Origin of the sequence: Nocardioides caeni (genome assembly GCF_004912195.1) — a bacterium.
Classification (GTDB): domain Bacteria; phylum Actinomycetota; class Actinomycetes; order Propionibacteriales; family Nocardioidaceae; genus Nocardioides; species Nocardioides caeni.
In genome coordinates, this window is sequence record NZ_STGW01000005.1 from 1 (window position 1) to 55594 (window position 55594).

The window sequence follows — 55594 nt, forward strand, 5'->3', positions numbered from 1 at the left end:
ATCTCAACCAGACCATCGCTGTCGATGCCTACGAGATCCCCGACCGACTCCGTCAAGCCGTCCGGCTCATCCACCCCGGCGACGTGGTCCCCTACGCCGTCAACCTCAGCAGGGCGATGGATCTCGACCACCAGATCCCCCACAACGAGGGCGGGCCCACCAGCACCGACAACCTCGGCCCCGTCACGAGAAGCCACCACCGCATCAAGACCCACGACAACAACAGTCAAGGGTGGCAAGTACGACAACCCAACCACTGAGATCACCATCTGGCGAGATCCCTACGGGGCCCACCACCTGGTCGACCCGACCGGCACACGACGCATCACCGCCGACACCGGCGGTGAGGCCAGCCGATCACGCGCCGAGATCAGCTTCACCAAGGTTGTTCTCGACTACCTCGCCGCGTGAGCTGTCGGGGCTAGCTGCTACCCCAGGTGCGTCGCCGCCCATTCGCCCAGGATCCGGGCGCTCCTGTCGACGACCTCGACCCACGCCATCGCGCTCTCGTCGGCCGAGTCGGAGACGTGCTTGACCATGCGGATCGGCAGGCCGAACTCCTGGGCGACCCAGGCGTAGGCGTAGCCCTCCATGTCGACGAGCTGCGCCTGCGCGGCCAGCCGGGTGCGGACGACGGGATCGGTGACGAACATGTCGCCCGTGGCGAGGACCGTCGGGGCATCGCCGATCCGGAGACGCTCGCGGGGGTCGAAGCCCAGCGCTCGGATGGCGTCGGCGCTGATCTCGTGGTTGATGACCTCGCCGATCTCATAGAGGCCCGACTCGGCCGCCATCCCGTCGTGCAGCGCTCCTGCGGTGCCGAGGTTGACCAGGACGAGGTCGTCGAGGTCGTCACGTCCCGCGAGGTGGCGCGTCAGGACGGTGGCGGCCGCGGTCTTGCCGATCCCGGTGACGACGAGGTCCAGCCCGGTCGGCAGGTGTGCGGCTTCGGTGCGGGTGGCGGAGACGACGAGAGGGCGAGGCACGGAGCGATCCTCCCGCATCGTGCGGCGGCGACGTCGGCGAGGATGGCTCCATGCATTCCGTGACCGCCGTCGCCCCCGGCCGCGTGAACCTGATCGGTGAGCACACCGACTACAACGGGGGACTCTGCCTGCCGATCGCGATCCAGCTCGCCACCACCGCCACGATCACCCCGCGGGAGGACGACGACCTCCGCGTCACCAGCGACCAGGCGCCCTCCGGCTCCGCTTGGCAGCGGTACGTCGAAGGCGTGGTCATCGAGCTGCGGGCCATCGGCTGGCAGGTCCCCGGCCTCGACATCGCGCTCACCAGCACGCTGCCGCTGGGTGGTGGCCTCTCCAGCTCTGCGGCCATGGAGTGTGCGGTGGCGACGGGGATCGCCGGCCTGCTCGGGCTCCCGCTGGACGAGGCGACCCGCTGGCGGCTCGCGGAGTCGGCCCAACGGGCCGAGTCCGTGCACGTCGGCGCACCGACGGGAGGGATGGACCAGCTGGCCTCGATGCTGGGCCGGGACGGTCACGCCCTGCTCCTCGACTTCGCCGACCCGGCGCGGCCCACGGCGCAACCGGTGCGGTGCCGCCCCGCCGAGGAGCAGGTCGCGCTGCTGGTCACCGACACCGGCGTCCGGCACCAGCTGGCCGACGGAACGAGCGGCTACGCGCAGCGCCGCCGCGAGTGTGAGGTGGGCGACCCGCGACGCTGGCGGCACGTCGACTCCGAGAACGAGCGGGTGCGCTCGGCGGTGACGGCGATGGAGGCCGGGGACTGGGAGGCCGTGGGGAGCCTGATGGTGGCGTCGCACTCCTCGCTCCGCGACGACTTCGAGGTGTCCTGCCGCGAGCTCGACCTGACGGTGACCGCTGCCCTCGACGCGGGTGCGCTGGGTGCGCGGATGACCGGGGGCGGCTTCGGCGGCTGCACGGTGTCCGTGACGCACGAAGGCCGCGTCGGCGCCGTACGGGACGGCATCGACGCGGCCTTCGCCGCTGCCGGACTCCCCCGGCCGGCCCACCACCTGGTGTCACCGGCTGAGGGGGCCCGGCTCAGCTGATGCGGATCACTTGAGCTCGGCGCTCGACAGTCCCAGGACCCGGCGGGCGACGATGAGCTGCTGGATCTGCTGGGTGCCCTCGAAGATGTCGAGGATCTTGGAGTCGCGGGCCCACTTCTCGAGCAGCTCCTCCTCGCTGTAGCCGATCGAGGCGCACAGCTCGACGCAGGACAGGGTCACGTCGGAGCCGACGCGGCCGGCCTTCGCCTTGGCCATGGAGGCCTCGAGCGAGTTCGGCTTGCGGTTGTCGGCCATCCACGCCGCCTGCAGGGTGAGCAGGCGACCGGCCTCCCAGTCGGACTCGAGCTGCAGGAACTTCGCGGCCGCGGCGTGCTGCAGGATCGCCGGCTTGTCGTAGTCGATCTCGATCCCGGCCGCCTTGAGGAGGTCGCGGGTGAGGTCGAGCGAGGCGCGGGCGCAGCCCACGGCCATCGCCGCGACGAGCGGGCGGGTGTTGTCGAAGGTCGCCATCGCGCCGGCGAAGCCCTGCTCGACGTTGATCTCCGGGCTGCCGAGGAGGTTCTCCTTCGGCACACGGGCGTTGGTGAAGGTGATGACGGCCGTGTCGGAGGCCCGGATGCCGAGCTTCTCCTCGAGCCGCTCGACCTTGACGCCCTCGGTGCCCTTCTCGACGACGAACGACTTGATCGCCGCCCGGCCGAGGGACTTGTCGAGGGTCGCCCACACGACGATGCAGTCCGAGCGCTCGCCGGAGGTGACGAAGATCTTCTCGCCGTTGATCACGTAGTGGTCGCCGTCGAGCACCGCGGTGGTGTGGATCGCCGCCGAGTCCGAGCCGAAGTGCGGCTCGGTGATCGCCATCGACGCCCACGTGCCCTTGAAGCGCTCGAGCTGCTCGTCGTTGGCCACGGACGCGATGGCCGAGTTGCCGAGGCCCTGGCGGGGCATCGACAGCAGCAGACCGGTGTCGCCCCAGCACATCTCGGCGACGGACGTCACCGAGGCGAGGTTGGCGCCGTTCTTGACCGACTTGTCCTTGTCGTCGCCGTCACGGCGGACACCGGTCGCGCCGGCCCCCTCGCTCGCGCCGGACTCGGACAGCCCGTCGATCATCGCCGCGAGCATGTCGAGCTCCTTGGGATACTCGTGCTCGGCGATGTCGTACTTGCGGGAGATCGGTCGCAGCATGTTCATCGCGACCTGGTGGGCCTGGTCGACCAGCGCCCGGTGCTTCTTCGGCACCTCGAGATTGATGGCCATCAGACCAGCACCGTCCCTTCCATGATCCCGATGGCACGCAGGTCGCGGTACCACCGCTCGACCGGGTGCTCCTTGACGAACCCGTGGCCACCGAGCAGCTGGACGCCGTCGAGGCCGATCTGCATGCCCTTGTCGGTGCAGGCCTTGCGAGCGAGCGCGACCTCCCGGCTGAAGTCCTTGCCCGCGGCGGCGCGCGAGGCGGCGCGGTAGGTCAGGAGCCGCATGCCCTGCAGCTCGATCGCGATGTTGGCGACCATGAAGGCCACCGACTGGCGGTGGGCGATCGGCTCACCGAAGGCCTCGCGCTCCTTGACGTACGGCGTCACGTAGTCGAGCACGGCCTGGGCCGTGCCGACGGCGAGCGCACACCAGGCGAGCCGGGACAGGCGGACGCACTCGGTGTAGGTCGAGCCGTCGGTCGTGCCGAGGACGGCGTCGGCGGGCACGGTGACGTTGTCGAGGTTGAGCTTGGTCATCGACGCGGCGCGGACACCCATGGCGGGGTCGCCCTCGATGGTCAGGCCCTCGGTCGACGACTCGACGAGGAAGAGCACCGGCTTGCCGTCGAGCGAGGCGCCGACCACGAACAGCTCGGCGTGGTCGCCGCGGGCGACGAGGCTCTTGGTGCCGTTGAGCACGTAGCCGTCGCCGGACTTCGTCGCGGTCGTCGACGGGCTGAGCACGTCGAACAGGACGGTCGGCTCGTTGAGCGCGAGCGCGGCGGCCGGGACGGTGCCGTCCTCGGCGCTGAACGCCGGCAGATAGGTCTGCTGCTGGGCGTCGGTGCCCCACAGGCCGATCGCGGTCGCGACGGAACCGGGAGCCAGCGCCGCGATGGCGAGACCCATGTCGCCCTTGGCCAGCGCCTCGGCGACCAGGGTGCCGGCCATGGCCGAGCGCTCCTCGGAGACTCCACCGAGCTCCTCGGGCAGGCCCAGGATCGGCAGACCGATCTCGAGGCTGGCCTTCAGCAGGTCGTCGGGCGCCGCGCAAGCCTTGTCGGCCTCGGCGGCGGCCGGCCGCACGACCTCGTCCGAGAATTCCGTGACGACGTCGACGAGCATCTGCTCGTCCTCGCCGGGCGTCAGGTCGAAGACACCGCTCGACGCGGCGGCCGTGGGGCGAGCGCCGGGCTGCCCCTTCTTGCCGGCCCTGGAGAAGGTCCGGCTGGCGTTGGTCATCGTCTTGAAGCCGGTGCGGGTCACCGAGAAGACGACCTGCTCGGTCGGCTTGCGCAGCCGCACCTTGTCGAGGAGGTCGGTCTGGGCGAGCCGGTTGAGACCGGCCACGAGGTAGCCGATGGGGTCGCGGCTCTCGGAGCTCGGGACCCCGTGCCTGCCACCCGGCTTGAGGTTGCTGATCAGGGACATGACGCAAATGTAACTGTGAGTTACACATTGCGCTACATGTCTTCGCGGATTCGGCGTGTGACATGGCCTGCAAACAGCCGGTCATCGCCCGAAGCGGAACTCCGTCCGCGGCAGCGTCAGCGGGTAGGTGATCGTCACACCGTTGGCGCGATCGAACGACGTCGCCTGTCGGGTGCCCTCGATCACGAAGACGCCGCCGGTGAAGTCGCCGGGGACGATGAAGACCGGATCGGGCTTGTCGGCTGTGCCGAGGTCACGCTTGGGGAAGACGTTGCCCTCAGTGTCCTCGAGGTGGACCTCGCTGGCGTAGAACAGCTGGGCGCCGCTCGTGGTGCTCGAGGTGTAGGTCGCGGAGATCCGGACGAAGGCCTCGTCGAGCTGGAGCGGCTTGCCGCTCCCGGCGAAGAAGAAGAGCTCCGCCGAGTCGACGCGGATAGCCCGCTCGGGCAGGGCGCGGGAGCCGTCGGTCCGTGGCTGGACGCGGTAGGTGGCGCCGATACGGATGAGCCGGTCGTCCCGGCCGAGGACCGTGATGACGCGGTCGGATGCGGTCGTGCGATCAAGAGAGATCCGCTGGTCGTAGCGATCGGCGCGCATCTGGAGCTCCACGAGCGCCTCGACGGGCGCGGAGATGATGAAGTCGTCGGTGCGCCGGGGAAGCGCCTGCGGCGCTCCGTCGACCAGCAGCCTGACGGAAGCCCTGCGCCAGGGCAGGCAGGTAGGCGTCTGGCACGGCCCATCGGCGAGCCTGAGACCGATGAGGCGTTGCCCCGCGGCGGCGATCTCGCCGTCAGCGGTCGCGTCCACCGGGCCGAGCCCGTCCACCGTGACGCCACCCCTCCGCCCTCCGATGGCGATCGCCCGGTCCAGCCCGGGGATGGCGACCGTCTCGGCTGCGACCACCGTGTCGGGTCGCGCTGTCGGCGTGTCCGGCGCCCGGTCGTCGCGGGTGTCGGCAGCCGGCGATGCGGCTGGGTCGTCGCTGAGCAGCAGCACTGCGAGGCCGGCCCCCGCACCTGCCAGGAGGACGAGGACCACGAGCACCGCGACGGGACGGATCCTGCGAGACCCCTGCGCTCCGGTGTCGGCCCGGGTGGGGACCGGAGGCTCCACACTCCCCGGGGGCCGGACGACCGTGCGGGGATCGGCGGGTGGCCGGGCGAAGGGATCGTCGGTCCGCTCCGGGAGCCACGCCGTGGCGGGCTGGTCGACCGTCGGGACGATTGGTGGCGGCGGGGGTGGTGGTGGTGGTGGCACCGGCCCGGGGGGCAGCTGGGTCGGTGCCTGCGCCGGATCATCACGAGCGAGATCAGGGTCCAGATCGGTCTCAGCGGCCCGGCCTGCAGCGAAGGCGAGCACGGTCAGTGCCCATCGGGCACCGGAGCTCTCCTGCGTCCCTCGCTGCTGGGCGAGGCGAGCGGCCTGAGAAGCGATCGTGGTCGCGACATCGCCGCCGTGGTCGATCTGCCGTAGGACGCGGTCGAAGGCACCCAGACGAATCGCGTCCGCCAGCAGGTTGAGATCGCCCTCCGTGGCCGCGCCCTCGGGCAGGTAGTCGTCGAAGGCGGCGCGGAACTCGAGGTGGTCCCGGAGAACGCCATCGCCGGCGCGCTGCACGAGCTCGGCCAGCTCTCGATGGATCCCCATGACGGGAGAATGACAGAAATGTGCATCGCCCGTCGGCCGCCTGCAGGAACCGATGGTTGCGGGTTCATCGCGCCGCGCCGGTGCTAGCGTGTCAACTGGCTCGGGCGTTCGTTCGCACTGATCCATGGGGGCACGATGAAGCGAACCCTGACCATCCTCGTCACCATCCTGCTGGCCGCGTCCCTCGCATCGCCGGCCCGCGCCGCGACCATCAAGGTCACGGTCCCCGGGTTCGACTTTCCCGACGGGCTGGGCTGGCTGGTCGGGCCCTGTCCCGGAGGCGTCGAGAACCCGGCCACCGACTTCTACTACGCGCGCGGGGCCTACATCGGGTCCCATGCGACGGGCTTTCACTTCGGCGGCGTGCCAGGCGGGATGGCCGGTCCGCAGGCATGGGTCGAGGAGCCGACCGGTCTCGCCACGTTCGTCATGGCGGCTCGTCAAGAGACCGCGCCTGCCGCAGGAGCGCCGGACGACGGCTACTTCACCGTGCTCTACGACCCATCGGGCAGCGACTTCTCCGGCGGCTACTACTGGGCGAGGAGGTCTTTGAAGGCGGCGACATCGGACTGGGCACTCTGGGGCGACTTCGCCGACGTCTCCATGGACTGGTGGTGGCACGACGGGGCACAGAACTGGACCAACGTGGCCGACACCGGCACGATCGCGGCCCTCGCCACGAGCAAGGGCGGTGACGGCAGCGGCGCGCTGTTGTCCATCGAGTTCGGCTGCGCCGGCCGCAACTTCTTCATGGACGAGCTCCAGATCGGCGTCGATGGAGACACGTCGGTCTACGACTTCGAGGGCGTGCCGGCCGACACCGATATCACGGCTCGGGTGGGACGCAACCAGGTCGAGCGTGAGCCGGGCCGCGTGGTCATCACGCACGGCCAGTCGCGCTTCCTCCTGGGCGACGGCTACGGCTACGGCGACGGGGTCATCAACGAGGGCTTCTTCGACGGCTCGGCGACCCTGTACCGCAGTCGTCACGGGCAACGCGGCTACACCGTCGTCGGTACCAAGGGGTTCCTCTCGACCGGCTATGCGCGCTTCAACGAAGCACCGACGCGTCGCACCCGCTACTACATCCGGTCCCGGTCCGACTTCGCTTTCTGGGAGGACAGCAACTCCGACGTGTTGGTGATCGACGTCAGGCGCCGTATTCGGCTGACGGCAGCGGACCGGGAGGTACGACGGGGCCGACCCATCGCCTTCAGCGGACAGATCTATCCGGGGGATCGGGCGGTGGCAGTCAGGCTCCAGCGCAGGACGTCGCGCGGCTGGGTGACCCTGAAGTCGGTGCGGACCACCCGCGGCGGGCGCTATGCGGTCGTCGCCACCGCCCGTCGTCTCGGCTTCAACACCTTCCGGATCCAGGTCGGCACCGTCGGCGGCAATCTCGGTGCCGTCTCTCCCAGCTTGACGGTGAAGGTCAACAGGAATCCGCCGCCCGCCAGTCCGTCCTCCACTGTCGTCAACCCGACGCCGCCTGACTACGTCGATGACGATCTCAAGGCGCGCGCGTCGACCGGGGCCAGGCGCACCGCCGGTCCTGGCCACCCCTCCGCGCCGGTGATCGAGGTGTCGACCGACGGACCTGCTGGCTACGCCCCGCTCGTCTGGAGCCGCTGATCACCCGCCTACGATGAGCCGCATGGCGGGCGCGACGGACCACGACGGCAACGACACCACCGCGTCCGGGAACGAGGTGCTGGCCCCGCACGGCCTGCTCCCCCGTGGCGGCACGGTGCGGCCGATGACGCGCTGGGGCACGCCTGTCATGCACCGTCCGCAGGCGGAGGTCACGGTCTTCGACGATGCCCTGCGGGCGCTCGCCGCGGACATGGTGGCGACCATGGACGCCGCCGACGGGGTGGGTCTCGCGGCCTGCCAGATCGGTGAGGACGTCGCCATGTTCGTCTTCGACTGTCCCGACGACGCTGGTCAGCGGGTCGTGGGTGTCGTGTGCAACCCGGTGCTGCACCTGCCCGAGGGCAACGACCGACGTCTCGATGACAGTCCGGAGGGCTGCCTGTCCTTCCCCGGCGCGTTCGTCGACTGTGCGCGGCCCGACTACGCGGCGGTGACCGGGCAGGGTCTCGACGGGGAGCCCGTCCGGTTCGCCGGCGACGGTCTGCTCGCCAAGTGCCTCCAGCACGAGACGGACCACACGCTGGGCACCGTGTTCGGTGACCGGATCTCGGCGAAGGCGCTCAAGAAGCTGCGCAAGCAGCACGACGCCGCCGTGCCCGACTATCCCGCGGAGTGGCCGACCTGAGCCCGGGCCCGGCCCCGGGCGGCGTCGGCTAGGTTGCCGCCATGCCCGTCCACCCTGAGCTCGCCCCTCTCCTCGCCCTGATCGAGGCCGGTACGCCGCTGCACGCCCTCTCCCCGGTCGACGCCCGGTCGTCGTTCCGCAAGCTGACGGTGGACTTCCGGTCCCCCGACACGCTGGCGTCCGTGGCCTCGATCGAGGACACGACCGTGGCCGGCGCCGACGGCCCCCTCCCGGCACGCATCTTCCGGCCCGCCGTCGAGGGCCCGGTCCCGACCGTGGTCCTGCTGCACGGAGGCGGGTTCGTGATCGGCGACCTCGACACCCATGCCGGGATGGCGCGCGCTCTGTGTGCCGGCGCAGGCGCCGTCGTAGTGGCCGTCGACTACCGGCTGGCACCGGAGGCGACCTTCCCCGCTGCGGCCGACGACGCGATCGCGGCCGTGCGTGACGTGCAGTCCCGGCTGGCGGAGCTCGGCGGCAGCGAGGTGCTCGGCGTCGCGGGCGACTCGGCGGGCGGCAACCTCTCGGCCGTTGCCACCCAGCACGTCCCCGGCATCGCGGCCCAGCTGCTGATCTACCCGGCCACCGACGTGGCGGGCGACTTCCCCTCACGCGAGGAGAACAAGGCCGGCTACTTCCTCGACGAGCCGACGATGGCCTGGTTCATCGGCAGCTACCTCGGCGCCCACCTGGACCTGGACGACCCGAAGCTCTCACCCCTGCGCGGGGACCTGACCGACCTGCCGCCAGCGGTGGTCGTCACGGCGGAGCTCGACCCGCTGCGCGACGAGGGCATCGCCTACGCCGACGCGCTCGTCGCTGCCGGCGTCCCGGTGCACCAGACGACGTACCCCGGCCTGATCCACGGGTTCTTCGACATGGGCCCGTGGTCGCCGGCGTGCCAGGCAGCGGTCGACGAGACCATCGCCCGCTTCGGGGAGTTGCTCGCTCAGGCCTGAGCGACGTGGCTCGGCAGGACGCAGGCGGTGTCCAGACCGAGCACCCGGTTGAGGCGACCGAAGGAGATCCACGAGCCGAGGCACATCGACAGCTCGGCGATCTCCCGGTCGGTGTAGTGGACCCGCATCCGCGTCCAGAAGCCGTCGTCGAGTCCGTGGTGGTCGAGCGCGAACCGCTCGGCGTACTCGGTGGCGAGCCGCGCGCGGTCGTCCAGCGCGGTGGTCGTGCGCCACTCGGAGATGGCATCGGGGAACGTGTCCTCGACCTTCGCGCCCTCGCGCTCCGTGCGCCAGTCCTGGCAGAAGAGACATCCGTTGATCTGCGCGATGCGCAGCCGCGCAGCCTCGAACTCGCGCAGCCCGAGAGTGCTGTGCTCATAGATGCTCATGGCGAACGCGGACGCCGCTGGACCGATGCCTGGCACGAGCTCGCCCCAGACGTAGAGGATCGGGTCCTTGCCCTCGGGGATGTCGATGAACACGTCAGTTGTCTCCTCGGGAGCCGCGTCGGCGCAGCCGGTCGCTGGCCAGCAGCGGTACGTCGAGCCCGTCGTAGAGCCCCGGCGGCGCCGACCGGAGCCACGGGATGGCGTTCACGAGCCGGTTGGCCGCGGTCGCATTGCCCCCTGCGGCCCGGTTGCCGCCCTCGTCGGTGGCCTCGACGTTGATCTCCAGGCGGGGCCGGCCCTCGATGACCACCCGGTGAGCGCCGTCGCCGCCGTCGGCGGGCATCGGCCAGTCGGTCGCACACAGGGGCGAGATCCGGGTGACGTGCTCGATGACGATGAGTTGCGCACCCTCCACGATGCCCTGCACCTCGAACCGCAGCGCACCCTGCGTGCCGGCCTCGAACAGCCCGAGCGCCGTCGTCACGTCCTGGTCGAGGGCGCGGCGCTCGACGACCTCGCGCAGCTCGTCGACCTGGACCCCGAGGGCGCGGGCGATGAGGCGGATCTGGCCGCCCCAGACCATCGACGGGATGCCTTCGGCGGTCATCATCGGCTCGTAGTCCATGGGCTGGCCCATGCCGACGATGGAGCGGACCGAGTCCTCGGCGTCGTAGGTGGAGTAGTCGAAGATCTCCTGGCACCGGACCTGCTCGATCTCCGAGGCGAGACCGGTGGCGAGCACGGGGAGCAGGTCGTTGCCCCAGCCGGGGTCGATGCCGCTGACGAACAGGGCGCTGCCGCCCTCCGCACAGGCCTTCTCGAGTGGCTCGCGCAGCTCCGCGGGCGCGTTGCGCGGGTCGTAGAGCGCATAGACGGAGGGCGAGACGACCACGGCGCCGGAGGCGAGCGCACGGGCGTAGTCGGCGACGGCTTCGTCGGGCCGCAGCTCGCCCGAGGCCATGTAGGCGACCGCGCCACGCCCGCCGAGGGTGGACAGCGCGGCGTCGACGTCCGTGGTCGCGAGCACACCTGTGTCGCTGCCGACGCCGGCCAGCTCGCCCGCATCGCGGCCGGCCTTCTCGCCGGCCGACACGATGACGCCGGTCAGCTCGAGGCCGGGATGGGCCACGACCGAACGGATCGAGGCCCGGCCCATGTTGCCGCTTCCCCACACGACGACCGGGACTGCGTCATCCCCGGAGTGGAACGTGTTCTCGTTGCCCATGCCGGAATGTTAGAGAGGTCACACCGATTCCGGAAGGGGTGATCAGCTCCGCCGGGCGACGACGTAGCAGGCGACGGCCGACGAGGCAGCGACGTTGAGTGAGTCGACGCCGGCCGACATCGGGATGATCGCCCGCCGGTCCGCCGCCTGCTGCCAGCGCTGGGAGAGCCCGTGGCCCTCCGACCCCAGGACCAGGGCGACCTTGTCCAGTCCCGCCACGCACTCCTCGATCGGCCGTGCGTCGGGTGCCAGGGTGAGTGCCACGGTCGTGAACCCCCGTGCGCTCAGGTCCGGCAGGGCGTCGTACCACTCGGTCAGGCGGGTCCAGGGCAGCTGGAACACCGCGCCCATGGCGACCTTGATGGCTCGCCGATAGAGCGGGTCCGCGCATCGTGGCGCCAGCAGGACGGCGTCGACCCCGAGCGCCGCACCCGAGCGCAGGATCGCGCCGACGTTGGTGTGGTCGATGACGTCCTCCAGCACCAGCACGGTGCGGGCGCCGGCCAGCACCTCGTCGACCGAGGGCAGCGGACGGCGCTCGAGCGAGGCGAGCGCACCGCGGTGGACGTGGAAGCCGGTGACCTCCTCGGCCAGGTCCTCGCTGACGACGTAGCACGGCGCCTCCGTGCGGTCGAGGACGTCGGCCAGGCCGTCGAGCCAGCGTGGCGCCATCAGCAGGGAGCGCACCGGGTGGCCGGACTCGACTGCACGACGCACCACCTTCTCCCCCTCGGCCAGGAAGAGTCCGTGCTCGGCCTCGAGGCTCTTGCGCAGCTCGACGTCGCGGAGGTCGCGGTAGTCGGCGAGCCGGGGGTCGGCCGGGTCGCTGATCTCGACGAGGTGGGCCACGGTCGGTTGTCCTCAGAAGGCGTCGGGGTGGGCGACCCGGACGACGTCGCCGATGACGATGATCGCGGGCGGTTTCACGCTCTCCTGGACCAGGCGCTCGGCCAGGTTGCCGAGAGTGGCGAGCACGGTCCGCTGCGTCGGCATCGTCCCGTCGCAGATCACGGCCACGGGCAGGTCCGCGTCGCGACCGCCGGCCACGAGCGCCTCGGCGATCCGGGGCGCGTTCTCGACCCCCATCATCACCACGACCGTGCCCTGCATGCGGGCCAGCGCTTCGTAGTCGACCAGCGACTCGGGGTGCTCCGGTGGCAGGTGTCCGGAGACGACCGTGAACTCGTGCGTGACGCCGCGGTGCGTGACCGGGATGCCCGCGATGCCCGGCACCGAGACCGGAGAGGTGAGCCCGGGGATGACCGTGACGGGGACGCCCGCCTCACGGCAGGCGATGACCTCCTCGTAGCCGCGGCCGAAGACGAAGTTGTCGCCGCCCTTGAAGCGGACCACACGCTTGCCGGCCAGGGCCCGCTCGACGATGACCCGGTTGATCTCCTCCTGCATCGCCGAGCGGCCTCGGGGCAGCTTGGCGACGTCGATCAGCTCGACGTCGGAGGGGAGCTCGCCCAGCAGCTCCCGGGGCGCGAGACGGTCGGCCACCACCACGTCGGCCTCCATCAGCGCCTTGCGGCCGGCGATCGAGATCAGGTCGGGATCGCCCGGCCCGCCGCCGACGAGCACCACGCCCGCGGCGCGGTCCCGGTGGTGGGGTGCCGCGATCGTGCCGTCGCGGAGCCCGGCGACGATCTCGTCGCGCACCAGTGCCGAGCGGCGAGGGTCGCGGTTGCCGACGACAGCGACGGTGATACCGGCCTCGCGACCGATGGCCGGGGTCCAGGCCGTGCCGAGCGTGGCATCGTCGGAGCGGACGCAGAAGACGCGGTGCTCCTCGCAGAGCGCGGAGACATGGTCGTTGACTGCGCGGTCGTCGGTGACGGCGATGACGTACCACGCACCCTCGACGTCGGCGTCCTGGAAGCCGCGCTCGTGCCAGGTGATCTCGTCCGAGCCGACCAGGCCCTCGATGGCGGGCGTCACGACGGGCGACACCACGTGCACGTCGGCGCCGACGGCGATCAGCTGCGGGACGCGTCGCTGCGCGACGTGGCCACCGCCCACCACGAGCACACGGCGTCCCCCGAGACGCAGACCGGACGGGTACGGCGGGAAGTCGCTCACGCCGTACATTCTCCCGACATGCGGCCCCCGGCCCCTGACACGGGCCCAGCCCGCGGACTAACTTCGGTGACATGAGTCTCGATCGCCCCGTCACCCCGGACCCGTATCCCCTGCTCCCGGCCGTCGCGTCCTTCGACGTGACCAGCGCCGACGTCACCGACGGCCAGCCGCTGAAGGACGACCAGGTCGCGGCTGCCGGTGACACCTCGCCGCAGCTGTCGTGGTCGGGCGCGCCGGAGGGCACGAAGTCCTACGTCGTCACGTGCTTCGACCCGGACGCCCCGACGCCGAGCGGCTTCTGGCACTGGGTGCTGGTCGACCTGCCCGCCGACGTGACGTCGCTCGACGTCGGTGCCGGCGCCGAGGGCGCCACCCTCCCGGGCAACGCCTTCATGTGCCGCAACGACGGCGGCCCGAAGGCCTTCATGGGCGCTGCTCCGCCCCAGGGCGACCAGGTGCACCGCTACTACTTCGTGGTCCATGCCGTGCAGGAGGAGACCCTGGGGGTCGACTCCGACGCCTCGCCGGCTGTCGTGTCCTTCAACCTGGCGTTCAAGAGCATCGGACGCGCCATCCTGCACGGCACGTACCAGCACTGAGGCCGCCGCGCGCGAGCGACTCCGTCAGAGCCCCATCGACTTGGCGATGATCGTCTTCATGACCTCCGACGTGCCGCCGTAGATCCGGGTCACGCGGGTGTCGGCGTAGAGCCGGGCGATGGGGTACTCGTTCATGTAGCCGTAGCCGCCGTGCAGCTGCAGGCAGCGGTCGATGACGCGACCGGCGACCTCGGTGCAGAAGAGCTTCGCCGAGGCGGCATCGACCGCCGAGAGCTCGCCGGCGTCGTGCGCCTCCAGCGCGCGGTCGCAGACGGCCTCGGCCGCGTCGACCTCGGTCTGGCAGGCGGCGAGCTCGAACTTGGTGTTCTGGAAGGACGCCACGGTGGTGCCGAACACCTTGCGGTCCTCGACATAGGCCTTCGTGAAGCGGATCGCGGCGGCCGCCTGCGCGTAGGCGTGGTAGGCGATGCCGAGGCGCTCCTGCGGCAGGTTCTGGCCCAGGTAGGAGAAGCCCTCGTTCTCCTCGCCCAGCAGGTCCTCCGCCGGCACCCGGACGTCGGTGAACGACAGCTCGGCGGTGTCGGAGACCCGCAGCCCGATCTTGTCGAGCTTGCGGCCGACCGCCCAGCCCTCCGAGGAGGTGTCGACGCAGAACAGCGAGATGCCGAAGCGCCGGTTGTCCTCGAGTGGCGGCGAGGTGCGGGCGCACACGATGACCCGGTTGGCGAGCACGCCGCCGGTGATGAAGGTCTTGGCACCGTTGAGCACGTAGTGGTCGCCGTCGCGGACCGCCGAGGTGCGCATGCCGGCGAGGTCGGAGCCGGTGCCGGGCTCGGTCATCGCGATCGCCCACATCTCCTCGCCGGAGACGAAGCCGGGCATCCAGCGCTTCAGCTGCTCCTCCGTGCCCAGCTTGAGCAGGTAGGGCAGGCACAGCTCGACGTGCACGCCGGAGCCGCCGAGGTGAATGCCGGCGCGGGTCGCCTCCTCGGTCAGGATCGCCGAGAACTTGAACGAGTGGATGCCGGCGCCGCCGTGTTCCTCGGGAACCTCGATGCCGAAGACCCCGAGGTCGCCGAGCTTGGTGTAGAGCTCACGCGGCACCTGGCCGGCGTCGTACCACTCCTGGTAGTGCGGGAGCACCTCGGACTCGAGGAAGCTCCGGATGGTCTTGCGGTAGTCCTCGTGCTCCTCGCTGAAGACGCTGCGGCGCATGGCACTCCTCTCCTGGTGGCCCTCGCGGGGGCCTCTCCTGACGACGGAGCCCATCGTGCCAGCAGCGCTGTCACGGTCAACGCACGGAGTCGCCGCCGGCCTCTCGCAGGAGCCGCTCGAACGGCGTGGGCGCAGCGAGCTCGTCCTCGACGCTGCGGCGCGCGGCGACGACGGGCTGGTCCCCGGAGCCGATCGTGATCAGCGCCGCCAGCTCGGCGGCCGCCTGGTCGATCCGCTTCTCCAGCAACGAGTCCCCGAAGTCCTCGCTGGCGGCGAAGACGCCGGTGGGGACGATGCTGGCCCGCAGGTGCGAGAAGAGCGGGCGCAGGGCGTGGTCGAGGACCAGGCTGTGCCGCGGCGTGCCGGCGGTCGCTGCCACGATCACCGGCGTCCCGTCGATGGCACCCCGCTCGAGCACGTCGAAGAAGATCTTGAACAGACCCGAGTACGACGCCGAGAACACGGGCGTCACGACGACCAGCGCGTCGGCCGACCGGACCGCGCCCAGCACCTCCGCGAGGTCACCGGTCGCGAAACCGGTGAGCAGGTGGTCGGCGAGGGCGTGGGCAAGGGGCCGCAGCTCGATGTGACGCACCTCGACCTCGGCGCCGCGAGCCTCGACGGCGCGAGCGACGGCCGTCCCGAGCTGGTCGGCGAGGAGCTTCGTCGACGACGGGACCGACAGGCCGGCCGACACGACGACGACGCGACGGGTGCTCATGCGTCGACCTGCACCGGCGTCGCCGCCGCGACCAGCGAGGCGTGGGTCGGAGCGTCCGGGACGTGGTCCGGGCGACCCTCCGCGAAGCCCTTGCGGAGCTCCGGCAGGATCTCGCCCAGCAGGTCCAGCTGCTCGAGGACGGTCTTGAGCGGGAGCCCGGCGTGGTCGACCAGGAACAGCTGGCGCTGGTAGTCGCCGGCGTACTCCCGGAAGGAGAGGGTGCGCTCGAGGACCTGCTGCGGTGAGCCCACGGTGAGTGGCGTGTGCTCGGTGAACTCCTCGAGCGTCGGGCCGTGTCCGTAGACCGGGGCGTTGTCGAAGTAGGGCCGGAACTGCCGGACGGCCTCCTGACTGTCCTTGTGCATGAAGATCTGCCCGCCGAGGCCGACGATGGCCTGGTCGGCGCGGCCGTGGCCGTAGTGCTCGAAGCGCTCGCGGTAGAGGTTGACCATCTGCGCGGCGTGCGAGGCCGGCCAGAAGATGTGGTTGTGGAAGTAGCCGTCGCCGTAATAGGCCGCTTGCTCCGCGATCTCCGGGCTGCGGATCGAGCCGTGCCACACGAAGGGAGCGACGCCGGCGAGCGGGCGCGGGGTGGAGCTGTAGCCCTGGAGGGGCGTACGGAAACGGCCCTCCCAGTCGACTCCGTTGTCCCCCTCCTCGCTCCACAGGCGGCGCAGCAGGGCGTAGTTCTCGATCGCGAGGTTGATCCCCTGGCGGATGTCCTTGCCGAACCACGGGTAGACGGGACCGGTGTTGCCGCGCCCCATCATCAGGTCGTTGCGGCCGTCGGTGAGGTGCTGCAGCTTGGCGTAGTCCTCGGCGATGAGGACGGGGTCGGTCGTCGTGATCAGCGTGGTCGCGGTCGACAGGATGATCCGCTCGGTGAGCGCGCCGATGTAGGCGAGCGTCGCCGTCGGGTTCGAAGCGATGAAGGGTGGGTTGTGGTGCTCGCCGGTCGCGAAGACGTCGAGGCCCACCTCCTCGGCCTTCTTCGCGATCTCGACCGTCGCCTTGATGCGCTCGTGCTCGGTGGGCGTCCGCCCGGTGGTCGGGTCGGGAGTCACGTCACCGACGGTGAAGATGCCGATCTGGATGCCCATGGGAGTCTCCTGCACATCGTCCAATGTAGTTGCCATGTCATCTATCGTCAACGCGACGCCGCTCTCCCCTATTCCGTGCGCCCCGGGGACAGGTCAGGCGCGTTGCAGCACCAGGACGGCGCGGTCGTCGTCGCCCCGGGCGACGAGGTCGACGATGCGTCGACAGGCGCCGGACCAGGAGGTCGACACTGCGTCGCGGGCCGTGGCACGGAGCCACTCGACGCCCTCGTCGATGTCGGCGGAGCGGGACTCGACCACGCCATCGGTGTAGAACATCAGCGCCTCGCCCGGTGCCAGCACACCGGTGCTCTGGACGATGTCGATCGTCGAGGTGACCCCGAGTGCGGTGCCGCGCGCGTTGTCCACGAGCCACTCCGCCGCGGCGGCGGACCATCTCAACGCCGGTGGGTGGCCGGCGCTCCTGATGCCGTAGGCGCCGGTGTCCAGGTCGACCTCGACCTGCACCGCGGTCGCCAGGCTCTCGTCGGACGGCTGCCGGAGGAGGAATGCGTTCGCGGCGACCAGGAGGTCGCCGGGCGGCACCGCCCCGATGAGGCTCTGCAGGGCGCCTGCGAACTGCAGTGCAGCCGGCACAGCCGCCTCGCCACTGCCGCAGACGTCGACGAGCACCATGTGCAGGTGCCGGTCGGCGTCCACCGCCGCCACGATGAAGTCGCCCCCGTAGGCGACACCGTGAGCGGCCAGCACCGCCGACTCGTGGCGCCATCCGGCGGGGAGCTCCGGCATCCGGGCCCGCTCCTGCAGACGGGCGTGCAGCGAGGCGAGGGTGCGCTCGTCCCGGGCCGACTGCATCGCCTCAGCCTACGCAGGTAGCCTCGCGCCATGAGCGAGGCGAAGCGGCCGGGACCGCCGGAGGGCCTGGTCACCGACGTGCTCGGGGAGCCGTGGCTGGCGGAGACGATCGACCTGCGCGCCGACTTCGAGGGCGACGTCGTCGCCACCCTCATCAGCCGGCCGTCCGCGGCCACCACCTCGCGCGCGGTGCTGCACGTCCATGGCTTCTCGGACTACTTCTTCCACACCGAGTACGCCGACTGGTGGGCCGAGCGCGGCCACGACGCCTATGGCCTCGATCTGCGCAAGTACGGCCGCTCGATCCGTAGCCACCAGTCCGCGACCTATGTGGCCGACCTCGATGAGTACTTCGAGGAGCTGGATGCGGCCTGGGAACGGATCACCCGCCGCGACGGCCACGACCAGGTCGTGCTCTCGGCCCACTCCACCGGCGGCCTCGTCTGCTCGCTCTGGGCGCACGCGCGCCGTCCGCCGGAGCTGGCGGGCCTGATCCTGAACTCGCCATGGTTCGACCTGCAGGGCAAGGCGTGGATGCGGTCTCCGGCGGCGACCGCGCTGCTCGACCAGGTCGGTCGGCGCCAGCCGATGCGGATGTTCCCGCGCGAGGTCAGCGGCCACTACGCCCGCAGTCTCCACCGCGAGCACGAGGGCGAGTGGGAGTTCGACCTGCGCTGGAAGCCGATCGAGTCGTTCCCGGTCCGCTTCGGCTGGTTGCGGGCCATCCGTCGGGGTCACGCCCGCCTGCAGGCCGGACTCGACGTCCCCGCGCCCGTCCTCGTCCTCGCCTCCGACCGGAGCACGACGCCCGCGAGCATGACCGACGACGTCTTCTCCTCCGACATCGTGCTCGACGTGGGACAGATCCGGCGTTGGGCGACGGCGGTCGGTCCGCACGTCACCTTCGTGGCCGTGCCAGGGGCCGTCCACGACGTCGTGCTGTCGTGCTCGGAGCCCCGTCACCGGGCCTATCGGGAGATCCTCCTGTGGTTGGACGCCTACGTCCTCGCCAGCCGCTAGTCTCCGGGCCATGGATCCTGTGACCGGCCTCTCACTCGGCCGCATCCTCATCGGCATCGGCGCCCTCGTCGCCCCCGGACCGACCGCGAAGGCCTTCGGCCTCGACCCGGCCCGCAACCCGCAGCTGAGCTTCTTCGGCCGCATGTTCGGCGCCCGCGAGATCGCTCTCGGCGCGGTGACGCTGGCGTCGCGGGGCAGCCTGCGCCGCAACCTGACCCTGGTCGGCGTCGCGGTGGACGGCGCCGACGCGGCCTCCGGCATCGCCGAGCTCAAGGGCGGTGCGGTCCCGAAGCCGGCCGCGGGCCTGCTGGCCGGCGTCGCCGTTGGCGCGGTGGCGGCGGGTCTCCTCGCCGTGGTGAAGAACCGCGGACAGTAGCTCTCAGGGGCTCTCAGTAGGTGTCGTAGCCGTCGGCGACGACGAAGACGCCGATGATGAAGGCGAAGAACAGCACGACGAGCGCGAGCGTCGCCCAGCCGACGATCACGCCGGCCAGTGCCAGTCCGCCGCCCGCCTCGCCGGTGCGGCGGATCTGGCCGCGCGCAACGTGTCCGAGGATCGCGCCCACGATGCCGGGCAGTGCGCCGAAGCCGTAGAAGCAGGTCGTGACCAGGCCGATGCAGCTCACGACCAGTGATGCGATGGCCAGCCCGTTGGTCGGCGTCACCGGGTAGCCCGCTCCGTAGGGCTGGCCGTAGGGCTGCCCGTACGGCTGCCCGTAGGGCTGGGTCTGCGGCTGACCGTAGGCCTGGGTCGGCTCCCCGTAGGGCGGGTACGGCGAGGGCGCCGGCGGCGTCTCCTCGGCTCGCGGCCGCTTGCTGAACGGGTCGGGCTGGTCCTGCCACGACGGGTCGGACATCGATCTCCTCAGCTCGGGTGGTGCGGTCAGCCGGCGAGGATCACGACGACCGCGACCAGTCCGACGGTGACGATGATCCCACGCAGCACGAGCGGGGGCAGACGCCGCCCGACAGCCGCACCGAGGAAACCGCCGATCACGGCGCCCACCGCGATGACGGCGACCAGCTGCCAGTCGACCTCAGCGTCGGGGCCGAGGTCGCCCAGCTCGGCGACCAGCACGAAGAGGAGGCCGGCGATCGCGTTGACGACGGCGACCAGGACGTTCTTGATGCCGTTGAGCCGCTGGAGGCCCTCGGCGATCCCGATGCCGAGGATGCCCATCAGCAACACACCCTGGGCGGCTCCGAAGTAGCCGCCGTAGACGCCCGTGCCGAGCACGGCGACCGGCACCCACCAGGCGCCGATCCCGAGGCCGCCGTCGTCGTCCGGCCGGTCGGCCGGGGCGGCGCGACGCTCGGCGCGGGCGGCGACCGCTCGTGAGAGCCGGGGCTGGAAGACGACCAGGGTGATGCCGAGCAGGATCAGGACCGGGACGACGGCCTCGAACGCGCCGGGCGGCAGCAGGAGCAGCAGCACCGCACCGATGACGCCACCCGTCGTCGAGAAGGCGAGCAACCGCAGCACCCGGCGACGCTGGCCGACCAGCTCCTGGCGATAGCCGATCGCGCCGGCGATCGAACCGGGGACGAGGCCGAGGCTGTTGGACATGTTGGCCGTCACCGGCGGCACTCCCAGCGCGAGGAGCGTGGGGAAGGTGATCAGCGTCCCCGAGCCGACGACGGCGTTGATCGTGCCCGCACCGATCCCGGCCACGAAGAGCGCCAGGAGCTCCAGTGCGCTCACCCGGGCACCGAGCTGCGGTGCTGTCGACGCCGCGCCGCGTAGCGGCCGTCGGGGTGCTGCTCGAGCACCAGCGGCATGCCGAAGGTCGCCGACAGCGCCTCGGCGGTCATCGTGGTCGCCAGCGGGCCCTGGGCGACGACCCGGCCACCGCGGATCATCAGGACGTGGGTGAACCCGGGCGGGATCTCCTCCACGTGGTGCGAGACGAGCACGGTCGCGGGCGAGGCGGTGTCATAGGCCAGCACCGAGAGCGTCGAGACCAGGTCCTCCCGACCACCGAGGTCCAGGCCGGCGGCCGGCTCGTCGAGCAGCAGCAGCTCGGGGTCGGTCATCAGCGCGCGGGCGATCTGCACCCGCTTGCGCTCACCCTCGCTGAGGGTGCCGAACGTGCGGTCGGCGAGATGGGTCACACCGACTTCGCGGAGCAGCTCGTCCGCCCGGCGGTGGTCGACGTCGTCGTACTGCTCGCGCCACCGGCCGAACACGGCGTACGACGCCGACAGCACCACGTTGCGGACCGTCTCGTCGCGGGGGATCAGCTCAGCGGTCGCCGCGCTGGAGACGCCGATGCGCGGACGGAGCTCGAAGACGTCGACGGTGCCGATGAGCTCACCGAGGATCCCGGCGGCACCGGAGCTGGGGAACATCTGGGCGGCTGCGACCTGCATCAGGGTGGTCTTGCCGGCGCCGTTGGCTCCGAGCAGCACCCAGCGCTCTCCCTCGCGCACGACCCAGCTGACCCGATCGAGCAGGAGGGCCTGTCCGCGACGCACGGTGACCTCGGCGAGCTCGAGCACGGCAGACATGCGCGCCACCTTATCCAGTCATAGGGTGCCGCCGTGACTTCCTTGCGGCCCTCTGCCCGCCTCGCCTGGTGGGGAACGGCGTGGCTGGAGGGGCGGATCGGTCCCGATGACTTCCTCGACGGCCTGCTCGACGACCTGGACGGCGGCAGGGACCTCGCGCACCTCGTCGTCGAGGTCGTCGCGGACGGGAGTGGCGTCCCGATCCTGCTCGAGCTCGCGGACGCCCGACGTCAGGGAGCGACGGCCGTGGCCGCTGCTTTTCCCGTGCCCGGGGACCCTGGCGGACTCCGTGGACCGGCGGAGCTGACGGGCGCGGCGATCGAGGCGGGCGAGACGGCGCTCCTCCTCGGCGCGGACCGCGCGCTCGTCCCCCGCGCCGTCGGCCCGGTCGTCGAGTGGGATCGCCTGCCCGCTGCACGCCGGCCGCCACCCGACCTCGCAGCCGCCGACCGGGGGCTGCGATCGGCCGTCCTGGAGGCGGCCCGGGCCCTCGCCGCGCTCGACGTCGCCTCCTGGCGCCCCGAGGTCGCGGACGAGCTGATCGACCTCCGTGCCGGAGTCGCGCTCTCGGCGCCGCCGGGCACGCCGGCCGTGTGCGTCGACCTGGCCGCCCGTGCGCTGCACCTCCTCGCCGTCACCGACCTGGCCCTGGCCGACGACGGAGGCGCGGTGTCGGTCGGCGAGGCGGAGCGACGCCGCGCGGCCATCGACCCCCTCGCCCAGGCCGCCCGACAGGCGCTGACGGCTGCGTGCTCGCCCGACGGCTGGCCACCGCCGCGCCAGGAGCCGGAGGGGCGATAGCCTGCAGCCGCGATGAGCACACACGATCCCGTCGAGGTCCACGACACCCTGCTGATCACGGTGACCGGCACCGACCGTCCCGGCGTCACCTCGGCCGTGCTGGAGACCCTCGCCCGCGCCGGAGTGACCGTCGTCGACGTCGAGCAGATGCTGATCCGGGGCCGGCTCGTCCTCGGCGTGCTCGTGACCGCGCCTCGCGACGGCAAGAAGCTGCGCCGGTCTCTGGAGGCGACGGCGCACGAGCTCGGCATGAGCGTCGACATCGAGAAGGGTCAGGGCGACAACCGCTCGCGGGCGCAGGAGCGGGCGCACGTGACGCTCATCGGCGCGCCACTCAAGGCGTCGGCCATGGCCGCCATCGCCGGCCGGATCGCCGACCTGGGCGGCAACATCGACCGCATCGAGCGGATGGCCCGCTATCCGGTGACGGCCATCGAGCTCAAGGTCTCCGGCGCTGCCCCCGACCGGCTGCGGACGTTGCTCGCCCGCGACGCTGCGACGCTCGGTGTCGACGTCGCCGTCCAACCGGCCAGTCTGTTGCGCCACGGGGTCCGGTTGATCGTCATGGACGTCGACTCGACACTGATCCAGGGCGAGGTCATCGAGATGCTCGCCGAGCACGCCGGCTACGGCGCCGAGGTCGCCGACATCACCGAGCGGGCGATGCGCGGCGAGCTGGACTTCGAGGCGTCGCTGCGGGCGCGTGTGAAGCTGCTCGCCGGTCTCGACGCCTCGGTCATCGACCAGGTCTATGACGCCATCGTGGTCAATCCCGGCGCGCGGACCCTCGTGCGGACGCTGCGCCGCCTCGGCTACCGGTTCGCGATCGTCTCGGGCGGATTCAGCCAGATCACCGATCGGCTGGCGGCCGACCTCGGCATCCACCGGGCGCGTGCCAACACCCTCGAGATCGTCGACGGCCGGCTCACCGGCGAGGTCGTGGGCGACGTGGTGGACCGCGCCGGCAAGGCGCGCGCGCTGCGCGAGTTCGCAGCCGACCTCGGCGTCTCCGAGGCCGCAACCATCGCCATCGGTGACGGGGCCAACGACCTCGACATGCTCGACGCAGCGGGCCTGGGCATCGCCTACAACGCGCGACCGGTCGTGCGGGAGGCCGCGGACACCTCTCTCAACGTGCCCTACCTCGACTCGATCATGTATCTGCTCGGGATCACCCGCGAGCAGGTCGTCGACGCCGACGCCGAGGCCGGCATCGTCACGCCCGCGCCACCGGTGTGAGCGCCTGATCCACCGGCGGCTGGTCAGCCGCGCGCGACGTGGAAGTGGGTCAACCGCCCACTCATCGGGCCGAGCTCGGCCCACTCCCCCGCGATCTCGAACACGGCGGCGGTCGCGGTCGGGAAGCTGCCGCCCTCGGGACCGTCCTCCGGCGCGCCGTCGCCGTCGTCGAGGAGCTGTGTGAGCATGCCAATGGTGGGGTTGTGCCCGACCACGACGGTCGTGGTGACCTCGTCGGCGGTCGCCCGGAGGATCTCCAGCACGCCCTCCTCGTCGGTGACGTAGAGGCTGCCGTCGTAGTGGGGAGCGACGGCCCACGAGGCGGTGGCCGCCAACTCGGCCCACGTCTGGCGGGTCCTGGTCGCATCCGACACCCACGCCTCGTCCGCGACCAGTCCGGACGCCGCGAGCCACCGGCCGAGCTCGGCAGCGTCAGCGCGTCCCCGGTCCGTCAGCGGCCGTTCGGCGTCGGAGGCGGCGAAGGACTCGGCCTGCGCGTGTCGAAGGAGCACCAGCCGGCGCGTGGTCTGCACGATCGCATCGTAGGGGTGTCCGCTCAGCACAGGATCGGCAGGATCTGGCAGAGCGGGTTGCCGCCCTCGCCGCCGCCACCGCCGGAGCCCCCGAGCAGTCCACCGAGCAGGCCGGTCACCGTGTCGAGCAGGTCCGTCAGCACGGAGGGGTCGAGGGTCCCGATGACGGGCAGGCTTCCTCCAGCGACAGCCGCGAACTGGCCGAGGACCTGGGCGATGACCTCACCGAAGAGGGCATCCGTCGGGGTGCCGGCGAGGACGGACAGCAGCTGCTCCGGGGAGAACAGCCCGCCGAGGAGGTCGGCGAGCTCGGCAGCGCCCGGCGCGCCGGCGTCGAAGGCGGACAGCAGCGCCGTCAGCTCGCTCGGGTCGAACTGGTCGGCCAGGCCCGGGAGCAGCCCGTCGAGGAGGGTGGTGAGCTCGTCCAGGTCCAGCGCGCCGGACTCGCCCGTCCCGGCGGCCAGCAGCGCCAGGAGGCCCCCGAGCTGGATCGGGCCGAGGTTGCCGGTGATGCCGGCCAGCAGGTCGGTCAGCGCGAGCAGCTGGGCGGGATCGAGCGGGGCGGGCGGCAGGGTGCCCCCGCCGAGCGCGCTGAGCTGCCCGACGATGTTGGTCAGGAACTCCTGCACCGCTGCAGGGTCCGCCGAGCCGGTCAGCAGGTCCGCGACGTCGCCCGGGTCGAAGCCGCCGCCGAGCAGGCTGGTGAGCTGGCCGAGGCTGAGTCCGGAGCCGGCGTTGAACCCGGTGAGCACTCCGGCGAGCTGCGTGGGATCGAGGTGGCCGGAGATGCCGGGCAGCACCTTGTCGAGCAGGACTGCCAGCTGGGACGCGGAGATCGTGCCCACGGCACCCCCGCCGAGCAGCAGCGAGAGCAGGTCGAGCTGCTGGCCGATCTGGACCTCGGGCTCCGAGGCCGGCTGGGCGCAGGCGGACCGCTTGACGCCCTGCCAGTGCACGACCCTGCGCGCGGCCACCGCGCGTCGCCGATTGGCCGCCGCGAGGTTCCGTTTCCTGGCCCTGGTGACCTTGGCGGGCCTGTCGTTGCGCTGCGCCCGCCGCAGCTCCCGCTTCGCCCTGAGGACCGCCCGGTCCGCGGCGACCTTGTTCCGTCGGGCTCGGGCCAGGGAGCTCTGGGCCCGGGTGCACTCGGCGCTGGGCGCACTGCCAGCGCTGGGGGCAGCGGCCGCGATGGCTGGGGCTGCGGTCGTCGTCGACGGGACGAGGACGAGACCGGCGGTGACCGCCACAGCGGTCAGGGAGACGAGGACGCGCGGGACAAGGGCCATTCGGGGAGTCCTTCCGGGACGGTTCCCCGTCCCATCGGCTCCCCGGACCCCGGTCTGAGCAGTGCGATCCGGGAGGCTCAGGCACCCATCGCGTGGAATCCGCCGTCGACGTGCACGATCTCGCCGGTCGTGGCCGGGAACAGGTCGGACAGCAGCGCGCACACAGCGCGAGCCGTCGGCTGCTGGTCACCGTTGTCCCAACCGAGCGGCGAATTCTGCTCCCACATCGAGTCCAGCTCCTCGAAGCCCGGGATCGCCTTGGCGGCCAGCGTCTTGAGAGGGCCGGCGGAGACGAGGTTGACCCGGATGCCGTCGGGGCCCAGGTCGCGGGCGAGGTAACGCGATGTCGACTCGAGCGCAGCCTTGGCCACACCCATCCAGTCGTAGACCGGCCAGGCGACCGAGGCGTCGAAGGTGAGACCGACGACGCTCCCGCCCTCGGACATCAACGGCTTGCACGCCATCGCCAGTGACTTCAGGGAGTACGCCGACACCTGGACCGCCTGCGCCACGTCCGACCACGGCCCGGTCAGGAACTTGCCGCCGAGCAGGGTCTCGGGGTTGCCGTAGGCGATCGAGTGCACGACGCCGTCGAGGTGCGCATCGGAGCCGAGGTGTTCACGGACCTGCTCCGCGAGACCGGCGAGGTGGTCCTCATCGGTCACGTCGAGCTCGAGGACCGGCGGCAGGACCGGGAGGCGCTTGGCGATCCGGCGGGTGATCCGCAGGGCCTGGCCGAAGTTGGAGATGAGGACCGTCGCGCCCTGCTGCTGCGCGAACTTCGCCACGGCGAAGCCGATGGACGTGTCGAGCGTGACGCCCGCGACGAGGATGGTCTTGCCGGCGAGGATGCCGTTCGGGTTGATGGTGTCGGTCGCTTCAGTCATGTCAGTGCCCCATTCCGAGTCCGCCGTCGACAGGGATCACTGCGCCGGTGACGTACGACGCCGACGGGCTCGCGAGCCAGAGCACTGCTCCCGCGACCTCCGCCGGGTCGGCGTACCGGCCCAGGGGGACCTGGCTCCGGATGCCTTCCTTCTGCTCGTCGGTGAGCACCGCGGTCATGTCGGTGTCGACATAGCCGGGTGCCACGACGTTGGCCGTGATCGAACGCGATCCGAGCTCACGTGCCAGCGACCGCGCCATCCCGACCAGACCGGCCTTGGACGCGGCGTAGTTGACCTGGCCGGGTGAGCCCAACAGGCCGACCACGCTGCCGACGAAGACGATGCGGCCGCGCTTGAGACGCAGCATGCCCTTGGCCGCACGTCGCGCGAGGCGGAACGAGCCGGTGAGGTTGGTGTCGACGACGCTGGACCAGTCCTCGTCCGACATGCGCAGCAACAGCGTGTCGGAGGTGATGCCGGCGTTGGCGACGAGGACCTCGACCGGCCCGTGGGCGGCCTCGGCCGCGGCGAACGCGGCGTCGACGGCGGCCGGGTCCGTGATGTCGGCCTTGATCTCCAGCGCGCCCTCGGGGGCGCCGCCGCTGCGGGTGGTGACGGCCACGTTGTCGCCCGCGGCGATGAAGGCCTCGGCGATGGCGCGGCCGATGCCGCGGTTGCCGCCGGTGATGAGGACGGATCGGGGTTCGCTCACGCCAACGACGCTAGTGGCCGCGCGACGCGCGCCTCACCGGCGGCGAGCACCAAGTTCGCCCAGATCCGTTGTAGGGGTCCGACAAACCCCGCGCAGACCAGTCCGGGCGCGGGCGAGGTGAGGTGACCTACTCGTCGTCCTCGAGACGGAAGCCGACCTTCATGGTGACCTGGAAGTGCTCGACCTGACCGTCCTTGATCTGGCCGCGTACCTGGGAGACCTCGAACCAGTCGAGGTGGCGCAGGGTCTGGCCGGCGCGCGAGACGCCGTTGCGGATCGCCTGGTCGATGCCGTCCGGGGAGGTGCCGACGATCTCGCTGATGCGGTAGGTGCGATTGGACATGGGAGCACCCTACCGAGAACGACCGCGGGCGCGGCCCGTCGCCGTGCGCGGCGTAGGCTGGCAGCATGCCTGCCTCGCGCCCTGCCCGCTCCGGCGACGGCGACGCGATCCGGATCACCACGGCCGGCACGAGCCCCGACGCTGATCTGGCCCGCCGTCAGCGCAAGTACGTGATCGCGATGACGATCCGGACCCTGTGCTTCATCGGTGCCGCCATCAGCGGCGCGGCCGGCCTGCACTGGCTGTGGCCCTTTCTGATCGCGGGAGCGATCATCCTGCCGTACGTCGCCGTGGTCATGGCCAACGCCAACGACAGCCGGTCGACGGAGCTGCCGTTGACCGGCGGGGGCGACGCGCAGCGCCAGCTCGGTGCAGGATCCGACCGTGGCTGAGCCCGACCAGTGCTCGGCGAAGGGGTGCCGGGAGCCCGCCGGGTGGCAGCTGCAGTGGAACAACCCGCGCATCCACACCCCCGACCGGCGCAAGATCTGGCTGGCCTGCGATGTCCACCGCGAGTCGCTCGAGCACTTCCTGGGAGCACGGGGCTTCCTCAAGGACACGGTGGCGCACCGGGCCTGACCCGCCGTCAGCCTCCCTCAGCCGCCGATGGCCGACATCGGTCGGTCGGGCTGGAGGAAGGTCGGGTCGTCGATGCCGTGCCCGGGGGCCTTGCCGAGCATCGCGGTCTGCCACCGCTCGGCGAGCTCGTCGTCCGAGGCGCCGGCGCGCAGCGGGCCGCGCAGATCGGACTCGGTGCGGGCGAAGAGACAGTCGCGGACCTGGCCGTCGGCGGTGAGGCGGACCCGGTCGCAGTCGCCGCAGAACGGGCGGGTGACCGAGGCGATCACCCCGACCGTGCCCGGCCCACCGTCGACCCGGAACAGCTCGGCGGGCGCACTCCCCCGCGGCTCGACGGCCGGGCTCAGGTCGAAGGCCTGCTCCAGCGAGGCGAGGATCTCGTCGGCGGTGACCATCGCGTTGCGGTCCCAGCCGTGCTGGGCGTCGAGCGGCATCTGCTCGATGAAGCGCAGCTGGTAGCCGCGCTCGAGGCACCACTGCAGCAGCTCGGGCGCCTGATCGTCGTTGACTCCGCGCATCAGGACCGCATTGACCTTGACCGGGCCGAGGCCGGCCGCGTCGGCGGCCGCGAGACCGGCGACGACGTCGTCGAGGCGGTCGCGTCGCGTGATCGTGCGGAAGGTGTCGGGACGCACGGAGTCGAGGCTCACGTTGACCCGGTCGAGGCCCGCCGCCGCGAGTGCGGGCGCCGTGCGGGCGAGGCCGAGCGCGTTGGAGGTGATCGACATCTCGACCGAGCTGTCGAGGGCGCGGACCTGGGCGATGATGTCGACGAGCCCGCGGCGCAGCAGCGGCTCGCCGCCGGTGAAGCGGATCTCGGTCACGCCGAGGCGGCTGACGGCGATCCCGATGAGACGGACCAGCTCGGTGTCGGAGAGCTGCTCCTCCCCGGGCATCCAGTCCAGTCCCTCGGCGGGCATGCAGTAGGTGCAGCGCAGGTTGCAGCGGTCGGTCAGCGAGACCCTGAGGTCGGTCGCGACACGTCCGTGGCGGTCGATGAGCGGCTGCACGACTCCAGCATAGGCAGGTGGGGACCGACGTCCACGGAAGAGTGCGCAGGACCTACCGTTATCACGTGCGTTCGTGGTTGGCCTCCTGGCGGTTCCTGCTGAGCCGACGCTGGGTCCTGTTCTTCCTCGCGATCCTCGCGGTCGGCTACGGCACGTGGTGGCTGGGCGAGTGGCAGTTCGGCCGTCTGGACGACCGCAAGGAGCGCAACGCCGTCGTCGTCGCCAACGAGGAGCGCGAGCCGGTGCCGGTCGAGCAGGTCCTCGCTCCGGGCCAGGACGTGGCCGAGGAGGACGAGTGGCGCCTCGTGACCGCCACCGGGGAGTACGACGCCCCGAGCACCGTGGTCGTCCGCTACCGCACGCGCGACTCGGCGCCCGGGGTCGAGGTCGTCGTACCGCTCGTCACGGCGGAGGGCACGACGGTCGTGGTGGACCGTGGCTGGTTCGCGACGGACGACCCGGAGATCGGCTACGCCGAGCTGCCAGCGCCGCCGACCGGGACGGTCACGATCACCGGCTGGGTCCGTGCGGACGGGACGGGCGGCAGCACCGAGGTCCACGACCTCTCGACGCGTGCCATCGCCAGTGGTCCGATCGGGGAGGCCATCGGTCGCGAGGTCTTCACCGGATTCGTGGCGTTGAAGTCCGAGGACCCGGAGCCCGCGGAGTCGCTGGAGCCGATCGAGCTGCCGGAGCTCGGCCAGGGGCCGCACTTCTTCTACGGTCTGCAGTGGTGGTTCTTCGGCGTTCTCGCCCTCGGCGGCTTCGGCTACCTGGCGTGGGACGAGCGACGCAACGGTCCGCGGGGTGAGCGCCGCCGGCCCAACGTTCAGAGCAGGGCTCAGACGGAGCGGGACAGCCCGCCGTCGACCGGCAGCATGACGCCGGACAGGAACGACGCGGCGGGCGACAGCACGAACGCCGCGACCCGGCCGAACTCCTCCGGGTCCCCGTAGCGTCCCAACGGGATCGTGGCGATGGCCGCTGCCCGCGCAGACTCGGCATCACCGGTCGACGCGTCGAGCTCGGCGACCCGCTCGGTCCCGATCCGGCCCGGCAGCAGACCGTTGACGCGGATGCCCCGGGGACCGAGCTCGTCGGCCAGGGTCTTGGCGACCATCGCGAGGCCGGGTCGCAGCCCGTTGGAGATCGCCAGTCCGCCGATGGGCTGCTTGACACTGGTGGACAGCACGAGGGCCAACGAGCCGCCGGACGTGAGCGCGCCCGCCACCTCGCGGGCGAGTCGCACGGTCCCGAGGAAGACCGAGGCGAAGGCGTCGCTCCACTGCTCGTCGCTCATGTCCGTCACCGCTCCGGGAGGTGGGCCGCCGACGCTGACCAGTGCGCCGTCCAGTCGTCCCCACCGCTCGGTCACCTCGCGGACGACGCGCGACGCCGTGCCGGGATCGCCGTTGTCGGCGACGATGCCGAGGACCTGCTCGGGTGTCGCGAGCGCGCCGAGCTCCGCGGCCGTTGTCTCGACCGACGGGGGCGTGCGCCCCGTGATCGCGACCCGCGCGCCGTCGGCGACCAGCGCGGCGGCCGTGGCCCGTCCCAGTCCCCTGGTCGCTCCGCTCAGCAGATAGGCACGGTCGGCGAGTCCCAGGTCCATGGCTCGAGCCTAGGTGGCTAGGCGTCCAGGGAGTCGGCGACGCTCGAGACCGGTACGACGTCCGGCGCCCCCTTGCGTGCGGCGTCGGCGGTGTGGTCGTCGGGCTGTCGCTGGCTCTCCCGCTCCGCCTCGACCCGCTTCAGGTAGTGCTCCAGCTCGCGTTGGTGCTGGTCGACGTCCCAGTGCAGGTAGCCGCGCACCAGGTCCGCGACGTGCGCTGCGGCGGCGGCGCCGCGGTCGAAGGTCTCGAACGAGACCCGCAACCGCCGCGTCAGGATGTCGTCCAGGTGGCGTGCGCCTTCGTGGGTGACCGCATAGACGGCCTCGACCTGGAGGTAGTCCTCGGCTCCGGGCAGCGGCTCGCCCAGCTCGGGCTCCGCTGCCACGAGGTCGAGCACCTCCAGGACCAGGGAGCCGTAGCGCTCCAGCAGGTGCTCGACGCGATTGACCGCCAGGCCCGACTGGGCGGCGAGCGTGCGCCGCTGGTTCCACAGCGCCTGGTAGCCGTCGGCGCCGACGAGCGGCACCGTCTCGGTGACGCACTCGCCGACCTTGCGGCCGAGCACGGACTCCAGGCCGTGGACGGCTTCGTCCACGGCGTCGGCCGCCATGACGCGGTAGGTGGTGTACTTCCCTCCCGCGACGACGACCAGGCCCGGCACGCTGTGCGCCACGGCGTGCTCGCGCGAGAGCTTCGAGGTCGCCGCCGACTCGCCGGCCAGCAGCGGCCGCAGCCCGGCGAAGACGCCCTCGACGTCATCACGGGTGAGCGGCACCTCGAGCACCCGGTTGACGTGCTCCAGCAGGTAGTCGATGTCGCGCGAGCTGGCGGCCGGGTGGTCCTTGGACAGCTCCCAGTCGGTGTCGGTCGCGCCGATCATCCAGTGCCGCTTCCACGGGATCACGAACAGCACCGACTTCTCGGTGCGCAGGATCAGGCCGGTCTCCCCCCGGATCCGGTCCCGTGGCACGACCAGGTGGATCCCCTTGCTGGCTCGGACCTTGAACTGCCCGCGCTCGCGCGCCATCGCCTGGGTCTCGTCGGTCCAGACACCCGTGGCGTTGATGACCTGGGAGGCCCGGATGTCGAAGCGGCGCCCGGTCTCGAGGTCGATCACGTGGGCACCGACGACGCGCTCGCTCTCCTTGATCAGGCCCAGCACGCGGGTCCGCGAGGCGACCGCGGCACCGTAGGTCGCGGCGGTGCGGGCCAGGAACATCGTGTGCCGCGCATCGTCGACCTGGGCGTCGTAGTAGCGGATCGCGCCGACCAGGGCGTCCTTGCGCAGTGACGGGAACGCCTTACGGGCACCGCGCCGACTCAGGTGCCGGTGCACCGGCATGTGGTCGCCATAGCCGCTGGCCTTCGACATGGCGTCATAGAGCGCGACACCGGACCCGGCGTACCAACGCTCCCAGCCTCGGCCGGTGAGCGGGTAGAGGAAGGGCACCGGCCGGACCAGGTGCGGGGCCAGGCGCTGCATCAGCAGGCCGCGTTCCTTCAGCGCCTCCGCGACGAGACGGAAGTCCAGCATCTCCAGGTAGCGCAGGCCGCCGTGGATGAGCTTGCTGCTGCGGCTCGACGTACCGGAGGCGAAGTCGCGGGCCTCGACCAGACCGACGGCCAGGCCGCGGGTGGCAGCGTCGAGCGCCGCACCGCTGCCGACGACGCCACCGCCGATCACCAGGACGTCGAGATGCTGGGTGGCCATCCGCCTGAGCGCCGCGGTCCGGGCACGGGGCGAGAGCGCTGCGGGTTTCATCAGTGGGGTACCTCCACCCAGTCCAGGGTCCGTTGCACGGCCTTCTGCCACTGGGCGTACCCCTTCGTACGCCGTTCCTCGTCCCACTGGGGCTCCCAGCGGACGTCCTCACGCCAATGCTGGCGCAGCTCGTCGGTCGATGACCAGTAGCCCACGGAGAGACCTGCGGCATAGGCCGCGCCGAGCGCGGTGGTCTCGGGAACTACCGGCCGGCTGACCGGGACGCCGAGGACGTCGGCCTGGATCTGCATGCACAGGCTGTTGAGCGTGACGCCACCGTCGACCTTGAGTACCTCCAGCTCGACGCCGGAGTCGGCACACATCGCCTCGACGACGTCGCGGGACTGGTAGCAGATCGCCTCGAGCGTCGCGCGGGCCACGTGGGCGTTGGTGTTGAAGCGCGACAGCCCGACGATCGCGCCGCGGGCATCGGAGCGCCAGTGCGGCGCGAAGAGGCCCGAGAAGGCCGGCACGAAGTAGACGCCGCCGTTGTCGGGCACCTGGCGGGCGAGTGACTCGGACTCGGCCGCGCCGCTGATGATGCCCAGCTGGTCGCGCAGCCACTGGACCGCGGAGCCGGTCACCGCGATCGATCCCTCGAGCGCATAGACGCAGGGCTCGTCCCCCAGTTGGTAGGCCGGCGTGGTGAGCAGCCCCGAGCGGGACCGGACGATCTCCGTGCCGGTGTTGAGCAGCATGAAGTTGCCGGTGCCGTAGGTGTTCTTGGCCTCGCCGGGCGCGAAGCAGACCTGCCCGACCGTGGCGGCCTGCTGGTCACCGAGGATGCCGGTGATCGGCACCTCGCCCGCGAACGGGCCATGGACGCGCGTGACACCGAACGGCGTGGTCGCCGAGGACTCCCGGATCTCGGGGAGCATCGCCCGCGGGATGCCGAAGAAGCCGAGCAGCTCGTCGTCCCACTGGAGCGTCTCGAGATCCATCAGCATCGTGCGGCTCGCGTTGGTGACATCCGTGACGTGCACGCCGCCGTCGACACCACCGGTGAGATTCCACAGCACCCAGGTGTCGGGCGTCCCGAAGAGGGCGTCGCCGCGCTCCGCCGCCTCCCGCGCACCGGACACGTTCTCGAGGATCCACTGCAGCTTGCCGCCGGAGAAGTACGTCGCCGGCGGCAGCCCGGCGCGGTGGCGGATCGTGTCGCCACGCCCGTCGCGGTCGAGCGCCGCGGCGATGGCGTCGGTCCTCGTGTCCTGCCAGACGATGGCGTTCGTGAGCGGCCGACCGGTGCGTCGGTCCCAGACGATCGTCGTCTCCCGCTGATTGGTGATGCCGACGGCGGCGAGGTCTACTGCTGTCAGGCCCGCCTTGCCCAGCGCGGTCTGCACGACGACGGACGTCCGCTCCCAGATCTCCAGCGGATTGTGCTCGACCCAGCCGGCCCTCGGCAGGATCTGCTCGTGCTCCAGCTGGTGGCGGGCGATCTCCGCCCCGGCATGGTCGAACACCATGAAGCGCGTGCTGGTCGTGCCCTGGTCGATCGCTCCCACGTAGCGTGCCGCTGCGGCCATGCGGCACACCCTACGGATGTCAGGGGCGCGTCGGGGCCAATCCCGATGCGGCGCGCGCGGGGCTTTGGCAGGCTGGGCCCATGACGGACGCCCCCCACTCCGCCCGGTCCCCCCTGCCTCCTCACTCCCCCGCTGATCTCGGCGCTGACTCCGGAGCTGACTCCGGCGCTGCTGCCCGCGCGATCGACCTGCACAAGGTCTATGGCGAGGGGGACTCCGAGGTCCGCGCCCTCGACGGCGTGAGCATCGACCTGGTGCGCGGCGAGTTCACCGCGATCATGGGGCCGTCGGGGTCGGGGAAGTCAACCCTGATGCACTGCCTCGCCGCGCTGGACACCCCCAGCGCCGGGCAGGTGCTGATCGGTGACACCGACCTGTCCCGACTGCGCGACAAGGCCCTCACCGCCCTGCGGCGCGAGGAGATCGGCTTCGTCTTCCAGGCCTTCAACCTGATCCCGACGCTCACCGCCCGCGAGAACATCCTCCTGCCGCTGAGTCTCGCCGGGGCGAAGCCGGACCAGGGCTGGTTCGACACCGTGGTCGACACGGTCGGCCTGCGGGACCGCCTGGGCCACAAGCCCTCGGAGATGTCGGGCGGCCAGCAGCAGCGCGTCGCGTGCGCCCGCGCCCTGGTCAGCAAGCCGTCGATCGTTTTCGCCGACGAGCCCACCGGCAACCTCGACAGCACCTCCGGTGCGGAGGTTCTCGGCTTCCTGCGCCGCAGCGTGGACGAGTTCGACCAGACCATCGTGATGGTCACCCACGACGCCGTCGCGGCGTCGTACTGCGACCGGGTGGTCTTCCTCGCCGATGGCCGGATCGTCGACGAGTTCCGCTCGCCCACGCGCGAGCAGATTCTCGAGCACATGACCTCGCTGCAGGCCCGCGCCCACGGGCAGGCCTGACATGGTCGGCCTCACCCTGCGCAACCTCCTCGCGCGCAAGGTCAGGTTGCTGATGAGCGGCCTGGCCGTGGTCATCGGCGTGGCCTTCCTGGCCGGCGTCCTCGTTTTCAGCAACGGACTGTCGACCACCTTCGACTCGATCATCTACGGCTCGACGCCCGACGGCGTCGTCCGCGCCCAGGACACCGACGAGTTCAGCGGCGGGATGTCCGGCCAGTCGGATGCGGTGCTGACCCCCGACGTGGTCGCCGAGCTGGCCGAGCTGCCCGAGGTCGAGCGCGCCGACGGTGACATCTACGGCGCCGGACTCAACCTGCTCGCCAGCGACGGCACCCTGGTCGGTGGCACGGGCGCGCCCACGCTGTCGTTCAACTACCACGACGCGCCCAACATGGACGGCGAGCAGATCCTGTTCCTCGACGCCGGTCGGTGGCCCACGGCCAACGACGAGATCGTGCTCGACGAGGGGGCGGCCGAGGCCGGTGGCTACGAGCTCGGCGACGAGGTCGAGCTGCTGGCGCCGTTCGGCGACGTGAACAGGACCGCCCGGCTGGTCGGGACGGCGGAGTTCAACGGCGGCGGCACGGCAGGCGCGACCCTGCTGATCTTCTCGACCGCCGGCGCCCAGGAGCTCTTCTTCGACGGCGAGGACGTCTTCAACCGGGTCAGCCTCACCGCGGCCGAGGGCGTCACGCAGCAGGAGCTCGCCGACGCCGCACAGGCCGTCCTGCCCGACGGTTTCGAGGCGGCGACGGGCGACCAGGTCGCCGATGAGTCCCAGGACGCGATCGGGTCGTTCCTCGGCATCATCCAGACCTTCCTGACGGTCTTCGCGATCATCGCGGTGATCGTCGGTGGATTCATCATCGTCAACACGTTCACGATCCTGGTGGCCCAGCGCAGCCGCGAGCTGGCCCTGCTGCGGGCCCTCGGCGCCTCACGCGGCCAGGTGTCCCGGTCGGTCCTGATCGAGGCCTTCGTGCTGGCGGTCGTCGCCTCGACGATCGCGATCGGCCTCGGCCTCCTCCTCGCCCGAGGTCTCGCGGCGCTGCTCAGCGTCGTCGGTCTCGATGTCTCGGGGAGTGCGCTCGACCTCACCGCCGACGCCGCGATCACCAGCTATGCGGTCGGCATCGGTGTCACCATGGCCGCGGCCTGGCTGCCGGCTCGGCGGGCCGGCAGGGTCGCGCCGGTAGCGGCGATGCGGGCCGATGCCGCACCTGCGATCGGTGGTCTGCGCCGCCGGGTGATCGTCGGGAGCGTCCTGCTCGCCATGGGCGCCGTCCTGGCCGGCTATGGCGTGGCCCGCAAGGAGACGCTGTGGCTCGGGATCGGCGCCGTGATCTGGATCCTCACCGTCGCCGTCCTCAGCTCGGTGATCGGCAAGCCGCTGCTGCTCGCCTGCCGCAGCCTCTTCGCGGGCCTGTTCGGCACGACGGGGCGGCTCGCAGGGGAGAACGCGCTGCGTGATCCTCGCCGGACGGGAGCCACCGCGTCGGCGCTGATGATCGGCCTCGCTCTGGTGTCGACCATCGGGGTCCTGGCGGCCTCGCTCAACAAGTCGGTCGACGACCTCGTCGACGAGCAGTTCACCTCCGACCTCCTCGTCCAGAGCACGACCTTCCTGCCGTTCTCCACCGAGATCGGCGACGAGATCAGCCAGATCGACGGTGTCGGCGTGATGAGCCGCCAGCAGTTCACGACGGCGAAGATCGGTGACGACACCGCCTACCTCACCGGCGTCGACGACCAGTTCGACGACGTCTACCAGCTCGAGATGATCGACGGCACCCAGGAGATGACCGGGGACCAGACCGTCGTGAGCGAGGACTTCGCCGACAGGTACGACGTCGGCCTCGGCGACAAGGTCGAGCTGCGATTCCAGGGCGGGGTCGCCCTCACCCCCACGATCGTCGGCGTCAGCGCAGGATCCGAGGTCGTGGGTGCGGTCACCGTGCCGCTGGACCAGCTCGGCGACGCCGGCGTGGTCCGGCAGGACACGGCCCTCAGCATCCTGCTCGCGCCCGGCGCCGATGCCGACCGCGTCTACGACGAGATCGACGAGGCCGCGAAGGCCGTCCCGATCGTCGCCGTCTATGACAAGGAGGAGTTCGCCGAGAGCATTCGCGGGCAGGTCAACCAACTGCTCTACATGATCTACGGACTGCTCGCGCTCGCCATCGTCATCGCCGTGATCGGCATCGTGAACACGCTGGGACTCAGCGTCATCGAGCGGACCCGGGAGGTCGGGCTGCTCCGGGCCGTGGGCATGAGTCGGAGCAGGCTGCGGCGCATGATCACGCTCGAGTCGGTCACGATCGCCGTCCTCGGTGCTGCGCTCGGCATGGCGCTGGGCGTGGTCATCGGGGTGCTGCTGCAGCGTGCACTCGCCGACGACCTGACCAGTCTGGCGGTGCCACTGGGACAGCTGGCGGTCTTCCTGGTGATCGCAGTGGTGGTGGGTGTCCTCGCGGCGGTGATTCCCGCCCACCGGGCTGCGAGGCTCAACGTGCTGTCCGCCATCGCGACCGAGTGATCAGGCGAGCGAGACCAGGTCGGCGTAGTCCGGGCTCCAGAGGTCCTCGACGCCGTCGGGGAGGATGAGCACCCGGTCGGGCTCGAGGGCGTGCACCGCGCCCTCGTCGTGGGTGACCAGCACGATCGCGCCCTCATAGCGGCGGATCGCGCCGAGCACCTCCTCGCGCGAGGCCGGGTCGAGGTTGTTGGTCGGCTCGTCGAGCAGCAGGACGTTGGCTGCGGAGACGACGAGTGAGGCAAGGGCGAGACGGGTCTTCTCGCCACCGGACAGGACTCCGGCCGGCTTGTGCACGTCGTCGCCGGTGAAGAGGAAGGAGCCGAGCACCGAGCGCGCCTCGGTGTCGGTGAGCTCGGGCGCCGCGGACTGCATGTTCTCCAGCACGCTGCGACCGACGTCGAGGGTCTCGTGCTCCTGGGCGTAGTAGCCGACCTTCAAACCGTGACCGGCCACGACCTCGCCGGTGTCCGGCTCGTCGACGCCCGCGAGGATGCGGAGCATGGTGGTCTTCCCCGCGCCGTTGAGGCCGAGGATGACGACCCGCGACCCCTTGTCGATCGCGAGGTCGACCGCCGTGAAGACCTCCAGCGCGCCGTAGGAGCGCGACAGGTCGTGGGCCGTGAGAGGCGTCTTGCCGCACGGTGCCGGGCTGGGGAACTTGATCGCCGCGACCTTCTCGGCCTGGCGCTCGCCCTCGACGCCCTCCATGAGGCGCTCGGCACGCTTGAGCATCTGCTGCGCGGCGCTGGCCTTGGTGGCCTTGGCGCGCATCTTGTTGGCCTGGTCGGTGAGCGTCTTCGCCTTGTTCTGGGCGTTCATCAGCTCACGCTTGCGGCGGGCCTCGTCGGTCTCGCGCTGGGTGAGGTAGTTCTTCCACCCCATGTTGTAGATGTCGATGACCTCGCGGTTGGCGTCCAGGTGGAAGACCTTGTTGACGGTCTGCTCGAGCAGCGCGTTGTCGTGGGAGATCACGATGAAGCCACCCTTGTAGGACTTCATCCAGTCCCGCAGCCACGTGATCGAGTCGGCGTCGAGGTGGTTGGTCGGCTCGTCGAGGACGAGGACCTCGGCGCTGGAGAAGAGGATCCGCGCCAGCTCCACCCGACGGCGCTGACCGCCGGACAGCGTGCCCAGCGGCTGCTCCATCAGCCGGTCCGGGATGCCCAGGCTCTGCGCGATCTGCAACGCCTCGGTCTCCGCGGCGTAGCCACCGCCGGCGTCGAGCTCGTCCTGGGCGCGCTGGAACTTGCGGAAGGCCTTATCGCGCTCGTCGGGGTCGTCGGAGGCCATCGCGACCTCGGCGGCCCGCATCCGTCGTACGGCGTCGTCGAGGCCGCGCGCGGAGAGGATCCGGTCACGCACGATCACGTCCGGGTCACCGACGCGGGGGTCCTGCGGCAGGTAGCCGAGCTCGCCGGTGTTGGTGACGGAGCCGGCGGCCGGCAGCACGTCGCCGGCGAGCACCTTGGTGAGGGTGGTCTTCCCGGCGCCGTTGCGACCGACGAGACCGACCTTGTCCCCCGGGCCGACCCGGAAGCTGACGTTGTCCATGAGGAGCCGGGCACCGACCCGGACCTCGAGCTGGTGCACGTTGATCATGACGTGCACCAGTCTCCCACGCGGCTCACGACACCCCCTAAACCGCGGCACGGTGCCCTAGGGTGGCGCTGTGGTGCGATTCAACCCGAAGGCACGGCTCGACCGGTCCCGCGTCAAGGACACCGGTAGGGGTGGCGGCGGAGGCGGTGGAGGCCTCGGCGGCGGCGGAGTGCGGCTGCCCATCCCGGTGGGCAAGGGCGGCATCGGCGGTCTCGTCGTCATCGTGCTCCTGGTGGTCCTCGCGCAGTGCACCGGGCTCGACCTGCTCGGGGGCGGAGGGAGCGGCGGCTCCGGCGGCGCGAACCGACTCTCCAACCTCACCGACCGCTATGCGGAGTGTGAGACCGGTGCCGACGCCAACGACAGCCAGGACTGCGCCCGGCTGGCGATCGAGAACTCCATCACCGGCTACTGGCAGGGCGCCTACGGCGAGCTGTCCGGCTACGACGGCGGGCGGGCCCGGGGCTTCCAGCCGATCGACAGCCTCTACACCTTCACCGGCTCCGTCGACACCGGCTGCGGATCGGCCAGCTCGGCCGTCGGCCCGTTCTACTGCCCGGCCGACGAGTCGATCTATCTCGACACGACGTTCTTCGACGACGTGCTCGAGCGACAGCTCGGTGGACCCGACGGCGGCTTCGTCGAGTTCTACGTCCTGGCCCACGAATACGGTCACCACATCTCCAACCTCATCGGCTCGATGGGACTGGTGACCAGCCAGGAGACTGGTCCGCAGAGCCAGGGCGTCCGGCTGGAGCGCCAGGCCGACTGCTTCGCGGGGATGTGGGCAGCCCACGCCGAGCAGACCGAGGATGTCGACGGCAACGTGCTGATCGAGGACATCACCGACGAGGACATCGAGCTGGCCATCGATGCGGCCGAGGCCGTCGGCGACGACCGGATCCAGGAGCAGACCCAGGGTCAGGCCACTCCCGAGACCTGGACGCACGGGTCGGCCGACCAGCGCCGCTACTGGTTCGACCAGGGATATCGCGGACGCACCTGCGACACCTTCGCGGCCAGGAGTGTCCAGGTCCCCTGACCAGGCGCGGGCCCGGTCACAGGGCAAGCAGTGCCTCCATGTGGCCGAAGGTCCGCTGGAGCGCCCGCAGGTGGGGCGCGACGGCCGGGTGACGATACTTCGACGCCAGTGCCCCCTCCCCGCCTGCGACCCGAGCCAGCGCCCACTCGGCACGACTGAGGGCGGTGTAGACGGCCACGATCCGGGCGCCGAGCACGACCTCGTCCCGATCGGCCAGTTCGTCGGGGAGCCCGAGCAGGTAGGCGTCGAGCAGCGGCTCGAACTCCTCGCGCGATGACAGGGACAGATAGCCGAGGTCGCCCCCGGCGGGCCCGAGACCCAGCGTCCCCCAGTCGATCGCGACGACGTCGTCGCCGTCCCGGCCCGGCAGGTTGTGGTCGGTCGGGTCGCCGTGCTGGGGCACCTGGGGCAGGGCATCCAGCCGGGCTAGCATCGACTCGCGGTGGGACCAGAGGTGGTCGGCAACGTCGGCGACCGTGGTGCGCGCGAGCGTGGGCCAGCCACCGCGCCGGGCGACCCGCTTCAACCGGTCGGCCATCAAGTGGGTCGCCAGAAAGCGGGGGCGGCCCAGGCCGGCCCCGGCGAACCGGCCGAGCGAGAGCGCGAGGAAGAGCCCGCTCGACGCCGACTCCTCGACCCAGTCACGGGTGATGGTGATGCCCGTCGCGTCCTCCTCGACGGAGGCCTGCGCCGCGCGCAGTCCGGGGGTCGCCGTCGTCAGGCCCGTCAGCAGGACATCGGCCTCCCTCCGCCAGTAGCCGACCTGCGCCGGGTCGGACAGCACCGCTGGATCGCCCGGCTCCGGCGCAGCCAGCCTCTTGACCACCACCGGTCGTCCGCCGTGGGCCGTGCGCCACACGCCGACCGTGGACGTGCCCGAGCCGCCGGGGAGGGCCACCCAGTCCGGCTCCGGCTGCCACGGCGACACGCTCGGCATGGTCCGCAAACTAGCCGATGTCGCGCCGAGGGGACCGCCACCACGCCACGAGCAGGCCTCCGGGAGAATGGGCGACGTGCAGATCCAGGTTGACGATCCTCGCCGGCCCGACGTGCTCACGCTCCTCGAGGAGCACCTCGCCGACATGTATGCCACGTCGCCGGCCGAGAGCGTGCACGCCCTCGACCCCGACGCCCTCACCTCCCCCGACATCGTGTTCTGGACCGCGCGCGATGGCGACGACCTCCTGGGCTGCGCCGCGCTGAAGACGCTGTCCGCCGAGCACGCCGAGCTGAAGTCGATGCGCACCGCCACCGCGGCCCGCCGACGTGGCGCGGCGCGGCTCCTGCTCGACCACGTGCTCGCCGAGGCCAGCGCCCGCGGACACCTGCGCGTCAGCCTCGAGACCGGCACCGAGGACTACTTCCGCCCAGCGCGGACGCTCTATGCCGGACGCGGGTTCGTCGAGTGCGAGCCCTTCGAGCCCTACGTGGCGGACCCGCACAGCGTGTTCATGACGCTGCTCCTGGCGCTGCCCGCCCCGGACCGGCGTTGACCACCTCGACGATCACCGCCTGAGCGTCCGCGACCGCACTCTCGAGCACGGCCCGACGGGGTTCCCCCACCAACAGCCAGGGTCCGACGCTCGTGACACCCGCGAGACGTCGGTCGTCGAGGACCTCCGCGACCGCCGTCCGGTCGCCTCCCACCACGACCAGCGGGCTGTCACCGAGGATGCGCACCGCGTGATCGGCGGCGGCCGAGTAGGCCTCGCGCGCTTGGTTGGCGCGGCGCCGGGCGAACCGCTGCTGGGACTGGCCACCGGCCTTCGTGCGCCCCTGGACGTGCCGCTGCCCGACCTTCGACGCCGTGATCGCGTCCGCACTGAGTCGGGCCACGGCGAAGCCGCCCTTGCGCACCAGCAGCACGCCCCAGTCGGGCGGGGGCACGGCTGCCGCTACGAAGTCGTCGGGCAGGCCGTCGTACGACGAGGAGAAGGGGAGCCGGGCGACGAAGGTCGAGCCGTCCTCGGCGCGACCCGAGAGGACGCCCTCCGAGGTCTCCGTCACCACGGAGCCGTGCGACCGGGCGAAATTCTCCACCCACCGCAGCCACCGCGCAGTCGGGACGAGGACGGTCGGCACGGGGATGAACGTACCTGCCGACGAACGAGAACCTGTTCTAGTGTGCCGTCATGGCGACGACCACCCTGCATCCGTGCGACCACGTCGGACTGGACTTCATCGACACCGCATCCCATCGCTTCAGCAACAGCGTCGACCTCGCGATCACCCCCGCCCAGCTGTTCGAGGTGCTGGCCGACGCGACGTCGTGGCCACGCTGGGCGTCAGTGATCACCCATGTCGAGTGGACCACCCCCGAGCCGCGTGGCGTCGGGACGATGCGCACCGTCACCATGCGCGGCGGCCTGCTCGGAGCCGAGGAGTTCATCGCCTGGGAGGAGCACAGCCTGCTTGCGTTTCGCTTCAACGAGGCGTCCGAGAAGCGGATCAAGGCCTTCGCCGAGCGCTACGACGTCGTCGCGACGGCCGATGGCTGCCGCCTGACCTGGACCCTCGCGCTCGAGGTGACCGGCGCCGCCCGCTACACGCTCGCGCCCAGCAAGGCGCTGCTGAACCTCGGCTTCCGGCGCTTCCTCAAGAACCTGCGGAGATACACCGACGAGCAGTACGCCTGAGGCTGCCTTCGCCTACCATCGAGGAGTGCTCCTGCGTCGCGCGTTGCTGCCCGTCCTGATGCTCGCGCTCGTCGCGGCTCCCCTGTCGGGCGCCACGGCACCCGCGGCGGCGGCCTACGACCCCCACTACACGTGGTCCGACAACCCCTCGCCGGTCGTGTTGCTGCTGCCCGAGCGCATGGTGCGGCTGCGCCCGACGACCTTCTGCTGGGAGGCACCCTCCGAGCCCGCCCCCGGAGGGTCGATCGGCACATCGCGATGCGTCGACGGCGCTGAGCCGTCCCGGGCCCGCCTGGCCGACGTCGAGCGGACGGGCAAGATCCGGTTCTGGTTCGGCCGGCCCGGCTGGCGCTGGAGCGCTCGGCTGACCAGCTTCAGCCATCCGCGCCGCGACGCCTGCACCAGCCGGATCCGGCCGGTGCGGGTCTCGGCGCAGCGCTTCGACCTCGCGCCGCCGGCCCTGCGAGGCACCTACCGGGTCCGGATGACCGGACGCGGCCCCGAGGGCGACATGGTCGTCAGCTTCAGCTGGCGCTACGGACGCACACCGGGGCGCTGCTCCTAGTAGTCGATCTGAGGTTTCGAGACGAGCGCGGCCCTGGCCTCAGGTTTCGAGACGATCGGCTCCGGCCTCGCAAGCTCGGCCGGACGCTCCCTCAACCTCTTCGAGCCCACGCAGGGCGCTCGTTCCTCGCGCCCTACTGCTCTCAGACGTTGAAGCCGAGGGCCCGCAGCTGCTCGCGGCCGTCGGGGGTGATCTTGTCGGGGCCCCACGGCGGCATCCAGACCCAGTTGATCGCGACGTCGTTGACGAGGCCCTCGAGCGCGCTGTTGGTCTGGTCGGTGATCACGTCGGTCAGCGGACAGGCGGCCGACGTCAGGGTCATGTCGAGGACGAGGTTCGAGCCTTCGTCGACGTGCATGCCGTAGACGAGTCCGAGGTCGACGACATTGATGCCGAGCTCGGGGTCGACGACGTCCTTCATGGCCTCCTCGATGTCGTCGAGTGCGACGTTCGAGGAGAGGTTGGTCGACTGGGTCAGCAGGCCGCCGGCCTCGGGGACCTCCGGCAGGTCGCTGTGGTCGGCGTGGTGGTGGCCATGACCGTGGTCGTGGTCGTGTCCGTGGTGATCGTGGTCGTGCTGGGTCACTGGTTCTCTCCTCCTGCGATCGCCTGCGCGGTCGCGTCCTTCCATGCCATCCACGACAGCAGCGCGCACTTCACGCGTGCGGGAAACTTCGCCACGCCCGCGAACGCGATGGCGTCCTCGAGCACGTCCTCGTCGGGCTCCACCAGACCCTTGCCCTGCATGAGGGTCAGGAAGTCCTGGTGGATCGCCATCGCGTCGTCGAGCGACTTACCGACCAGGAGGTCGTGCAGCACCGAGGCCGACGCCTGCGAGATCGAGCAGCCGAGCGAGTCGTAGGACACGTCCTCGACGCGGCCCTCGGCGAGGTGCACGCGCAGCGTCACCTCGTCGCCACAGGTGGGGTTGACGTGGTGGACCTCTGCCTCGTGCGGCTCGCGAAGTCCCTTGCCGTGGGGGTTCTTGTAGTGGTCGAGGATGATCTCCTGATAGAGCGCATCCAGGTCTTGTGCCGTCATCGTCAGCCCACCTTGAAATAGGAGCGGGTGTGGTGGAGGGCCTCGATGAGCGCGTCGATCTCGCCCGGCGTCGTGTAGAGGTACGACGACATCCGGGTCGAGCTCTGGACTCCGAACCGGGCGTGCGCGGGCTTCGCGCAGTGGTGACCGGCGCGGACCGCGACGCCGCGGCTGTCCAGGACCTGCGCGATGTCGTGGGGGTGAACGCCCTCCAGCTCGAACGAGATGGCCCCGCCGCGCGACGCCGCGTCGAGCGGGCCCAGGACGGTCAGGCCGGGCACGGTCTGCAGCCCCTCCAGCGCGTAGGCGGTGATGGTCTGCTCATGCAGGTGGACGGCGTCGAGACCCACGTGACCGAGGTACTCGACCGCCGCGCCGAGGCCGATAGCTTCCACGATCGGCGGCGTGCCGGCCTCGAACTTGTGAGGGATGCCGGCGTACGTCGAGCCCTCCATCCGCACCGTCTCGATCATCTCGCCGCCACCCAGGAACGGCGGGAGCGCCTCCAGGACCGCACGCGCGCCCCACAGCACACCGATGCCCGTCGGGCCGACGACCTTGTGACCGGTGAAGGCGAGCAGGTCGGGACGCTCCTCGACCGGCATCGCGGCCAGGTCGATCGGGAGCTGCGGAGCCGCCTGCGAGGCGTCGACCATCACGATCGCACCGACCGAGTGGGCACGGCGGGCGATGTCGGCGACCGGGTTGATCGTGCCGAGCATGTTGGACACCCAGGTCAGCGAGACGACCTTGGTGCGCTCGTTGACCAGCTCGTCGACGTTCGACAGGTCGAGCCGTCCGTCGTCGGTCAGACCGAACCAGCGCAGCCGGGCGCCGGTCCGCTCGGCCAGCATCTGCCACGGCACGATGTTGGAGTGGTGCTCCATCTCGGTGATGAGGATCTCGTCCCCCTCGCCGATCTGCAGCTCTCCGCGCAGTCCGAGCGTGGTGGCCGCCAGGTTGAGCGCCTCCGAGGCGTTCTTGGTGAAGATCACCTCGTCGCGCTCGGGCGCGCCCAGGAACGCCGCGACCTTGTCGCGGGCGGTCTCGAACGCCTCGGTGGACTCAGCACCGAGCTGGTGCATGGCGCGGGCGATGTTCGCGTTGTGCCGCTCGAGGTGGTCGACCATCGTGTCGATCACCACCTGCGGCTTCTGCGAGGTGTTGGCGCTGTCGAGGTAGACCAGCGGCATCCCGCCCGCGAGCGTGCGCTCGAGGATCGGGAAGTCCTTGCGGATGACCTCCAGCTCGGGAAGCAGTCCCTCCATCGCTCGTCCTTTCGTTGGTCGAGTAGCCCGAGCCGCTAGGCGAGGGCGTATCGAGACCTCAGACCGCCGCCGTGAGGAACCGCTCGTAGCCGTTGGCCTCGAGCTCTTCGGCGAGCTCGGGGCCGCCGGACTCGGCGACCTTGCCGGCGACGAACACGTGGACGTGGTCGGGCTTGATGTAGCGCAGGATCCGCGTGTAGTGCGTGATCAGCAGGACGCCCTTGCCGTCGCGCTCGCGGAAGCGGTTGACGCCCTCGGAGACGACCTTGAGCGCGTCGATGTCGAGGCCGGAGTCGGTCTCGTCGAGGATCGCGACCTTCGGGTCGAGCAGGTCGAGCTGGGCGATCTCGTGGCGCTTCTTCTCGCCGCCGGAGAAACCCTCGTTGACCGAGCGCTGCGAGAACGTCGAGTCGAGGTTCATCCGCTCCATCACGGCGTTGACGTCCTTGACCCAGGTGCGCAGCTTGGGCGCCTCGCCGTCGATGGCGGTCTTGGCGGTGCGCAGGAAGTTGGCGACGGAGACGCCGGGCACCTCGACGGGATACTGCATCGCGAGGAACAGGCCGGCGCGGGCGCGCTCGTCCACGGACAGCTCCAGCACGTCCTCGCCGTCGAGGGTCACCGAGCCGCCGGTGATCTCGTAGCGCGGGTGGCCGGCGATGGAGTACGCCAGGGTGGACTTGCCCGAGCCGTTGGGACCCATGATCGCGTGGGTCTCACCGTCGTTGATGGTCAGCGTGACGCCCTTGAGGATCTCCTTGGGGCCGTCGTCGGTCTGGACCTGGACCTGCAGGTCCTCGATCTCGAGCTTGCTCATGATGGGGTCACTCCGTTCAGCGTGGTGTCGACGTCGACGTACACGTAGCCGTCACGTACTTCGACAGGGAAGGTGGCGACCGGCTCGGTCGCCGGGAAGTTCAGGGGCTTGCCGGTGCGCAGGTCGAACGTCGAGCCGTGCAGCCAGCACTCGATCGAGCAGTTGGCGACCTCGCCCTCGCTCAACGCGACGGCGGCGTGCGAGCAGAGGTCCTGCAACGCGAAGACCTCGTCGCCGTCCCGGGCGATCGCCACGTCGTAGCGGTCGACGGTGACGCCGAGCGCCTCGTCGGCCGGTACGTCGGCGAGCGCGCACGCGCGGGCGAAGCTCATGCCAGGTCCTTGAGGACGTTCTTGGCGAGCTCGGTCTCGACGGTCTCCAGCAGCTTCTCCTCGATCGAGGGGATGCCGACCTTGCGGATCAGGTCGTTGAAGAAGCCGTGCACGACCAGGCGCTGCGCCTCCTTCTCCGACACGCCGCGCGAGCGGAGGTAGAACAGCTGCTCGTCGTCGAAGCGCGCGGTGGCCGAGGCATGTCCGGCGCCCTCGATCTCACCCGTCTCGATCTCCAGGTTGGGGACCGAGTCGGCCTGGCAGCCGTCGGTGAGGACGAGGTTGCGGTTCTCCTCGTAGGTCTCGATGCCCTCGGCGACCTTGCGGATCAGGACATTGCCGATCCACACGGTGTGGGCGCCCTGGCCCTGCAGCGCACCCTTGTAGACCACGTTGCTCTTGGTCTTGGGCGCGTTGTGGTCGGCGAAGAGCCGGTGCTCGAGGTGCTGGCCCTCGTCGGCGAAGTAGAGACCGAGCAGCTCGGCCTCGCCGCCGGGGCCGGCGTACTCGACGTTGGCGTGCATCCGGACCAGGTCGCCGCCGAACGAGATCGAGGTGTGCTTGACGTAGGCGTCGCGGCCGACCCGGATCGCGTCGCGGCCGAGGTGAACCGCGTCGTCGTCCCAGTCCTGCAGGCTCAGCACGTTGACCTGGGCACCGTCCCCAATCAGGAACGACGAGATCGCGGAGTAGCGCGCGGAGCCGCTGTGCACCAGGACGATCGTCACCTCGGCGTGCGCGCCTACCCGATAGACCAGCCGGCTCCACACCAGGTCGTCGACCGAGCTGCCGGTGAGCCGGATGACGACCGGCTCGGCGACCACGGCGTCGGCCGGGACGTCCAGCAGCAGGGCGCCACCGGCGTTGGCGGCAGCCAGTGCGGCGGGGCGCTCGTTGGGTGCCAGCTCTCCGAGCTCCACGGCCTGCTCACCGCTGATCTCGGTCAGCGTGACGCCGGCAGGGAGCGTGGTATCCCACTTCAGGCGGGTGTCGGACGCCTCGCCGTCGAGGAGACCGCGCAGCCGCTTGAGCGGGGTGAACCGCCAGACCTCCTCGCGCCCGGTGGGCACGGGGTGGTCGGCCAGGTCGTAGGACGCGGGCGGGTTGAGGTGTGACTCCACACGCTCCACCTCGAGCGCGTCAGTCAGCGTCGTTGTCACGTCATTGCTCTTTCGTAGTCGACTTGTTGGCAGGGACTGTGCCATCGGGCCTTACTCGCGGCCGGCGTGGCGGCGGAGCCGACACGCCAGACGCGGTCAGCCGACAGCGCCCTCCATCTGCAGCTCGATGAGGCGGTTGAGCTCGAGGGCGTACTCCATCGGGAGCTCCTTGGCGATCGGCTCCACGAAGCCGCGGACGATCATCGCCATCGCCTCGTCCTGCTCCATGCCGCGCGACATGAGGTAGAAGAGCTGGTCGTCGGAGACCTTCGAGACGGACGCCTCGTGGCCCATCGACACGTCGTCCTCGCGGATGTCGACGTAGGGGTAGGTGTCGGAACGGCTGATCTGGTCGACGAGCAGCGCGTCGCAGAGCACGTTGGACTTCGAGCCGTGGGCACCCTCGTTGACCTGGATCAGACCGCGGTACGACGTCCGGCCACCACCGCGTGCGACCGACTTGCTCAGGATCGAGCTCGAGGTGTGCGGGGCCGCGTGCACCATCTTGGCGCCGGCGTCCTGGTGCTGACCCTCGCCGGCGAACGCGATCGACAGCGTCTCGCCCTTGGCGTGCTCGCCCATGAGGTAGACGGCGGGGTACTTCATCGTCACCTTGGAGCCGATGTTGCCGTCGACCCACTCCATCGTCGCGCCGGCCTCGCAGACCGCGCGCTTCGTGACGAGGTTGTAGACGTTGTTGGACCAGTTCTGGATGGTCGTGTAGCGGCAGCGGCCGCCCTTCTTGACGATGATCTCGACGACCGCGGAGTGCAGCGAGTCGGAGGAGTAGATCGGCGCGGTGCAGCCCTCGACGTAGTGCACGTAGGCGTCCTCGTCGACGATGATCAGCGTCCGCTCGAACTGGCCCATGTTCTCGGTGTTGATCCGGAAGTAGGCCTGCAGCGGGATGTCGACGTGGACACCCTTCGGCACGTAAATGAACGAGCCACCCGACCACACGGCCGTGTTCAGCGCGGAGAATTTGTTGTCACCGACCGGGATGACCGTGCCGAAGTACTCCTTGAAGAGCTCCGGCTGCTCCTTGAGAGCGGTGTCGGTGTCGAGGAAGAGCACGCCCTGCGCCTCGAGGTCCTCGCGGATCGAGTGGTAGACGACCTCGGACTCGTACTGCGCGGCGACGCCGGCGACGAGGCGCTGCTTCTCCGCCTCCGGGATGCCGAGCTTGTCGTAGGTGTTCTTGATGTCCTCGGGCAGGTCCTCCCAGCTCTGGGCCTGCTTCTCGGAGGAGCGCACGAAGTACTTGATGTTGTCGAAGTCGATCGCCGACAGGTCCGATCCCCAGGTGGGCATGGGCTTGCGGTCGAAGAGCTTCAGGCCCTTCAGGCGCAGGTCGAGCATCCAGCCGGGCTCGTCCTTCTTCGAGGAGATGTCGCGGACGACGTCCTCGTTGAGACCGCGCTTGGCGTTGGCGCCGACGTCGTTCTTGTCGGCCCAGCCGAAGTCGTAGCGGCCGATGCCCTTCAGCTCGGGGTTCAGCTCCTCGATGGAGGTCATGAGACCTGCTCCTTCTTGTTGATTCCTGCGTCGGGGATGCAGGTCGTGCACACCCCGTCGCCATGGGCGATGGTGGCCAGTCGCTGGACGTGCGTGCCGAGGACGCGGCTGATCGCCTCGGTCTCGGCCTCGCACAGCTGCGGGAACTCGTGGGCGACGTGGGAGACCGGGCAGTGCTGCTGGCACAGCTGCTCCCCCACGCTGTGTCCATTGATCGGGGCAAGCTCGCGGACGGTGGCGGCATAGCCCTCGTCGGAGAAGACCATCGCGAGCACCTGTGCCGGGGAGGCCTCCGGGTGGCCTGCCTGGACCTCCGGGAAGCGCGCCTCGATGAACGAGGCCCGTCGCTCGGCGAAGGCCTTGACCGCGTCGGGACCTGCGGTCTCGGCGAGGAAGCGCAGCGCCTCGGTCGCCAGGTCGTCGTACTGCTGGTCGAAGGAGTCGCGACCGCGCTCGGTCAGCGCGAACTCCTTCGCCGGGCGCCCGCGCCCGCGCGCCCCGACCGGTCGGGGGTCACGCGCGTCGACCGCTCCCTCCGCCAGCAGCTGGTCGAGGTGGCGGCGGACGGCGGCAGGCGTCAACTGGAGCCGCTCGGCGAGGGCCGCGGCCGTGGACGGACCGTTGACGAGGATCGACCGGGCGACGCGCTGGCGCGTCGGCTGATCTCCTTCGTCGGGTGTCCGCACGATTTCCACAACGCCAGTGTGCCGTTATTGATTCCGGGCCTTCAAGCAAGGACAGGCTTACTGAGGCGCGCCTAAGAGACCCGCGTCACATCGGTCGCGTGTGCCGCAACCAGGCCAGTCCGGCAAAGGGCAGGACCAGGGGAAGGAAGGCGTAGCCCTGGCCGAAGTGCGACCACACGGTCTTGTCCGGGAACAGGTCGGTGGCCAGGTAGCTCAGGACTCCGACGGAGAGCACGCCGAGCAGCTCCACGGTGACCGCGATGCCGGCGACCCGCCACCCCCAGCGCCCGCCGAGCAGCAGGCAGGTGGTGGCGAGGAGGTAGAGCACGGCCGCGACCAGCGAGAGCGAGTAGGCCAGCGGAGCGCGCTCCGGCTCCATGCCCAGCTGCACCAGTGATCGGCCCGTCGCGGCGACCGCGAAGACGCCGTAGACGAAGACCAGCGCCCGCCCCCAGCCCTCGGCGAGCACCTGGGCCGGCTCAGCCACCGGTCGCTCCCCAGATGTCCCAGACCCTGAGCTCGAGCCCGGCGACCGTCGCGACGGCGAGCAGCAGGATCGATGTCCCGACCCGTGACCGCTCGGCCAGCGAGAAGAAGGCGCCGACGATGGGCACGAGGACCAGGGTCACGAGGTAGCTGACGAACACCACTCCCTCGACCTCACGGTCGGTCCGTCCCAGCGCAACCGCGCCGCCGACCAGCTGCGCGACGAGGGCGACCTCGATCACGCCCATGGCGATGAAGTGGCTGTCCTGGGCGGCTCGGTCCCGGGCGAGGTCGATGGCGAGCACCACGGCGGCGACGCCGCACAGGGCGATGACCACGCCGTAGGACCACTCAGTCACGGGCCTCAGCGTAGAGGTCCCGGCGGCGTTCCACGCCGTCGCACCCGATGCGGGCGCGACGTCACTCGCCGCCTAGACTCCGGGCGTGCCCGCAGGTCCCGCCGTCCTCGTCGACGGCCTGGTGATGCGGTACGGCGACCGCACCGCCGTGGACTCACTTTCCTTCGAGGTCGAGGCCCACACCATCACGGCCGTGCTCGGCCCCAACGGTGCTGGCAAGACCACCACCCTGGAGACCTGCGAGGGCTACCGGCGCGCCCAGGCGGGCAAGGTCCGGGTCCTCGGCCTGGACCCGGTCCGCGACCGGGCCGCGCTGCTCCCCCGGATCGGCGTGATGCTGCAGTCCGGCGGCGCGTGGAGCGGAGCGCGGGCCGAGGAGATGCTGCGCCACTTCGCCCGCCTGCACGCCCACCCGCTCGAACCCGCCGTCCTGATCGAGCGACTCGCCCTGGACGAGTGCGGACGCACTCCCTATCGCCGACTCTCCGGCGGTCAGCAGCAACGCCTCGGCCTCGCGCTCGCACTCGTCGGACGCCCGGAGCTGGTCTTCGTCGACGAGCCCACCGCCGGCCTGGACCCCCAGATCCGCCGCGCGGTCTGGGAGCTGCTCGAGGAGCTGCGCGCAGACGGCGTCACCGTCGTCCTCACGACGCACTACCTCGAGGAGGCGGAGCGGCTCGCCGACAAGGTGCACATCCTCGATCACGGACGCCTCGTCGCCTCCGGCTCCCCGCTCGAGCTGACCCGCGGCGGCACGGTCGCCACCGTCCGGCTGGTCGTCACGCAGCCGTTCCCGCCCGGCGCCCCCGAGGCGCTCGCCCGCAGCCTCGGCGACGGCACCGAGCTCACCGTGCTCGACGAGCTGAGCCTCCAGGTCTCCGGCCCGGCCGACAGCTCCACCCTGGCGCGGGTCGCTGCGTGGTGTGCCGACCACGACGTCCTGCCCGAGTCGCTCTCCCTGGGACAACGCAACCTCGAGGACGTCTTCCTCGAGCTGACTGCTCGCGAGGACGTCCGATGACCACCCCGGCAAGGGCCACGTTCGCGCCGCGCCCGGGCGCGGCGCCCGTGGCCCAGCAGCTGCTCACGCAGGCCGGGATGGAGGCGCGCCTGATGCTGCGCAACGGCGAGCAGCTGCTCCTCGCCCTCGTGATCCCCGTGATGGTGCTCGTCGGCGCCGTCCAGGGCGCCGAACGCGTGGGCCTCGACCTCGACGGGCGACCGGTGGACGTGTTCACGCCCGGCGTGCTCGCCCTCGCCGCCCTGTCCACCGCCTTCACCTCGCTCGCCATCGCGACCGGGTTCGAGCGCCGCTACGGCATCCTCAAGCGGCTCGGCACGGCTCCCCTCTCCCGGATGACCCTGCTCGGCGGCAAGGTGCTCGCACTCCTGGCGGTCCAGGTGCTCCAGTTCGTCGTCATCGGCGGCGTCGGCGTCGCGCTCGGCTGGGACGGACCCGACGGGATCGTCGGCCACCTGGGCGTACTGCTCGCCGCCCTCTGCGGCACCGCGGCCTTCGCCTCGCTCGGCATGCTGCTGGCCGGCACGCTGCGCGCGGAGGCCACGCTCGCCGCCGCCAACCTGGTCTATCTGCTGCTGCTCGGCGGCGGTGCCGTCGTACTCCCGGCGGAGGCATACGGCGGCCTCGAGTCGTGGGTCACCTGGCTGCCCTCCGGCGCCCTCGGCGAGGCGATGAGGTCGGCCTGCGACGGCACCATCGACGCCGGACATCTCGTCGTCCTCGTCCTCTGGGCGGCGCTGGGCACGGCCCTGACCGCCCGAACCTTCAAGTGGGAGTGAATGTGTCGTCCCTGCTGACCCGCGCCGAGACCGGTCTGGGGCCCCGGCTGGTGCCGCTCGCCTGGGCCAACCTCCTCGCCAACATCGGCATCGTCGTCACGGGTGGTGCCGTTCGGCTGACCGGTTCCGGCCTCGGCTGCCCCACCTGGCCGCAGTGCACCGACGAGTCCTACCTGCCACACGGTGAGCTCGGTCTGCACGGCGCCATCGAGTTCGGCAACCGCATGCTGACCTATGTCCTCGTCGCGATCGCCGTCGCGTGCTGGCTCGCGGCGCGCGGCCGGTCTGCGGAGCACCCGCGCGCCGTGCCGCTGACGACGATCATCGCGCTGGGCATCCCCGCCCAGGCGCTGCTCGGCGGCGTCACGGTCCTGACCGACCTCAACCCCTGGATCGTGGCGCTCCACCTGCTGCTGTCGATGGCCATCGTCGGCATCTGCGTGCTGCTGCTCGACCACCTCCGTGGCCCCGACCGCCCGGAAGTCGTCGGTCCGCTGCGGCGCGCCGTGGCTGCGGCCTTCGCCGTCGGCTGGGTGGTGCTCTATCTCGGCACGGTCGTCACCGGCTCCGGCCCGCACTCCGGTGACCTGGAGTCCAAGCGCACCGGACTGGACCCGCAGGTGATGTCCCACGTGCACGCCTGGGCCGTCTACGTGCTCCTCGCGCTGACCCTGCTGGTGCTGTGGTGGTCGCACCGGGCCGGAGCCACGGTCCTTTTCCGTGCCGCCCGGCTGCTGCTCCTGGTCGAGGTCGGCCAGGGCGTGATCGGATTCTGGCAGTACTTCACCGACCTGCCCGAGATCCTCGTCGGCCTGCACATGCTCGGCGCCGGGATCTTCTCCGCCGCCCTCACCTGGACCCTGCTGGCCGCGCGGCCGCGGGGCTAGCACCCGGTCGTCAGCGCAACAGCGGGTCGATCGCGACCGCGAGGAACAGCAGCGACAGGTAGAGGTTCGAGGAGTGGAACAGCCGCATCGGCTGGAGCAGGCTCAGCTCCTCGGTGCTCCTCGCCCGGCGGTGCAGTGCGTGGGCCTGGACGAGGAAGACTGCGCCGAGCGCCACCGCGACGATCGGGTAGACGAGGCCCGTCCCGGCGACCGGCCACAGCACGAGTGAGGTCGCGACCATCACCCAGCTGTAGACGACGATCTGGAACGCGACCGAGCGCGCCGGCTTCACCACCGGCAGCATCGGCACGTCGACCTGGGCGTAGTCCTCGCGGTAGCGCAGCGCCAGCGCCCACGTGTGCGGCGGCGTCCAGAAGAACACCACGAGGAAGAGCACGATCGGCACCCACGACAACTCGTCCTTGACGGCCGTCCAGCCGATCAGGGCCGGGAAACAGCCGGCGATCCCGCCCCACACGATGTTCTGCGTCGTACGGCGCTTCAGCAGCATCGTGTAGACGAACACGTAGAACGCGTTGGCACCGAGCGACAGGCCCGCAGAGAGCCAGTTCACCTGCCAGGCGAGGATCGCGGTCGACAGCACGGCGAGCACGACGCCGAACACCAGCGCCGCCCGAGGGGTCACGATGTGACGGGGAAGCGCGCGACGACGGGTGCGTCGCATCTGCTCGTCGATGTCGCGGTCGTAGACGCAGTTGAACACCGAGGCCGATCCGGCCGACAGGGTCCCGCCGATGACTGTCGCGACCACGAGACGCAGCGGCGGCACGCCGCCCGCGGCGAAGAACATCACGGGCACCGTGGTCAGCAGCAGGAGCTCGATCACGCGCGGCTTGGTGAGGCCGACGTAGGCCATCACGACGTCGCGCCACGAAGCCTGCTCGGCGTCCCGTCGTCCTCCGTCGTCAGCCAGCAGATCGCGGCTGGTCGGGTCGACGTAGGTCACGACGTACTTCCTCGTGGGACGGGGATCAGAGCGGTCCGAGTGTAGCCCCAGCGACCCGTTTGGGAGGCACCGAGGCGATGTCGGCATCCCCGCGGTCACTCAGTAGGCTCGGACACATGATCCCGGAGCTGGAGTGGACCGACCTCGACGACAAGGCGGTCGACACCGCCCGGGTGCTGGCCATGGACGCCGTGCAGAAGGTGGGCAACGGCCACCCGGGCACCGCCATGAGCCTCGCCCCAGCCGCCTACCTCCTCTTCCAGAAGGTGATGCGCCACAACCCGGCCGACCCGGCGTGGATGGCCCGCGACCGGTTCGTGCTCTCGTGCGGGCACTCCTCGATCACCCTCTACACCCAGCTCTACCTGGGCGGCTTCGGTCTCGAGCTCGACGACCTGAAGGCCCTGAGGACCTGGGGCAGCAAGACCCCCGGTCACCCGGAGTTCGGTCACACCGCCGGCGTCGAGGTGACCACCGGTCCGCTCGGCCAGGGAGTGGCCAACGCAGTCGGCATGGCGATGGCTGCCCGACGAGAGAAGGGCCTGCTCGACCCCGAGGCCGGCGACGGACCGTCGCTGTTCGACCACCACGTCTACGTCCTGGCCTCCGACGGCGACCTCGAGGAGGGCGTCAGCAGCGAGGCGTCGTCCATCGCCGGCACCCAGGAGCTCGGCAACCTGACCGTCATCTACGACGCCAACCGGATCTCCATCGAGGGTGACACCCACATCGCCTTCAACGAGGACGTCGCGCAGCGCTACGAGGCCTACGGCTGGCACGTGCAGACCGTCGACTGGACCGGCACCGACCACAACGACCTCGCGAACTACGTCGAGGACGTCCCCGCCCTCCACGCAGCGCTGAAGGACGCCGACGAGGTCACCGACCGACCGTCGCTGATCGTGCTCAAGACCGTCATCGCGTGGCCCGCTCCCAACGCGCAGAACACCGAGGCCGCCCACGGCTCCGCGCTCGGCGCGGAGGAGGTCGCGGTGACCAAGGAGGTGCTCGGCTTCGACCCCGCGCAGACCTTCGAGGTCCCGGCCGACGTGCTCGCGCACACCCGCGGCCTCATCGAGCGGGGCAAGGCGTGGGAGGCGGAGTGGAACACCGCCCGCGACGTCTGGGCGAGCGCCAATCCGGAGGCTGCTGCCCTGCTCCACCGCATCAAGGACCGCCGCCTGCCCGACGGCATCGAGGACGCACTCCCGGTGTTCGAGGCCGACGCCAAGGGCGTGGCCACCCGCGCCGCCTCCGGCAAGGTCATCAACGCGATCGCCCCCGTCATGCCCGAGCTGTGGGGCGGCTCCGCCGACCTCGCCGGGTCCAACAACACGACCATCAAGGACGCGCCGTCCTTCCTGCCGACGGACCGCTCCGTCGAGGAGTGGCAGGGCGACCCCTACCAGGGCCGTGTGCTCCACTTCGGCATCCGCGAGCACGGCATGGGCGCGATCATGAACGGCATCGCCGTCCATGGCGGCACCCGCGTGTTCGGCGGCACCTTCCTCACGTTCTCCGACTACATGCGCGGCGCCGTGCGCGTCGGCGCACTG

The 55594-nt window shown here is 70.8% G+C and carries 61 protein-coding genes (1 of these 61 cut by a window edge); 23 read left to right on the forward strand and 38 right to left on the reverse strand.

All coding sequences use genetic code 11. The features are described 5' to 3' along the window. On the forward strand, nt 1-260 hold a 260-nt coding region (locus E9934_RS19585), incomplete at its 5' end, for an HNH endonuclease signature motif containing protein (protein ID WP_162851541.1). A gap of 168 nt (nt 261-428) precedes the next feature. Here E9934_RS19585 and E9934_RS09330 read toward each other — a convergent pair. Next, a complete protein-coding gene (locus tag E9934_RS09330) occupies nt 429-986 on the reverse strand; it encodes a nucleosidase (protein WP_202977257.1) in 558 nt (185 codons plus the stop codon). A gap of 50 nt (nt 987-1036) precedes the next feature. Between E9934_RS09330 and E9934_RS09335 the strand changes: the two genes are divergently transcribed. Beyond that, nucleotides 1037-2035 (forward strand): galactokinase, encoded by a 999-nt coding sequence (locus tag E9934_RS09335; protein WP_136562634.1) that lies wholly within the window; start codon nt 1037-1039, stop codon nt 2033-2035. A 6-nt stretch (nt 2036-2041) separates the two neighbouring features. On the opposite strand, the gene E9934_RS09340 is transcribed toward E9934_RS09335, so the two are convergent. The 3 genes from E9934_RS09340 to E9934_RS09350 all read right to left on the reverse strand — a co-directional run bounded on the left by E9934_RS09340 (nt 2042) and on the right by E9934_RS09350 (nt 6273). After that, nucleotides 2042-3256 carry an acyl-CoA dehydrogenase family protein gene (locus E9934_RS09340; protein ID WP_136562635.1) on the reverse strand — a complete coding sequence of 405 codons (1215 nt, stop codon included), beginning with the start codon at nt 3254-3256 and terminating at the stop codon, nt 2042-2044. Next, the gene (locus E9934_RS09345) at nt 3256-4626 is read right to left on the reverse strand and encodes an acyl-CoA dehydrogenase family protein (protein WP_136562636.1); all 1371 of its coding nucleotides are present in this window, start codon (nt 4624-4626) and stop codon (nt 3256-3258) included. Before E9934_RS09345 ends, E9934_RS09340 begins: the two co-directional genes overlap by 1 nt. 81 nt (nt 4627-4707) lie before the next feature. Then, entirely contained in the window at nt 4708-6273 is a 1566-nt protein-coding gene (locus E9934_RS09350) for a hypothetical protein (RefSeq protein WP_136562637.1), read from the reverse strand. 135 nt (nt 6274-6408) lie between these two features. On the opposite strand from E9934_RS09350, the gene E9934_RS09355 reads away from it, so the two are divergent. From E9934_RS09355 to E9934_RS09365, 3 genes are read left to right on the forward strand one after another with little or no spacing between them, the layout of a single operon-like run. Then, complete coding sequence (locus E9934_RS09355) at nt 6409-7905, forward strand: hypothetical protein (protein WP_136562638.1); 1497 nt, start codon at nt 6409-6411, stop codon at nt 7903-7905. A gap of 22 nt (nt 7906-7927) precedes the next feature. Then, complete coding sequence (gene def / locus E9934_RS09360; RefSeq protein ID WP_136562639.1) at nt 7928-8551, forward strand: peptide deformylase; 624 nt, start codon at nt 7928-7930, stop codon at nt 8549-8551. A 41-nt stretch (nt 8552-8592) separates the two neighbouring features. Next, nucleotides 8593-9510, forward strand: a complete 918-nt coding sequence (locus tag E9934_RS09365) for an alpha/beta hydrolase (RefSeq protein WP_136562640.1) — start codon at nt 8593-8595, stop codon at nt 9508-9510. On the opposite strand, the gene E9934_RS09370 is transcribed toward E9934_RS09365, so the two are convergent. The 4 genes from E9934_RS09370 to cobA are packed head-to-tail and all read right to left on the reverse strand — an operon-like array spanning nt 9501 to nt 13206. Continuing rightward, nucleotides 9501-9992: a carboxymuconolactone decarboxylase family protein gene (locus tag E9934_RS09370; RefSeq protein ID WP_136562641.1), complete on the reverse strand. Its 492-nt coding sequence runs from the start codon at nt 9990-9992 to the stop codon at nt 9501-9503. The genes E9934_RS09365 and E9934_RS09370 overlap by 10 nt on opposite strands. Nucleotide 9993: 1 nt before the next feature. Beyond that, on the reverse strand, nt 9994-11124 hold the full coding sequence (locus E9934_RS09375) for an NAD(P)H-dependent amine dehydrogenase family protein (RefSeq protein WP_136562642.1): 1131 nt from the start codon (nt 11122-11124) through the stop codon (nt 9994-9996). 42 nt (nt 11125-11166) lie between these two features. Continuing rightward, on the reverse strand, nt 11167-11973 hold the full coding sequence (locus E9934_RS09380) for a TrmH family RNA methyltransferase (protein ID WP_136562643.1): 807 nt from the start codon (nt 11971-11973) through the stop codon (nt 11167-11169). Nucleotides 11974-11985: 12 nt separating this feature from the next. After that, complete coding sequence (gene cobA, locus E9934_RS09385; protein ID WP_238694863.1) at nt 11986-13206, reverse strand: uroporphyrinogen-III C-methyltransferase; 1221 nt, start codon at nt 13204-13206, stop codon at nt 11986-11988. 71 nt (nt 13207-13277) lie between these two features. Here cobA and E9934_RS09390 point away from each other — a divergent pair, with 71 nt between their 5' ends. Continuing rightward, nucleotides 13278-13805 carry a YbhB/YbcL family Raf kinase inhibitor-like protein gene (locus tag E9934_RS09390; protein WP_136562645.1) on the forward strand — a complete coding sequence of 176 codons (528 nt, stop codon included), beginning with the start codon at nt 13278-13280 and terminating at the stop codon, nt 13803-13805. Nucleotides 13806-13829: 24 nt separating this feature from the next. Here E9934_RS09390 and E9934_RS09395 read toward each other — a convergent pair whose 3' ends face one another. From E9934_RS09395 to E9934_RS09410, 4 genes are all read right to left on the reverse strand, one after another. Beyond that, on the reverse strand, nt 13830-14981 hold the full coding sequence (locus tag E9934_RS09395) for an acyl-CoA dehydrogenase family protein (RefSeq protein WP_136562646.1): 1152 nt from the start codon (nt 14979-14981) through the stop codon (nt 13830-13832). A 76-nt stretch (nt 14982-15057) separates the two neighbouring features. Further along, nucleotides 15058-15702 (reverse strand): FMN reductase, encoded by a 645-nt coding sequence (locus tag E9934_RS09400; RefSeq protein WP_136562647.1) that lies wholly within the window; start codon nt 15700-15702, stop codon nt 15058-15060. Next, complete coding sequence (locus E9934_RS09405; protein ID WP_136562861.1) at nt 15699-16796, reverse strand: LLM class flavin-dependent oxidoreductase; 1098 nt, start codon at nt 16794-16796, stop codon at nt 15699-15701. Before E9934_RS09405 ends, E9934_RS09400 begins: the two co-directional genes overlap by 4 nt. Before the next feature lie 99 nt (nt 16797-16895). After that, nucleotides 16896-17615, reverse strand: coding sequence for a PP2C family protein-serine/threonine phosphatase (locus tag E9934_RS09410; RefSeq protein ID WP_136562648.1), 720 nt, complete (start codon nt 17613-17615; stop codon nt 16896-16898). A 30-nt stretch (nt 17616-17645) separates the two neighbouring features. On the opposite strand from E9934_RS09410, the gene E9934_RS09415 reads away from it, so the two are divergent. Together E9934_RS09415 and E9934_RS09420 are read left to right on the forward strand one after the other, a co-directional pair. After that, nucleotides 17646-18635 (forward strand): alpha/beta hydrolase, encoded by a 990-nt coding sequence (locus tag E9934_RS09415; RefSeq protein ID WP_238694864.1) that lies wholly within the window; start codon nt 17646-17648, stop codon nt 18633-18635. A 10-nt stretch (nt 18636-18645) separates the two neighbouring features. Beyond that, nucleotides 18646-19011, forward strand: coding sequence for a DUF4267 domain-containing protein (locus tag E9934_RS09420; protein WP_136562649.1), 366 nt, complete (start codon nt 18646-18648; stop codon nt 19009-19011). A 13-nt stretch (nt 19012-19024) separates the two neighbouring features. Here the strand turns inward: E9934_RS09420 and E9934_RS09425 are convergent, their stop codons facing one another. The 3 genes from E9934_RS09425 to E9934_RS09435 are packed head-to-tail and all read right to left on the reverse strand — an operon-like array spanning nt 19025 to nt 21143. Beyond that, a complete protein-coding gene (locus tag E9934_RS09425; RefSeq protein WP_136562650.1) occupies nt 19025-19492 on the reverse strand; it encodes a DUF4190 domain-containing protein in 468 nt (155 codons plus the stop codon). 26 nt (nt 19493-19518) lie between these two features. Then, on the reverse strand, nt 19519-20337 hold the full coding sequence (locus tag E9934_RS09430; RefSeq protein WP_136562651.1) for a sulfite exporter TauE/SafE family protein: 819 nt from the start codon (nt 20335-20337) through the stop codon (nt 19519-19521). After that, nucleotides 20334-21143, reverse strand: a complete 810-nt coding sequence (locus tag E9934_RS09435) for an ABC transporter ATP-binding protein (RefSeq protein ID WP_136562652.1) — start codon at nt 21141-21143, stop codon at nt 20334-20336. The genes E9934_RS09430 and E9934_RS09435 overlap by 4 nt, the downstream gene beginning before the upstream one ends. A 33-nt stretch (nt 21144-21176) precedes the next feature. Between E9934_RS09435 and E9934_RS09440 the strand changes: the two genes are divergently transcribed. After that, nucleotides 21177-21944, forward strand: a complete 768-nt coding sequence (locus E9934_RS09440) for a hypothetical protein (RefSeq protein WP_136562653.1) — start codon at nt 21177-21179, stop codon at nt 21942-21944. A gap of 12 nt (nt 21945-21956) precedes the next feature. Beyond that, the gene (serB, locus tag E9934_RS09445) at nt 21957-23183 is read left to right on the forward strand and encodes a phosphoserine phosphatase SerB (protein WP_136562654.1); all 1227 of its coding nucleotides are present in this window, start codon (nt 21957-21959) and stop codon (nt 23181-23183) included. Between the two features lie 23 nt (nt 23184-23206). Here the strand turns inward: serB and E9934_RS09450 are convergent, their stop codons facing one another. The 5 genes from E9934_RS09450 to E9934_RS09470 form a co-directional block, all read right to left on the reverse strand. Beyond that, entirely contained in the window at nt 23207-23716 is a 510-nt protein-coding gene (locus E9934_RS09450; protein WP_136562655.1) for a SixA phosphatase family protein, read from the reverse strand. Nucleotides 23717-23739: 23 nt separating this feature from the next. Beyond that, nucleotides 23740-25002 carry a hypothetical protein gene (locus E9934_RS09455; protein WP_136562656.1) on the reverse strand — a complete coding sequence of 421 codons (1263 nt, stop codon included), beginning with the start codon at nt 25000-25002 and terminating at the stop codon, nt 23740-23742. 77 nt (nt 25003-25079) lie between these two features. Next, the gene (fabI, locus tag E9934_RS09460; RefSeq protein ID WP_136562657.1) at nt 25080-25889 is read right to left on the reverse strand and encodes an enoyl-ACP reductase FabI; all 810 of its coding nucleotides are present in this window, start codon (nt 25887-25889) and stop codon (nt 25080-25082) included. 1 nt (nt 25890) lies between these two features. Beyond that, nucleotides 25891-26601 carry a 3-oxoacyl-ACP reductase FabG gene (gene fabG, locus E9934_RS09465; protein WP_136562658.1) on the reverse strand — a complete coding sequence of 237 codons (711 nt, stop codon included), beginning with the start codon at nt 26599-26601 and terminating at the stop codon, nt 25891-25893. Nucleotides 26602-26728: 127 nt separating this feature from the next. Further along, nucleotides 26729-26944, reverse strand: coding sequence for a dodecin (locus tag E9934_RS09470; RefSeq protein WP_136562659.1), 216 nt, complete (start codon nt 26942-26944; stop codon nt 26729-26731). A gap of 65 nt (nt 26945-27009) precedes the next feature. On the opposite strand from E9934_RS09470, the gene E9934_RS09475 reads away from it, so the two are divergent. Then, nucleotides 27010-27336, forward strand: coding sequence for a DUF3099 domain-containing protein (locus tag E9934_RS09475; protein ID WP_136562660.1), 327 nt, complete (start codon nt 27010-27012; stop codon nt 27334-27336). Further along, nucleotides 27329-27523, forward strand: a complete 195-nt coding sequence (locus tag E9934_RS09480) for an acetone carboxylase (protein WP_238694865.1) — start codon at nt 27329-27331, stop codon at nt 27521-27523. The genes E9934_RS09475 and E9934_RS09480 overlap by 8 nt, the downstream gene beginning before the upstream one ends. Before the next feature lie 17 nt (nt 27524-27540). Here E9934_RS09480 and moaA read toward each other — a convergent pair whose 3' ends face one another. Then, complete coding sequence (gene moaA / locus E9934_RS09485; RefSeq protein WP_136562662.1) at nt 27541-28533, reverse strand: GTP 3',8-cyclase MoaA; 993 nt, start codon at nt 28531-28533, stop codon at nt 27541-27543. 65 nt (nt 28534-28598) lie between these two features. Here moaA and E9934_RS09490 point away from each other — a divergent pair, with 65 nt between their 5' ends. Further along, nucleotides 28599-29489, forward strand: coding sequence for an SURF1 family cytochrome oxidase biogenesis protein (locus E9934_RS09490; protein ID WP_238694866.1), 891 nt, complete (start codon nt 28599-28601; stop codon nt 29487-29489). On the opposite strand, the gene E9934_RS09495 is transcribed toward E9934_RS09490, so the two are convergent. Genes E9934_RS09495 through glpK form a run of 3 tightly spaced genes read right to left on the reverse strand, consistent with a single transcriptional unit; the run spans nt 29375 to nt 33437 of the window. After that, the gene (locus E9934_RS09495; protein WP_136562663.1) at nt 29375-30145 is read right to left on the reverse strand and encodes an SDR family oxidoreductase; all 771 of its coding nucleotides are present in this window, start codon (nt 30143-30145) and stop codon (nt 29375-29377) included. The two genes, E9934_RS09490 and E9934_RS09495, sit on opposite strands and share 115 nt — an antisense overlap. Nucleotides 30146-30162: 17 nt before the next feature. After that, nucleotides 30163-31857, reverse strand: coding sequence for a glycerol-3-phosphate dehydrogenase/oxidase (locus E9934_RS09500; RefSeq protein ID WP_238694867.1), 1695 nt, complete (start codon nt 31855-31857; stop codon nt 30163-30165). A gap of 50 nt (nt 31858-31907) precedes the next feature. Beyond that, nucleotides 31908-33437 (reverse strand): glycerol kinase GlpK, encoded by a 1530-nt coding sequence (gene glpK, locus E9934_RS09505; protein WP_136562665.1) that lies wholly within the window; start codon nt 33435-33437, stop codon nt 31908-31910. 80 nt (nt 33438-33517) lie between these two features. On the opposite strand from glpK, the gene E9934_RS09510 reads away from it, so the two are divergent. Together E9934_RS09510 and E9934_RS09515 are read left to right on the forward strand one after the other, a co-directional pair. Then, a complete protein-coding gene (locus E9934_RS09510) occupies nt 33518-34342 on the forward strand; it encodes an ABC transporter ATP-binding protein (RefSeq protein ID WP_136562666.1) in 825 nt (274 codons plus the stop codon). Nucleotide 34343: 1 nt separating this feature from the next. After that, a complete protein-coding gene (locus E9934_RS09515; protein WP_136562667.1) occupies nt 34344-36878 on the forward strand; it encodes an ABC transporter permease in 2535 nt (844 codons plus the stop codon). On the opposite strand, the gene E9934_RS09520 is transcribed toward E9934_RS09515, so the two are convergent. Beyond that, entirely contained in the window at nt 36879-38477 is a 1599-nt protein-coding gene (locus E9934_RS09520; RefSeq protein WP_136562668.1) for an ABC-F family ATP-binding cassette domain-containing protein, read from the reverse strand. A 70-nt stretch (nt 38478-38547) separates the two neighbouring features. Between E9934_RS09520 and E9934_RS09525 the strand changes: the two genes are divergently transcribed. Beyond that, nucleotides 38548-39519 carry a neutral zinc metallopeptidase gene (locus E9934_RS09525; RefSeq protein ID WP_238694868.1) on the forward strand — a complete coding sequence of 324 codons (972 nt, stop codon included), beginning with the start codon at nt 38548-38550 and terminating at the stop codon, nt 39517-39519. Between the two features lie 16 nt (nt 39520-39535). Here the strand turns inward: E9934_RS09525 and E9934_RS09530 are convergent, their stop codons facing one another. Further along, on the reverse strand, nt 39536-40456 hold the full coding sequence (locus E9934_RS09530; protein WP_136562669.1) for a phosphotransferase family protein: 921 nt from the start codon (nt 40454-40456) through the stop codon (nt 39536-39538). 76 nt (nt 40457-40532) lie between these two features. Between E9934_RS09530 and E9934_RS09535 the strand changes: the two genes are divergently transcribed. Further along, on the forward strand, nt 40533-41012 hold the full coding sequence (locus E9934_RS09535; RefSeq protein ID WP_193556889.1) for a GNAT family N-acetyltransferase: 480 nt from the start codon (nt 40533-40535) through the stop codon (nt 41010-41012). Here the strand turns inward: E9934_RS09535 and E9934_RS09540 are convergent. Continuing rightward, complete coding sequence (locus E9934_RS09540; RefSeq protein ID WP_136562671.1) at nt 40969-41601, reverse strand: acVLRF1 family peptidyl-tRNA hydrolase; 633 nt, start codon at nt 41599-41601, stop codon at nt 40969-40971. The two genes, E9934_RS09535 and E9934_RS09540, sit on opposite strands and share 44 nt — an antisense overlap. A gap of 50 nt (nt 41602-41651) precedes the next feature. Here E9934_RS09540 and E9934_RS09545 point away from each other — a divergent pair, with 50 nt between their 5' ends. Together E9934_RS09545 and E9934_RS09550 are read left to right on the forward strand one after the other, a co-directional pair. Next, complete coding sequence (locus tag E9934_RS09545) at nt 41652-42155, forward strand: SRPBCC family protein (protein ID WP_202977258.1); 504 nt, start codon at nt 41652-41654, stop codon at nt 42153-42155. A gap of 25 nt (nt 42156-42180) precedes the next feature. Continuing rightward, nucleotides 42181-42720 carry a hypothetical protein gene (locus E9934_RS09550; RefSeq protein WP_136562672.1) on the forward strand — a complete coding sequence of 180 codons (540 nt, stop codon included), beginning with the start codon at nt 42181-42183 and terminating at the stop codon, nt 42718-42720. A gap of 142 nt (nt 42721-42862) precedes the next feature. Here E9934_RS09550 and E9934_RS20245 read toward each other — a convergent pair whose 3' ends face one another. From E9934_RS20245 to E9934_RS09600, 10 genes are all read right to left on the reverse strand, one after another. Continuing rightward, complete coding sequence (locus E9934_RS20245) at nt 42863-43228, reverse strand: metal-sulfur cluster assembly factor (protein WP_425576961.1); 366 nt, start codon at nt 43226-43228, stop codon at nt 42863-42865. A gap of 74 nt (nt 43229-43302) precedes the next feature. Beyond that, nucleotides 43303-43761 (reverse strand): Fe-S cluster assembly sulfur transfer protein SufU, encoded by a 459-nt coding sequence (gene sufU / locus E9934_RS09560; protein WP_136562674.1) that lies wholly within the window; start codon nt 43759-43761, stop codon nt 43303-43305. Nucleotides 43762-43763: 2 nt separating this feature from the next. After that, nucleotides 43764-45029 (reverse strand): cysteine desulfurase, encoded by a 1266-nt coding sequence (locus E9934_RS09565; RefSeq protein WP_136562675.1) that lies wholly within the window; start codon nt 45027-45029, stop codon nt 43764-43766. A gap of 58 nt (nt 45030-45087) precedes the next feature. Beyond that, complete coding sequence (sufC, locus tag E9934_RS09570) at nt 45088-45846, reverse strand: Fe-S cluster assembly ATPase SufC (protein WP_136562676.1); 759 nt, start codon at nt 45844-45846, stop codon at nt 45088-45090. Next, nucleotides 45843-46178: a non-heme iron oxygenase ferredoxin subunit gene (locus E9934_RS09575; protein WP_136562677.1), complete on the reverse strand. Its 336-nt coding sequence runs from the start codon at nt 46176-46178 to the stop codon at nt 45843-45845. The genes sufC and E9934_RS09575 overlap by 4 nt, the downstream gene beginning before the upstream one ends. Beyond that, complete coding sequence (sufD, locus tag E9934_RS09580; protein ID WP_238694869.1) at nt 46175-47338, reverse strand: Fe-S cluster assembly protein SufD; 1164 nt, start codon at nt 47336-47338, stop codon at nt 46175-46177. The genes E9934_RS09575 and sufD overlap by 4 nt, the downstream gene beginning before the upstream one ends. A 96-nt stretch (nt 47339-47434) precedes the next feature. Continuing rightward, on the reverse strand, nt 47435-48853 hold the full coding sequence (gene sufB, locus E9934_RS09585; protein WP_136562679.1) for a Fe-S cluster assembly protein SufB: 1419 nt from the start codon (nt 48851-48853) through the stop codon (nt 47435-47437). Continuing rightward, entirely contained in the window at nt 48850-49539 is a 690-nt protein-coding gene (locus E9934_RS09590; RefSeq protein ID WP_379191727.1) for a helix-turn-helix transcriptional regulator, read from the reverse strand. The genes sufB and E9934_RS09590 overlap by 4 nt, the downstream gene beginning before the upstream one ends. An 85-nt stretch (nt 49540-49624) precedes the next feature. Then, the gene (locus E9934_RS09595; protein WP_136562681.1) at nt 49625-50026 is read right to left on the reverse strand and encodes a hypothetical protein; all 402 of its coding nucleotides are present in this window, start codon (nt 50024-50026) and stop codon (nt 49625-49627) included. Then, nucleotides 50019-50384, reverse strand: coding sequence for a hypothetical protein (locus tag E9934_RS09600; protein ID WP_136562682.1), 366 nt, complete (start codon nt 50382-50384; stop codon nt 50019-50021). Before E9934_RS09600 ends, E9934_RS09595 begins: the two co-directional genes overlap by 8 nt. Nucleotides 50385-50469: 85 nt before the next feature. Between E9934_RS09600 and E9934_RS09605 the strand changes: the two genes are divergently transcribed. Genes E9934_RS09605 through E9934_RS09615 form a run of 3 tightly spaced genes read left to right on the forward strand, consistent with a single transcriptional unit; the run spans nt 50470 to nt 53071 of the window. After that, nucleotides 50470-51405, forward strand: coding sequence for an ABC transporter ATP-binding protein (locus E9934_RS09605; protein WP_136562683.1), 936 nt, complete (start codon nt 50470-50472; stop codon nt 51403-51405). Then, on the forward strand, nt 51402-52184 hold the full coding sequence (locus E9934_RS09610; RefSeq protein WP_136562684.1) for an ABC transporter permease: 783 nt from the start codon (nt 51402-51404) through the stop codon (nt 52182-52184). The genes E9934_RS09605 and E9934_RS09610 overlap by 4 nt, the downstream gene beginning before the upstream one ends. Before the next feature lie 2 nt (nt 52185-52186). Continuing rightward, nucleotides 52187-53071, forward strand: coding sequence for a COX15/CtaA family protein (locus tag E9934_RS09615; RefSeq protein ID WP_238694870.1), 885 nt, complete (start codon nt 52187-52189; stop codon nt 53069-53071). 10 nt (nt 53072-53081) lie between these two features. Here the strand turns inward: E9934_RS09615 and E9934_RS09620 are convergent, their stop codons facing one another. Next, a complete protein-coding gene (locus tag E9934_RS09620; protein WP_379191701.1) occupies nt 53082-54038 on the reverse strand; it encodes a heme o synthase in 957 nt (318 codons plus the stop codon). A 116-nt stretch (nt 54039-54154) separates the two neighbouring features. Here E9934_RS09620 and tkt point away from each other — a divergent pair, with 116 nt between their 5' ends. Continuing rightward, a protein-coding gene (gene tkt, locus E9934_RS09625; protein WP_136562686.1) for a transketolase crosses the window boundary here: on the forward strand, nt 54155-55594 show its 5' portion. 669 nt of this gene lie beyond the right edge of the window; only the first 1440 of its 2109 coding nucleotides appear in the window; its start codon is at nt 54155-54157; its stop codon lies beyond the right edge, outside the window.

Bases quoted from the DNA above. Each gene is read 5' to 3' on its own strand.
- E9934_RS09335 (WP_136562634.1), top strand. From the start codon at position 1,037: ATGCATTCCGTGACCGCCGTCGCCCCCGGCCGCGTGAACCTGATCGGT.
- E9934_RS09340 (WP_136562635.1), bottom strand. From the start codon at position 3,256: ATGGCCATCAATCTCGAGGTGCCGAAGAAGCACCGGGCGCTGGTCGAC.
- E9934_RS09345 (WP_136562636.1), bottom strand. From the start codon at position 4,626: ATGTCCCTGATCAGCAACCTCAAGCCGGGTGGCAGGCACGGGGTCCCG.
- E9934_RS09350 (WP_136562637.1), bottom strand. From the start codon at position 6,273: ATGGGGATCCATCGAGAGCTGGCCGAGCTCGTGCAGCGCGCCGGCGAT.
- E9934_RS09355 (WP_136562638.1), top strand. From the start codon at position 6,409: ATGAAGCGAACCCTGACCATCCTCGTCACCATCCTGCTGGCCGCGTCC.
- def (WP_136562639.1), top strand. From the start codon at position 7,928: ATGGCGGGCGCGACGGACCACGACGGCAACGACACCACCGCGTCCGGG.
- E9934_RS09365 (WP_136562640.1), top strand. From the start codon at position 8,593: ATGCCCGTCCACCCTGAGCTCGCCCCTCTCCTCGCCCTGATCGAGGCC.
- E9934_RS09375 (WP_136562642.1), bottom strand. From the start codon at position 11,124: ATGGGCAACGAGAACACGTTCCACTCCGGGGATGACGCAGTCCCGGTC.
- E9934_RS09390 (WP_136562645.1), top strand. From the start codon at position 13,278: ATGAGTCTCGATCGCCCCGTCACCCCGGACCCGTATCCCCTGCTCCCG.
- E9934_RS09395 (WP_136562646.1), bottom strand. From the start codon at position 14,981: ATGCGCCGCAGCGTCTTCAGCGAGGAGCACGAGGACTACCGCAAGACC.
- E9934_RS09400 (WP_136562647.1), bottom strand. From the start codon at position 15,702: ATGAGCACCCGTCGCGTCGTCGTCGTGTCGGCCGGCCTGTCGGTCCCG.
- E9934_RS09410 (WP_136562648.1), bottom strand. From the start codon at position 17,615: ATGCAGTCGGCCCGGGACGAGCGCACCCTCGCCTCGCTGCACGCCCGT.
- E9934_RS09415 (WP_238694864.1), top strand. From the start codon at position 17,646: ATGAGCGAGGCGAAGCGGCCGGGACCGCCGGAGGGCCTGGTCACCGAC.
- E9934_RS09420 (WP_136562649.1), top strand. From the start codon at position 18,646: ATGGATCCTGTGACCGGCCTCTCACTCGGCCGCATCCTCATCGGCATC.
- E9934_RS09425 (WP_136562650.1), bottom strand. From the start codon at position 19,492: ATGTCCGACCCGTCGTGGCAGGACCAGCCCGACCCGTTCAGCAAGCGG.
- E9934_RS09435 (WP_136562652.1), bottom strand. From the start codon at position 21,143: ATGTCTGCCGTGCTCGAGCTCGCCGAGGTCACCGTGCGTCGCGGACAG.
- serB (WP_136562654.1), top strand. From the start codon at position 21,957: ATGAGCACACACGATCCCGTCGAGGTCCACGACACCCTGCTGATCACG.
- E9934_RS09455 (WP_136562656.1), bottom strand. From the start codon at position 25,002: ATGGCCCTTGTCCCGCGCGTCCTCGTCTCCCTGACCGCTGTGGCGGTC.
- fabI (WP_136562657.1), bottom strand. From the start codon at position 25,889: ATGACTGAAGCGACCGACACCATCAACCCGAACGGCATCCTCGCCGGC.
- E9934_RS09470 (WP_136562659.1), bottom strand. From the start codon at position 26,944: ATGTCCAATCGCACCTACCGCATCAGCGAGATCGTCGGCACCTCCCCG.
- E9934_RS09475 (WP_136562660.1), top strand. From the start codon at position 27,010: ATGCCTGCCTCGCGCCCTGCCCGCTCCGGCGACGGCGACGCGATCCGG.
- E9934_RS09495 (WP_136562663.1), bottom strand. From the start codon at position 30,145: ATGGACCTGGGACTCGCCGACCGTGCCTATCTGCTGAGCGGAGCGACC.
- E9934_RS09500 (WP_238694867.1), bottom strand. From the start codon at position 31,857: ATGGCCACCCAGCATCTCGACGTCCTGGTGATCGGCGGTGGCGTCGTC.
- glpK (WP_136562665.1), bottom strand. From the start codon at position 33,437: ATGGCCGCAGCGGCACGCTACGTGGGAGCGATCGACCAGGGCACGACC.
- E9934_RS09510 (WP_136562666.1), top strand. From the start codon at position 33,518: ATGACGGACGCCCCCCACTCCGCCCGGTCCCCCCTGCCTCCTCACTCC.
- E9934_RS09515 (WP_136562667.1), top strand. From the start codon at position 34,344: ATGGTCGGCCTCACCCTGCGCAACCTCCTCGCGCGCAAGGTCAGGTTG.
- E9934_RS09520 (WP_136562668.1), bottom strand. From the start codon at position 38,477: ATGATCAACGTGCACCAGCTCGAGGTCCGGGTCGGTGCCCGGCTCCTC.
- E9934_RS09530 (WP_136562669.1), bottom strand. From the start codon at position 40,456: ATGCCGAGCGTGTCGCCGTGGCAGCCGGAGCCGGACTGGGTGGCCCTC.
- E9934_RS09545 (WP_202977258.1), top strand. From the start codon at position 41,652: ATGGCGACGACCACCCTGCATCCGTGCGACCACGTCGGACTGGACTTC.
- sufU (WP_136562674.1), bottom strand. From the start codon at position 43,761: ATGACGGCACAAGACCTGGATGCGCTCTATCAGGAGATCATCCTCGAC.
- E9934_RS09565 (WP_136562675.1), bottom strand. From the start codon at position 45,029: ATGGAGGGACTGCTTCCCGAGCTGGAGGTCATCCGCAAGGACTTCCCG.
- sufC (WP_136562676.1), bottom strand. From the start codon at position 45,846: ATGAGCAAGCTCGAGATCGAGGACCTGCAGGTCCAGGTCCAGACCGAC.
- E9934_RS09575 (WP_136562677.1), bottom strand. From the start codon at position 46,178: ATGAGCTTCGCCCGCGCGTGCGCGCTCGCCGACGTACCGGCCGACGAG.
- sufB (WP_136562679.1), bottom strand. From the start codon at position 48,853: ATGACCTCCATCGAGGAGCTGAACCCCGAGCTGAAGGGCATCGGCCGC.
- E9934_RS09610 (WP_136562684.1), top strand. From the start codon at position 51,402: ATGACCACCCCGGCAAGGGCCACGTTCGCGCCGCGCCCGGGCGCGGCG.